Origin of the sequence: Staphylococcus arlettae (genome assembly GCF_025560845.1) — a bacterium.
Lineage (GTDB): Bacteria > Bacillota > Bacilli > Staphylococcales > Staphylococcaceae > Staphylococcus > Staphylococcus arlettae.
In genome coordinates this window covers 288,358-346,028 of sequence record NZ_CP094803.1, presented here as the reverse complement: position 1 = coordinate 346,028, position 57,671 = coordinate 288,358, and the positions used below count along the sequence as shown (strand labels likewise).

Annotated in this window: 47 protein-coding genes and 1 pseudogene (2 of these 48 only partly in view); 13 read left to right on the top strand and 35 right to left on the bottom strand. The window is 35.0% G+C overall.

Going from position 1 to position 57,671, the window contains the following annotated elements; all coding sequences use genetic code 11:
- A protein-coding gene (betB, locus tag MUA37_RS01530; protein WP_204176968.1) for a betaine-aldehyde dehydrogenase crosses the window boundary here: on the bottom strand, positions 1-784 show its 5' portion. The gene continues 707 nt to the left of window position 1, outside the view; the window shows 784 of its 1,491 coding nt (coding positions 1-784); the start codon lies at positions 782-784; its stop codon lies beyond the left edge, outside the window.
- Positions 785-989: 205 nt separating this feature from the next.
- Here betB and cudC point away from each other — a divergent pair, with 205 nt between their 5' ends.
- Positions 990-1,547, top strand: a complete 558-nt coding sequence (gene cudC, locus MUA37_RS01525) for a choline uptake/conversion transcriptional regulator CudC (RefSeq protein WP_002508881.1) — start codon at positions 990-992, stop codon at positions 1,545-1,547.
- Positions 1,548-1,675: 128 nt separating this feature from the next.
- Here cudC and MUA37_RS01520 read toward each other — a convergent pair whose 3' ends face one another.
- Together MUA37_RS01520 and MUA37_RS01515 are read right to left on the bottom strand one after the other, a co-directional pair.
- Positions 1,676-3,028, bottom strand: coding sequence for an IS1182 family transposase (locus MUA37_RS01520; RefSeq protein ID WP_021459431.1), 1,353 nt, complete (start codon positions 3,026-3,028; stop codon positions 1,676-1,678).
- Between the two features lie 433 nt (positions 3,029-3,461).
- On the bottom strand, positions 3,462-5,066 hold the full coding sequence (locus tag MUA37_RS01515; protein WP_142020087.1) for a BCCT family transporter: 1,605 nt from the start codon (positions 5,064-5,066) through the stop codon (positions 3,462-3,464).
- 636 nt (positions 5,067-5,702) lie between these two features.
- Between MUA37_RS01515 and MUA37_RS01510 the strand changes: the two genes are divergently transcribed.
- Entirely contained in the window at positions 5,703-6,164 is a 462-nt protein-coding gene (locus MUA37_RS01510) for a DUF805 domain-containing protein (protein ID WP_002509875.1), read from the top strand.
- Between the two features lie 115 nt (positions 6,165-6,279).
- Here the strand turns inward: MUA37_RS01510 and MUA37_RS01505 are convergent, their stop codons facing one another.
- Positions 6,280-7,263 (bottom strand): Gfo/Idh/MocA family protein, encoded by a 984-nt coding sequence (locus MUA37_RS01505; protein ID WP_262624765.1) that lies wholly within the window; start codon positions 7,261-7,263, stop codon positions 6,280-6,282.
- Positions 7,264-7,473: 210 nt separating this feature from the next.
- Here MUA37_RS01505 and MUA37_RS01500 point away from each other — a divergent pair, with 210 nt between their 5' ends.
- Positions 7,474-8,199 carry a class I SAM-dependent methyltransferase gene (locus tag MUA37_RS01500; protein ID WP_002509873.1) on the top strand — a complete coding sequence of 242 codons (726 nt, stop codon included), beginning with the start codon at positions 7,474-7,476 and terminating at the stop codon, positions 8,197-8,199.
- 152 nt (positions 8,200-8,351) lie between these two features.
- Entirely contained in the window at positions 8,352-9,245 is an 894-nt protein-coding gene (locus MUA37_RS01495; protein WP_262615480.1) for a fructose bisphosphate aldolase, read from the top strand.
- An 882-nt stretch (positions 9,246-10,127) separates the two neighbouring features.
- On the opposite strand, the gene MUA37_RS01490 is transcribed toward MUA37_RS01495, so the two are convergent.
- The 7 genes from MUA37_RS01490 to ppdK all read right to left on the bottom strand — a co-directional run bounded on the left by MUA37_RS01490 (position 10,128) and on the right by ppdK (position 21,225).
- Positions 10,128-11,507 carry an APC family permease gene (locus tag MUA37_RS01490; protein ID WP_262624764.1) on the bottom strand — a complete coding sequence of 460 codons (1,380 nt, stop codon included), beginning with the start codon at positions 11,505-11,507 and terminating at the stop codon, positions 10,128-10,130.
- A 91-nt stretch (positions 11,508-11,598) separates the two neighbouring features.
- Positions 11,599-12,978, bottom strand: coding sequence for an NAD-dependent succinate-semialdehyde dehydrogenase (locus MUA37_RS01485; protein ID WP_316965028.1), 1,380 nt, complete (start codon positions 12,976-12,978; stop codon positions 11,599-11,601).
- A gap of 93 nt (positions 12,979-13,071) precedes the next feature.
- Entirely contained in the window at positions 13,072-14,385 is a 1,314-nt protein-coding gene (gene gabT, locus MUA37_RS01480) for a 4-aminobutyrate--2-oxoglutarate transaminase (protein ID WP_262624763.1), read from the bottom strand.
- A 203-nt stretch (positions 14,386-14,588) separates the two neighbouring features.
- Positions 14,589-15,974, bottom strand: a complete 1,386-nt coding sequence (gabR, locus tag MUA37_RS01475; protein ID WP_193325482.1) for a MocR-like transcriptional regulator GabR — start codon at positions 15,972-15,974, stop codon at positions 14,589-14,591.
- 192 nt (positions 15,975-16,166) lie between these two features.
- The gene (gene cls, locus MUA37_RS01470; RefSeq protein ID WP_142019306.1) at positions 16,167-17,654 is read right to left on the bottom strand and encodes a cardiolipin synthase; all 1,488 of its coding nucleotides are present in this window, start codon (positions 17,652-17,654) and stop codon (positions 16,167-16,169) included.
- Between the two features lie 126 nt (positions 17,655-17,780).
- A complete protein-coding gene (locus tag MUA37_RS01465; protein WP_142019305.1) occupies positions 17,781-18,599 on the bottom strand; it encodes a pyruvate, water dikinase regulatory protein in 819 nt (272 codons plus the stop codon).
- On the bottom strand, positions 18,589-21,225 hold the full coding sequence (ppdK, locus tag MUA37_RS01460; protein ID WP_142019304.1) for a pyruvate, phosphate dikinase: 2,637 nt from the start codon (positions 21,223-21,225) through the stop codon (positions 18,589-18,591). Before ppdK ends, MUA37_RS01465 begins: the two co-directional genes overlap by 11 nt.
- Before the next feature lie 515 nt (positions 21,226-21,740).
- Between ppdK and MUA37_RS01455 the strand changes: the two genes are divergently transcribed.
- On the top strand, positions 21,741-23,093 hold the full coding sequence (locus MUA37_RS01455; protein ID WP_021459431.1) for an IS1182 family transposase: 1,353 nt from the start codon (positions 21,741-21,743) through the stop codon (positions 23,091-23,093).
- A gap of 102 nt (positions 23,094-23,195) precedes the next feature.
- On the opposite strand, the gene MUA37_RS01450 is transcribed toward MUA37_RS01455, so the two are convergent.
- From MUA37_RS01450 to coaA, 6 genes are all read right to left on the bottom strand, one after another.
- Positions 23,196-24,599 carry a sugar porter family MFS transporter gene (locus MUA37_RS01450; RefSeq protein WP_262624762.1) on the bottom strand — a complete coding sequence of 468 codons (1,404 nt, stop codon included), beginning with the start codon at positions 24,597-24,599 and terminating at the stop codon, positions 23,196-23,198.
- A gap of 51 nt (positions 24,600-24,650) precedes the next feature.
- On the bottom strand, positions 24,651-26,072 hold the full coding sequence (araA, locus tag MUA37_RS01445) for an L-arabinose isomerase (RefSeq protein ID WP_262624761.1): 1,422 nt from the start codon (positions 26,070-26,072) through the stop codon (positions 24,651-24,653).
- Between the two features lie 12 nt (positions 26,073-26,084).
- Positions 26,085-26,780 carry an L-ribulose-5-phosphate 4-epimerase gene (locus MUA37_RS01440; RefSeq protein ID WP_193325486.1) on the bottom strand — a complete coding sequence of 232 codons (696 nt, stop codon included), beginning with the start codon at positions 26,778-26,780 and terminating at the stop codon, positions 26,085-26,087.
- Positions 26,758-28,380, bottom strand: coding sequence for a xylulokinase (locus MUA37_RS01435; protein ID WP_193325487.1), 1,623 nt, complete (start codon positions 28,378-28,380; stop codon positions 26,758-26,760). Before MUA37_RS01435 ends, MUA37_RS01440 begins: the two co-directional genes overlap by 23 nt.
- 138 nt (positions 28,381-28,518) lie before the next feature.
- Entirely contained in the window at positions 28,519-29,601 is a 1,083-nt protein-coding gene (locus tag MUA37_RS01430) for a GntR family transcriptional regulator (protein ID WP_002509028.1), read from the bottom strand.
- A gap of 268 nt (positions 29,602-29,869) precedes the next feature.
- The gene (coaA, locus tag MUA37_RS01425; RefSeq protein ID WP_002509029.1) at positions 29,870-30,769 is read right to left on the bottom strand and encodes a type I pantothenate kinase; all 900 of its coding nucleotides are present in this window, start codon (positions 30,767-30,769) and stop codon (positions 29,870-29,872) included.
- Positions 30,770-31,182: 413 nt separating this feature from the next.
- On the opposite strand from coaA, the gene larA reads away from it, so the two are divergent.
- The 5 genes from larA to MUA37_RS01400 all read left to right on the top strand — a co-directional run bounded on the left by larA (position 31,183) and on the right by MUA37_RS01400 (position 36,699).
- Positions 31,183-32,445 (top strand): nickel-dependent lactate racemase, encoded by a 1,263-nt coding sequence (gene larA, locus MUA37_RS01420; RefSeq protein ID WP_107373747.1) that lies wholly within the window; start codon positions 31,183-31,185, stop codon positions 32,443-32,445.
- A gap of 16 nt (positions 32,446-32,461) precedes the next feature.
- Positions 32,462-33,283 carry an ATP-dependent sacrificial sulfur transferase LarE gene (gene larE / locus MUA37_RS01415; RefSeq protein WP_002509031.1) on the top strand — a complete coding sequence of 274 codons (822 nt, stop codon included), beginning with the start codon at positions 32,462-32,464 and terminating at the stop codon, positions 33,281-33,283.
- A 23-nt stretch (positions 33,284-33,306) separates the two neighbouring features.
- Positions 33,307-34,065, top strand: a complete 759-nt coding sequence (gene larB / locus MUA37_RS01410; RefSeq protein WP_142019298.1) for a nickel pincer cofactor biosynthesis protein LarB — start codon at positions 33,307-33,309, stop codon at positions 34,063-34,065.
- Positions 34,066-34,080: 15 nt separating this feature from the next.
- Positions 34,081-35,259, top strand: a complete 1,179-nt coding sequence (gene larC / locus MUA37_RS01405) for a nickel pincer cofactor biosynthesis protein LarC (RefSeq protein WP_142019297.1) — start codon at positions 34,081-34,083, stop codon at positions 35,257-35,259.
- Positions 35,260-35,505: 246 nt separating this feature from the next.
- The gene (locus MUA37_RS01400) at positions 35,506-36,699 is read left to right on the top strand and encodes a M20 metallopeptidase family protein (RefSeq protein WP_031266783.1); all 1,194 of its coding nucleotides are present in this window, start codon (positions 35,506-35,508) and stop codon (positions 36,697-36,699) included.
- Positions 36,700-36,904: 205 nt separating this feature from the next.
- Here the strand turns inward: MUA37_RS01400 and MUA37_RS01395 are convergent, their stop codons facing one another.
- The 6 genes from MUA37_RS01395 to MUA37_RS01370 form a co-directional block, all read right to left on the bottom strand.
- Positions 36,905-37,753, bottom strand: coding sequence for a YitT family protein (locus tag MUA37_RS01395; RefSeq protein ID WP_225975826.1), 849 nt, complete (start codon positions 37,751-37,753; stop codon positions 36,905-36,907).
- Between the two features lie 171 nt (positions 37,754-37,924).
- Complete coding sequence (locus tag MUA37_RS01390; RefSeq protein ID WP_142020085.1) at positions 37,925-38,545, bottom strand: nitroreductase family protein; 621 nt, start codon at positions 38,543-38,545, stop codon at positions 37,925-37,927.
- A 169-nt stretch (positions 38,546-38,714) separates the two neighbouring features.
- Positions 38,715-39,500 carry a sulfite exporter TauE/SafE family protein gene (locus tag MUA37_RS01385; protein WP_002509036.1) on the bottom strand — a complete coding sequence of 262 codons (786 nt, stop codon included), beginning with the start codon at positions 39,498-39,500 and terminating at the stop codon, positions 38,715-38,717.
- Between the two features lie 32 nt (positions 39,501-39,532).
- The gene (locus MUA37_RS01380) at positions 39,533-40,444 is read right to left on the bottom strand and encodes an LCP family protein (protein WP_262624759.1); all 912 of its coding nucleotides are present in this window, start codon (positions 40,442-40,444) and stop codon (positions 39,533-39,535) included.
- Positions 40,422-40,931 (bottom strand): phosphatase PAP2 family protein, encoded by a 510-nt coding sequence (locus MUA37_RS01375; protein ID WP_142019294.1) that lies wholly within the window; start codon positions 40,929-40,931, stop codon positions 40,422-40,424. Before MUA37_RS01375 ends, MUA37_RS01380 begins: the two co-directional genes overlap by 23 nt.
- A gap of 82 nt (positions 40,932-41,013) precedes the next feature.
- A complete protein-coding gene (locus MUA37_RS01370) occupies positions 41,014-42,189 on the bottom strand; it encodes an FtsW/RodA/SpoVE family cell cycle protein (RefSeq protein ID WP_002509039.1) in 1,176 nt (391 codons plus the stop codon).
- Between the two features lie 344 nt (positions 42,190-42,533).
- Between MUA37_RS01370 and MUA37_RS01365 the strand changes: the two genes are divergently transcribed.
- Together MUA37_RS01365 and mmuM are read left to right on the top strand one after the other, a co-directional pair.
- Entirely contained in the window at positions 42,534-43,880 is a 1,347-nt protein-coding gene (locus MUA37_RS01365) for an amino acid permease (RefSeq protein WP_021459270.1), read from the top strand.
- The gene (gene mmuM / locus MUA37_RS01360) at positions 43,877-44,782 is read left to right on the top strand and encodes a homocysteine S-methyltransferase (RefSeq protein ID WP_021459269.1); all 906 of its coding nucleotides are present in this window, start codon (positions 43,877-43,879) and stop codon (positions 44,780-44,782) included. The genes MUA37_RS01365 and mmuM overlap by 4 nt, the downstream gene beginning before the upstream one ends.
- A gap of 55 nt (positions 44,783-44,837) precedes the next feature.
- Here mmuM and rbsK read toward each other — a convergent pair whose 3' ends face one another.
- The 4 genes from rbsK to rbsR all read right to left on the bottom strand — a co-directional run bounded on the left by rbsK (position 44,838) and on the right by rbsR (position 48,479).
- Positions 44,838-45,752, bottom strand: coding sequence for a ribokinase (gene rbsK / locus MUA37_RS01355; RefSeq protein WP_262624758.1), 915 nt, complete (start codon positions 45,750-45,752; stop codon positions 44,838-44,840).
- A gap of 36 nt (positions 45,753-45,788) precedes the next feature.
- Entirely contained in the window at positions 45,789-46,193 is a 405-nt protein-coding gene (rbsD, locus tag MUA37_RS01350) for a D-ribose pyranase (protein ID WP_021459267.1), read from the bottom strand.
- A gap of 23 nt (positions 46,194-46,216) precedes the next feature.
- Positions 46,217-47,098 carry a ribose/proton symporter RbsU gene (gene rbsU, locus MUA37_RS01345; RefSeq protein WP_142019293.1) on the bottom strand — a complete coding sequence of 294 codons (882 nt, stop codon included), beginning with the start codon at positions 47,096-47,098 and terminating at the stop codon, positions 46,217-46,219.
- A gap of 370 nt (positions 47,099-47,468) precedes the next feature.
- Positions 47,469-48,479: a ribose utilization transcriptional repressor RbsR gene (gene rbsR, locus MUA37_RS01340; RefSeq protein WP_002509047.1), complete on the bottom strand. Its 1,011-nt coding sequence runs from the start codon at positions 48,477-48,479 to the stop codon at positions 47,469-47,471.
- 88 nt (positions 48,480-48,567) lie between these two features.
- On the opposite strand from rbsR, the gene MUA37_RS01335 reads away from it, so the two are divergent.
- Complete coding sequence (locus MUA37_RS01335; RefSeq protein WP_002509048.1) at positions 48,568-48,750, top strand: hypothetical protein; 183 nt, start codon at positions 48,568-48,570, stop codon at positions 48,748-48,750.
- 125 nt (positions 48,751-48,875) lie between these two features.
- On the opposite strand, the gene MUA37_RS01330 is transcribed toward MUA37_RS01335, so the two are convergent.
- From MUA37_RS01330 to MUA37_RS01295, 8 genes and pseudogenes are all read right to left on the bottom strand, one after another.
- A complete protein-coding gene (locus MUA37_RS01330) occupies positions 48,876-50,699 on the bottom strand; it encodes an assimilatory sulfite reductase (NADPH) flavoprotein subunit (RefSeq protein WP_142019292.1) in 1,824 nt (607 codons plus the stop codon).
- Positions 50,700-51,180: 481 nt separating this feature from the next.
- Positions 51,181-51,780, bottom strand: a complete 600-nt coding sequence (gene cysC / locus MUA37_RS01325; RefSeq protein ID WP_002509050.1) for an adenylyl-sulfate kinase — start codon at positions 51,778-51,780, stop codon at positions 51,181-51,183.
- 15 nt (positions 51,781-51,795) lie between these two features.
- Positions 51,796-52,980 (bottom strand): sulfate adenylyltransferase, encoded by a 1,185-nt coding sequence (sat, locus tag MUA37_RS01320; RefSeq protein WP_002509051.1) that lies wholly within the window; start codon positions 52,978-52,980, stop codon positions 51,796-51,798.
- Positions 52,981-53,011: 31 nt separating this feature from the next.
- Positions 53,012-53,905: a sulfite exporter TauE/SafE family protein gene (locus MUA37_RS01315; RefSeq protein WP_112368971.1), complete on the bottom strand. Its 894-nt coding sequence runs from the start codon at positions 53,903-53,905 to the stop codon at positions 53,012-53,014.
- A 21-nt stretch (positions 53,906-53,926) separates the two neighbouring features.
- Positions 53,927-54,538: an NAD(P)-binding protein gene (locus tag MUA37_RS01310; RefSeq protein WP_142019290.1), complete on the bottom strand. Its 612-nt coding sequence runs from the start codon at positions 54,536-54,538 to the stop codon at positions 53,927-53,929.
- Between the two features lie 15 nt (positions 54,539-54,553).
- On the bottom strand, positions 54,554-55,288 hold the full coding sequence (locus tag MUA37_RS01305) for a sirohydrochlorin chelatase (protein ID WP_262624757.1): 735 nt from the start codon (positions 55,286-55,288) through the stop codon (positions 54,554-54,556).
- 19 nt (positions 55,289-55,307) lie between these two features.
- Positions 55,308-56,081, bottom strand: a complete 774-nt coding sequence (cobA, locus tag MUA37_RS01300; RefSeq protein ID WP_002509055.1) for a uroporphyrinogen-III C-methyltransferase — start codon at positions 56,079-56,081, stop codon at positions 55,308-55,310.
- A 100-nt stretch (positions 56,082-56,181) separates the two neighbouring features.
- A pseudogene (locus MUA37_RS01295) lies at positions 56,182-57,671 on the bottom strand (assimilatory sulfite reductase (NADPH) flavoprotein subunit); its annotated part runs 196 nt beyond the window's last position; the annotation flags it as partial.

Sequence of the window (57,671 nt, the reverse complement as noted above, 5' to 3'; positions counted from 1 at the left end):
TAGGGTTTTTACCACCTAATTCTAGGGCGATATTTGTCACATGGTCCGCTGCTTGCTTCATAATGTGTTTACCAGTTTGAATTCCACCTGTGAAAGAAACTAAGTCTACTTCTGGATGAGAAGATAACGGTTCTCCTACTTCAGATCCTTTACCTAAGACTAAGTTGATAACCCCTTTAGGGAAACCTATTTCTTCCATTAATTCGAATACTCGAATCGTTGTTAAAGGCGTAATTTCACTTGGCTTCATAACTAAGGAACAACCAGCTACTAATGCTGGTGCAATTTTCCATGAAGCTTGTAATAAAGGATAATTCCATGGTGTAATTTGTGTCACCACTCCTACAGGCTCTTTTACAACTTTACTTGTTGAGTTTGGAATTGGTGAATCGATTAATTCACCTCCGTCTTTATCGCCTAAACCTGCAAAATACATAAAGACATTATGGATATCGTCCATATCAGCATATGATTCTTCCAAAGTCTTACCAGTATCTAATGTTTCTAGTCTTGCTAATTCTTCTTTATTCGCTTTGATTGCATCTGCAATTGCTCTTACTTTCTGTGCTCTGACTTCACTTGTTTCTTGAGTCCATTCACCTAATTCAACCGATTCTCTCGCTGCCAAAATTGCGCGTTCAGCATCTTCGGCTGTGCCTTCTGCAACTTCTATAATTGTTTCTTGATTATATGGATTGATAATTTTACGTGTTTCATTATTTGCACTATCTACCCACTCACCATCAATATATTGACGACGAGATAAATTGTTTACAAGTTCCATCAAAATACCTCCGTTAACTTTGTTAAATTTTTATTTAACGAATTTTACAAACTTATGTTAGCATAGTAATTGAAAGTGTGTCAAACGCATTTAATTATTAAAATCGACGCTATACATCAAAATATCATGTAGTATTATGGTAATATTGGTATCAACGCGTCTTATTTTATTAATAATATTATGAATGGATTTGGAGGTGCACCTTATGGTGAATAAAGAACAACCTGAAGTGTTAGTAGACCAAGCTAAAGATATTGTTATCAATGCAATCGGTGCAACTATGGACTTGTATGGTATTAATCGGAGCGTCGGAAATTTGTATGGCACGATGTTATTTGAAGAAAGCATGACTTTAGACGAAATGCGTCAACAACTTCAAATGAGTAAACCTAGTATGAGTGCCGGTGTCAAACGTTTACAAGAATACGATATCGTGAAACAAAAATTTACGCGTGGTAGTAGAAAGCAACACTTTATTGCAGAAAAAAACTTTTTCAATTTCTTCAGTAACTTCTTCCCTCATAAATGGAATCGAGAGATTGAAATTAATAGAGACGGTGTTTATGAGGCGGTTGAACTTTTAGATAAGCTCATCAATGATGAACAGGTTGACGCTGATACTAAAACAGAAGCTGAAACAATTAAACAGCAACTTATCGACACGTTACCTTACTATGAATGGCTGGCAAATTTAAGTGACGCTATTGAATCAGGTGAAATTTTTGAATATTTCCCAATTCCAGAACAAAAAGAAATTAAATAACGTAGACAAGAGACTAGGACAATATTGATTGTCCTAGTCTCAGAACGTGGACAAACCCTTCGCAAGTTAATGCGAAGGGTTTATTTATTTTCTTTTTTTATAGTTTTTTTCAAAATTGCAGTGGTCTTTCAGACCATTACTGGGCCTTTTATTAGCCACATTGCGATTTTTTTAAGATTCATGGCAGCACAAATTAGCGTGGTATCCATGGAAACTTTGTCATGTCCTCTATATCTCGTCCATCTCATACCATGCTGTTCTTTTGCATCGCCAAATTTTCTCTCTATTGTTTGACTTCGCATTTTATATTGTTTTTTAATTGTATCCACAAACCTTAAATCTTCAACTATATCTAAATCATCTTGCCAAACATGTCTTCTAATTTGTTTTATGGCATCTTTACTTTCAGTACATTTATTTAGTAGTGGACAGTCTCGACATATTGAAGCATCTGATACATATAATCTGTGTCCTGTTGGCATTGTTCTTTTATATAGTAAAGTTTCATCATTAGGACAAATATAAGTATCATAATGTTCATCGTAGATGAAATCTTTTGTTCTGAAAAAACCAGGTTTTCCTTTAGGTCTCGTATATGGCATTGCTGGTACAATTGCTTTTTCAAGCAAAAAGTGTGCATTAAAAGGTGTTTTATAACCTGAATCAATTGCTAATGTGATAGGCAACATCTGCTTGGTTTCCAATCTTTCAATCATTGGTTTGAGTTGTGTACTGTCGTGAATATTACCAGGTGTCACGTGCTTATCAATAATATAACCATTTTTATCTACACATGCGTGTAAACTATAAGCAAATTGCTTTTCTCGTTCACCTTTAACGTAGTACCCAGCTTCTGGATCAGTCGTACTTACTTTTTTGGTTTTATATTCCTCCTTGCTTTTATTTTTTATTGGCTTTTTTCCTTGTGCTCGCCTTTGTTCATTTATTTCATTATCCAATTCTTCTTGGAAGTGAAGTGTATCTTTTTTTACAATTTTTTTGATGTATTTATTCTTATTTGCATTTGCTTTAATATGTGTAGAATCAATGAATAAAGATGAGTGATCTATTAAGTTATTTTTGATAGCTATTTCTAGTATTTTCTCAAATATTTGTTCAAATAAATCTGTATCATGAAAACGACGTGTATAGTTCTTACTAAAAGTTCCGTAATGAGGTACTTTATCTAAAAAGCTATATCCTAAATACCAACGGTAAGCTACATTTGTTTCTATTTCTTTAATTGTTTGTCTCATTGATTTAATGCCAAACAACCTTTGTATGAGTAATATTTTTACTAAAATAACAGGATCTATAGATGGTCTACCATTATCAAGGCAATATTTGTCTTCGACAAGTTCATACACAAAATTTAAATCTAATATCGCATCGACTTTACGTAATAAATGATTATTAGGGACTAATTCAGAGATAGAAATCATTTCATATTGATCTCTTTTATCAATTGATTTATTCAACATAATAAACACCACCACTGTTTAATTTACATATATTATAATGTTTTTGTGTAATATTGGCAGTAATTTATGCCGACTCCTGCGGGAATATCACTAGCCGAAGACTACAGGCTAAGGCAGTGCCCGCGGAAAGCGTGCATAAAAAAACTGCCAACAAAGTCGGAGACTTTGTCGACAGTCTGAGACTAGGACAATATTGATTGTCCTAGTCTTTTGTTATATTGGCAGTAGCTGACTGCATTGCAAATGCGCTTCAAACCAAGCTTTTTTCAATACTAGTCATCATTGCCGGGGGCCGACTTCTGTGGGAACAGCACACGCCGAAGACTACAGGCTGAGGCAGTGACCGCAGAAAGTGCACAAAAAAACTGCCGACAAGGTCAGTGACATTGTCGACAGCTTAGCGCTATAACTAATACTTTTGCGCTTCTGTTATTTATAAGTTATCATCTTGCTTTTTCTCACCAATTTGCGTAATGCGCAATGAACGACGTTCTATCTCTTTATATTTATCAGCACGACGTTGTAATTTCAATCGATCTTTATTTAACGTTTGAATAAACGAGTACATCATCATCACAAATATGACTAGCAGTGGCACACTGGAAACTACGGTGGCCGTTTTAAGTACGGTCATCGCTTCCTCACCACCTACTAACATTAATGAAAATGGTAGTAAACATAATGCAAAAGCCCAAAATAGACGATTGGCTTTGATTGGCTCTCCAATAACCATATTTTGTGATGCAGCAGCTAAGATATATGCTCCTGAATCAAATGTCGTTGCTAAGAATAAAATAGCTGAGATACAGAATAATACAATGACAACCTTACCTAACGGCAAATGATCTAAAATTGAAATTATGGTTGCTTCTGGTCCCATCGAATTGATATGACTTACAACATCAAAAGTACCTGAAACTTGTAAATATACTGCATAGTTTCCAAAGATACCAAAGAACAACATACAACCGAATGTGCCATATATTATCGTTCCTAAAACAACTTCTTTCAGTGTACGGCCACGTGAGATACGAGCAATAAATAAGCCGATAAATGGCGCATAAACGAACCACCAACCCCAATAGAATACTGTCCATGACTCAGGGAATTTCGTATCTTTATTACCAGGTATACTCGCTTCTGGTTCTAACCAAGTCGCCATTTGGAAAAAGTTTTTAAACATATTACCGGCACTTGTCACTGTATTTTCTAAAATATACAATGTTGGCCCGACAATGAGTACAAATGCTAGTAAAACAAATGCTAATATCACATTGGCATCGCTGAGAACTTTAATACCTTTTTTCAAACCCGAGTATGAACTATAAGCAAAAATAGCAGTAACACCTAATAAAACTATACTTTTGGTAATCATACTATTACCGTCAACGCCAAAAAGATTTTCCAAACCGGCTGAAACCATTGGCACACCTAATGCTAATGACGTCGCCGTTCCACCAACTAAACCAAGTATAAATAATACGTCAATAATTTTAGCAATAAATCCATTCGTGTGACCTTTTAAAATTGGTCTCATCGTTTGACTAATTTTATAAACTGGCTTGTTTTTCACAAAAATCAAATAACCAATAGCTAATGCTGGCAATACAAATGATGCCCATGCAATTGGTCCCCAATGGAACATGCCATACATTGTGGCATATTCTAAAGCTTCCGCTGACTTACCTTTTGCCCCATGCGGTGGAACTTGGAAATAATAAACCCATTCTATTAATCCCCAATATAAAATATCAGAAGCGATTCCAGCACAAAACAACATTGCTGCCCAACTAAATGTATTAAACTCAGGTCGGTCATTCGCACGACCCAAAGTGACATTTCCATACTTACCAAATGCAATGTACAGTACAAAAATTAATACTGCCAAACCGATAACTATGTATGCGACACCTAAATTGGTAGTCACTATATCATTTAATTGAGTAATAAAAACTTCGCTTGCTTTTGGAAAAACCATCATAGGAATAACACAAATTAATAAAATAGCAAAAGCACCTATGAAGGTTGTCCAATCCATAACCTTACTTCTACGTTCTTTTTCTTTATCCAAAAATGGGTCCCCCAATCAAATTGATTTTCATATTCCAAACATTTCATTACGCTAGCGCGAAAACAAATGCATAAGATTTAATTCACAAACATGAGGTTAACTAAAAATATATAATAATGCAAATTGCATACAGTTTTCAGAATCTTTCACGATGAATAAATATATATATTACATATTTTTCTTTCTCATAAAAATCGCCACAATCATAGTGTTAAATTTGAATTTAACGAAATGAACAAATCTTACGATAGTGTAATTGTGAATTTTTATTCGTTTTTATAGTATAAATATCCATTTTAAAAAATTAAAATACACGCTATTTTTTGCATGCACTGCATAAACTCAATTTGACATATCAACCTCATTTTCTAGCTGATTTTATTTCTTCTGCAAAATATCATATGTCCTTATTTATCACTGTATTTTATTATTTTTGAAAAGTAAATATTGCGTATTTTGCTTGGTAACATTATTTATTACTCGTAAAAATTGCTAAATTCAATAATTTTTATTTCAATAAGTGAATAGTTATTGTCAAGGGCACACGTTTTAAGTAGTATTGATATTATAAAAATTGTTTTATCTATGAAACGAGGGAATGTTATGTGGACTTATTATGCTGAATATTGGCGCAATGCTTTAAACTTTAAGGGGCGTTCTAGACGTAAAGCACTGTGGTATCCAATATTATTAAATCATGTTATTTTTACAGCTGTGATTAATATTTTTTGTGCTACTGTTTTAAGCTTTTCTGAACAAAGTATTTCAATAGTAAACACACTACTCGCTTTAATCTTTTTTGTTCCAGATTATGCTGTGTCAACACGTAGGTTACATGATTCTGGAAGAACAATGTTATTACCAACATTGTTTGGTATTACATTACTGTATACGCAGTTACTGAGCTATATTGCACCAACAGGGACGTTTGCAATCATCATCACTTTCCCTATTAGTATTTTCTCCTTAGTCGTATCCATTTTGATATTGATTTTTTCTTTACTACCGGGAGATAAGCAGGTAAATGATTACGGTTCAAACCCACGCGTAAATCATATTTTTTAAGTATTTTTAAACTCTAACTTTATTATGTCACATTGTTGACCATTCAGTTTATGATTACCGACAATACAAAAAAGCTGGAACAAGGCCTATGTTCCAGCTTTTTTGTACTAATATACTATTGTTGGTCAGACGCAAAAGCAATACCAGCAGTCTGTCTCGCTTGCTCAAATGTTCTCATCACTGCTAGTGAATGTGTTAACAAGTCATAGCACTGTTTATAATCGCCTTGATCATAAATCTCTTTAAAATTTACAGTCTCATAATATAGCAAATTGTCTGTGAGTTGATTATTTAACTCATACTGACCATCTTTAAGATGCAATGTCACTTTATCAAAAGCGTTTGCACCATTCTCTATATGCATAAATCCTTCTTCACCTTGAATCTGTATGAAATCTATACCATTCGTATCTTTAGAACCAACACACGTGGCAAGAAAATCATCATATTGCAGGGTTAATATACCAGAAGTATCAATACCATTGGCATGTTTATTTGCCATATATTGCACGTCTCGAGGTTCTCCGAAGAGGCTGAGCACAAAGTGTAAGTTATAAATATTAATATCCGCTAGCGCCCCTCCAGAAAATTTAGGATTAAAAACATTCGGTGACTCTCCACGTAACAAGGCATCATATCTACTTGAATATTTTCCGTAATTACATTGAATCATTTTAATATGTCCTAATTTATGTAACTGCGCTTTTGCTAGTTGATAGTTGGGTAAATGTATCGTCGTTATGGCTTCAAACAGCATTAGTTTTTGGTCACGTGCTAATTGGATAAGTGCTTCTGCTTCTTTTACTGTTGATGTTAATGGTTTTTCACAAATAACATGTTTACCATGTTTGAGTGCTTCACTTGCATACTTATAATGCAAACTATTAGGTGAAGCAATATATATTACATCTATAGTATTATCATTAAAAAAAGCATCTATATTTGTATCTATCGTATCAATACCGTAAGTGTCCGCTAACACCTTAGCATTATCGTAATTACGTGTGTACATAGCAACGCAACTAACGTCTTCAATTTCACCAATCGCTGACAAAAAGCGATCGACTATAAAACCAGTACCAATTGTCCCTATTTTCATGACAGCATCTCCTACCCTTGTTTTATTTTATCGTTACAGTAATACAATTTGTAACGCGCTTACTTTCTATAGTTCATGATTCATTACTAAAATGCAACTAAATATGCTTATGCATGTTACCAATTAACATTGGAACACTTCAATTTGTTATAATAGAATCGTCTTTTACACATTACATAGCTTAAAATTTTATATTAATGAGGTTGTTATATGACACAAACGAACAAAACACAAATTATTGATTATTGGAATAAACGTGCCACCACTTTTAGTGAAGATAAACAAGCTGAATTGGAAAGTGACCATGCAACATCATGGTTAACTGAAATTTCACGTTATATTACGATTCGTCCAAATATGCGTATTTTAGATATTGGTACAGGCGCTGGCTTTTTAGCTATTTTATGCGCACAACAAGGTGCAACTGTTAACGGTATTGACTTATCTCCTGAGATGGTTCACTCTGCGCAACAGAACGCAGCTCGTTTTCAACAAACTATAGATTTTCAAATTATGGATGCAGAATCTTTAAACTTTGATAATCAAACATTTGATGTAGTCATTGCACGCAATGTGACGTGGTTACTACCACATCCAAAAGCAGCATATCAAGAATGGCTGCGTGTCTTAAAACAGGATGGTATTTTAATCAATATCGATGCTAATTATGGCCAAGATAGCTTCACATCTTATCAAGATTTCACGAATGACCATGCCCATGCAAAACTCGGAGATGATATGTTAACAGAAAGTGAGACCATCAAACAAAATTTAACAATTAATAAACAACCTAGACCTACTTATGACTTTCAATTATTACTTGAGTTAGGTTACGAAGACATTACTGCAGATACTTCCGTACATGGACGTGTTTATCAGCATCAAGATGCCTTTTACAATCCAGCACCTGTCTTTATGCTAAGCGTGCGCAAATAAATAGCGAAACTATGCTTGCCGAACACTACATCGTAAATAACTATAATTTTTTTTAAACGTGGGCTTTCTTTTACAACTGTATAGTATAACAATTGCGTTATTCGAATTTTTTTATCATACTAGAAGTGAATAAAATATAAGGAGTGAAAGTAATGAATAAAGAACAACTCGAAAAAATCAAAACTGGAAAAGGTTTTATTGCGGCGTTAGACCAAAGTGGCGGTAGTACACCAAAAGCACTTAAAGACTATGGCGTAACTGAAGATCAATACAATAGTGAAGATGAAATGTTCAATTTAGTTCATGATATGCGTACGCGCATTGTAGCTTCACCTGCATTTACTTCAGACAAAATTGTCGGAGCAATTTTATTCGAACAAACAATGGATCGTACCGTTGATGGCAAATATACAGGTAATTACCTAGCTGATAAAGGCATTGTACCATTCTTAAAAGTCGATAAAGGGTTAGACGAACAAAAAGATGGTGTTCAATTAATGAAACCAATGCCAGAACTAGATAGCTTATTAAGTCGCGCAAACGAACGCAACATTTTTGGAACTAAGATGCGTTCTAACATTCTCGAATTAAATAAAGACGGCATTGATTTAGTCGTTAAACAACAATTTGACGTCGCTAAACAAATTATCGCTGCTGGTTTAGTACCAATTATCGAACCAGAAGTAAACATAAACGCAGAAAATAAAGCTGATATCGAAGCATATTTAGCTGACTCTATTTTAACTGAATTAAACAAGTTAAATGATGACCAGTTAGTCATGCTGAAATTAACGATTCCTACTAATCCAAATCAATATCAAACATTAATTAATCATCAAAATGTAGTACGTGTCGTTGCATTATCTGGTGGTTATAGTAGAGATGAAGCTAACGATTTACTTAAAGCCAATGACGGATTAATTGCCAGCTTCTCACGTGCTTTAATTAGTGACTTAAATGTAAATCAAAGTGACGAAGAATTCGACCGTATTTTAGGCGAAACGATTGAATCGATTTACGATGCTTCAGTAAATAAAAACGCCTAAGCGAACTTAATATTTCCTAGGTAATATTCACCGAGCCATTTCTATACAGACTAAAAAAAGAGGATGGGACATCATTATTGCGTCCCATCCTCTTTTTATATTGTCAGTATCTAAAATGTGCTATATCTCAAACTTCACCTATAGTATTTGGCTGGGCTGTATGGCTGTGCCCACGGAAAGCGTGCGCAAAAACTGCCCACAAAGTCGAATACTTTATCGACAATCTATGGAAAAGTCGCATAAATAATGTCTCTGCCTCTTGTAAATCACATACAAAACTTAAGTGATATTCCTTGTGGATTTTTAATATCATAATTAGCAGGGGTTTGCGCCGACTCCTGTGGACATAGCACTCGCCGAAGACTACAGGCTGAGGCTGTGCCCACGGAAAGCGTGCACAAAAAACTGCCAACAAAGCCAGAAATTTGCTCTGTACCCTTTTGTTTTATTGACGGTAAACAGACTTTAAATATTAGTTCTCCTAAAGACTTTTCTATAGTATTGGCAGTGCTTTGGGCCGACTCCTGCGGGAAGAGCACTCGCCAAAGACTACAGGCTGAGGCAGTGCCCGCGGAAAGCGTGCACAAAAAAACTGCCAACAAAGCCAGAAATTTGACCTGTACCCTTTTGTTTTATTGACGGTAAACAGACTTTAAATATTAGTTCTCCTAAAGACTTTTCTATAGTATTGGCAGTGCTTTGGGCCGACTCCTGCGGGAAGAGCACTCGCCGAAGACTACAGGCTAAGGCAGTGCCCGCGGAAAGCGTGCACAAAAAAACTGCCAACAAAGCCAGTAACTTTGTTGACAGTACGAGACTAACCTTGAAAAAGGATTAGTCTTTTTTATTAGCGAGTTTCACTTTAACTCGTATGTTGATATATTAATTTGTTTTTTCAGCTTGATAAGTAATAACTGAATTTTTTCTTTTCTGCGTGAAATATAACACCGCAGCAATGACATACCACGCTAACACAATCAACCATTCTGATGGCCATGATAACGAGGATGGCATACCTGGCATATATATTAAGATAAAACCAATACTTAATACAATCGCAGTCACACCTATCGCTATACCATTTTTAATACGATACGGTCTTACTAAATCTGGTTGAGACTTTCTTAGTTTCACAAAAGAAATTGCTACAAGTAAGTAACCTAACACGACCCCAATTCCACCAGCATTGACGATCCATTGTAATGCTGGACGACCTAATAAGGGAGCTACAAATGCTAAGACACCTAGAAATAGGATGCCGTGCGTAGGTGTTTTATATTTAGGGTGAATATAAGCAAACCACTCAGAAATCATACCATTTTTAGCCATAGCATATAAAATACGGCTACCACCAATAATAAATGCGTTCCAACTCGTGATGATACCAGCAACACCACCTATTACAAGTAACACACCAAATCCACCGCTGCCAAATAGATTTACTATTGCATCAGCAGTAGCTAAACTACTCGTTGCCAATTCTTTCGGTGTTAAGCCTGTGGCTACACCGAAGACGATGAGCAAATAAAAAATAACTGAAGCAATGATTGAAACTACTAAAATGCTTCCTATCTTTTTGGCTGGTGCTTTTACTTCTTCAGCAATTTGCGGAATAACATCAAAACCTACGAATAAAAATGGAATCATCATTAATACTGACAACGTACCACCAGCACCATTTTCAAATGGTTTTAATTGACTAAAATCGCCATTAAAGCCTGCACCACCTACTAATAACAAGCCTACCGCTACAATAAATATAGTAAAAACAGTCTGCAATACCGCTGCAGGTTTCACTCCAAAATAATTAAGTGAAGTTAAAATAATACTACCGAGCGAACCGATGAGTACCCATGTTAAGTACACATCCCAGCCTGCAACATTCCACAGTAATCCTTGATGTTGAAATGGAATAACATAGTCTATAACTGTAGGTAAAGCGACTGCTTCAAACGTAATAACTGATACATAGCCAAATAGCACAGACCACCCTGAAATAAAAGCAATACCAGGAGCAAAAGCCTTTTTAACAAAGACAAATCCTCCACCTGTTTCAGGTATCGCTGAGGCTAATTCAGCATATGTCAAACCTATTACAATAACCAGAATGCCACCGATGACAAATGCTATAATACTACCGACAAAACCAGCCGTAGAAACCCATTCGCCTGACAGTACAACCCATCCCCAACCAAGCATTGCACCTATAGCTAGAAACAGTACATCTACGACATTCATTGTTTTATTAAACTGAGATTTCATATATCGTACCCCTTATTTTAAATTCTGTATCATCATATATTACAATAAGCGTGTCGACGTGATAGTTTGACACGCTTGTTAATGTGCAAAATTATTGTTTGATAGATAAATATTTAGTTTCTAAATATGGTTCTATACCTTCAGATGCGCCTTCTCGACCATAACCACTTTCTTTGACACCACCAAATGGTGCATGGGCTGCAGATGGCGCGCCGTCATTCCAACCAATAACGCCATATTCTAATTCATTATAGAATTTTAATCCTGTGCGATAATCATTCGTAAAGAAGTATGCAGCTAAGCCAAATGGTGTATCATTTGCGATGCGAATGACTTCATCAATATCATCGTAAGCCATAACTGGTGCTAATGGGCCAAATGTTTCCTCGTTCATTACTTTCATTTCTTGAGTCGCATGAGCTATCACAACTGGTCGTAAGAAATTACCACCTAAAGCTGTCATGTCATCAAGAGAACGTGAAATCGATGCACCTTTTGTTGAGGCGTCTGTCACTTGATCTAAAACTTTAGCAACTGCATCGTTATTAATTAACGGTCCAACTTGCACACCTTCATCCATGCCATTACCTACTTTAAGTTCATGCACTTTAGCAGTTAATTTTTCAGTAAATTCATCTACAATTGATTGATGAACGTAAATACGGTTAGCACAAATACAAGTTTGGCCTGCATTTCTAAATTTAGAAGCAATCGTACCTTCTACTGCTGCATCTACATCGGCATCACTATGAATAATAAATGGTGCCAAACCACCTAATTCCATAGTTGCATTTTTCACCGATTCTGACGCTTGTTGAATTAATTTTTTGCCGACTGGTGTAGAGCCGGTAAATGTTATTTTACGAATGGCTTCATGACTCGTGAATAACTCACCTGCATCTCTACCTGATGCAATGACATAAGAAATAACATCTTCTGGAAAACCTGCGTCATGTGCTAATTCAATTAACTTAATTGTCGTTAGTGGCGTTTGAACAGCTGGCTTACATATAATTGTACAACCAGCCGCTACTGCAGGCGCAATTTTACGTGTAATCATAGCAGCAGGGAAATTCCATGGTGTAATAGCTCCTACTACACCAATAGGAAATTTATCTACGAGAATCTTTTTATCTGGCGTATTGGCAGGTATTGTGCGGCCATATACACGCTTTGCTTCTTCGGCATACCATTTCACATACGAATTGGCGTAAGTTACTTCACCTTTAGCTTCTGCATACGGCTTGCCACCTTCTAATGTGATAAGCTCTGCTAATTCATCAATGTTATTATCAATGAGTTCCGCCCATTTATATAATGTTGCCGCACGTTCATGTGCATCTACGGCTTTCCACGATTGAAATGCCTCTTGAGCACGATCTATTTGAGCATTGATTTCAACTTCAGGCGTATAATCTAAAGTAGATATTACTTCTTCTGTTGCTGGATTAATTACTTCTAATTTTGTCATCACAATGACCCCCTTTATTATTTCAACAGTAAAGCTCGATATTGAAACAGATAATTGTCAATACGTTTAAGCCACAATACTGTCTTACTTATATTATACCTGTTGTGTTGAAGTTACTTCGTTTAATGCTGCCGTTAAAATATCAAAGCCTCGTGTAAGTTCTTCATCTGTAATCACTAACGGCGTTAGGAAGCGTATGACGTTACCTTTAATTCCAGCAGACAACAATAACAAGCCTTGTTCATTGGCAACCTTCACAATGTTAGCTGTTAATGCTTTATCAGGTTTACCAGTTTGAGGATCGATAACTTCGAAAGCAACCATTGCACCTAATCTACGTGTATGTTGTATAAAATGATGAGTTGTACTTAAAGCACTCAATTTATCTTCGATAGCTTGTCCTATTTGTTCTGCTTTTTCGTTTAACTGTTCTTGTTCAATGATTTCAATAACTTTTAACGCCGCTTCACATGCCAATGGATTCCCTGCATAGGTACCACCAATTTCTCCAGGGTTTGCACTATCGACAATTTCAGCCTTACCAACGACACCGCTTAAAGGAAAACCTGCTGCTAAAGATTTAGATACAGTCATTAAGTCTGGCTCAACATCAAAATGTTCAATGGCAAATAATTTACCCGTACGTGCAAAACCAGTTTGGATTTCATCAGCTACAAAAACAATACCATGCGCTTCACAAATTTTTTTCACTGCTTGTACAAATGATTTTGGCGGAATAATAAAACCACCTTCACCTTGTACTGGTTCCATAACGACGCAAGCTACTTCTTCAGGATCTACAGTTTCAATAAAGAAGTCTTCTAATCGTGCAATCGCTTGTGCTTCAAAATCTTCTTGCGATACATTATCAGCTTTTTCTGCTACGTTAGGATAAGGTGCTTGGTAAACTTCAGGTGCAAAAGGTCCGAAGCCAAGTTTATATGGACGTACCTTACTAGTCATTGACATTGTTAAGTTTGTACGACCGTGAAATCCTCTTACAAATGAAACCACTGCTTGTCTATCTGTATATTTTCTAGCAATTTTCACAGCATTTTCTACCGCTTCCGCACCAGAGTTCAATAGTACTGATTTTTTAGCAAAATTACCCGGTGTAATGCGTGCCAGTTTTTCCGCCAATTTTAAATAACTTTCATACATAATGACATTAAAACCTGGATGAATAAATTTATCTAATTGATTTTTTAAATGTGCTGTAATTTCTGGATGTGAATGTCCTACATTTAATGTACCGATAGCACCCGCAAAATCAATAAACTCATTACCTTCAATATCAGTAATAGTTGCACCTTTAGCATAATCTGCTACGTGTAAGTTACCATTGCCTACTCCTCTTGCCACATATGTTTCTCTTAGCGCTTGATAATCTGTTAAATTTTTAGTCATACATAGACCCCCGTTTTCAGTTTGTAATATGAACCATAAAAAAGCGGTTACATTTTTGCTGAAGTATCTTTTCGATACTTATCGTTAAAGCTATACTGCTCAAACAGATGGATATCCCCTTTGGAAATTTATCTATTTTCTAAAAATTTAAAATATTCTTGGTATGATGTAAAGGACCAGATAACTAAATTGAATGGTACCAGTTAAGCAATAAGAATGTCTTTTAATGTTGATACCGCCTTACTCAATGTAGCTAATTCTATATTGGCAAAACCGATAATCAGCGTTTTGCTTGCTGTTGTTTCTGTCACAGGTTCCACCGCAAACCTATTAATTGTATATAATTCAACTTGATATGCTCGTGCACGGCTTTCTATTTCCGTGTAACTATAATTCGTCTTCACTTCAACAATGAAATGTAAGCCTGCTTTCGTATCCTTAATAGTAATTTTATCTTTAAATTCTTTTTTTAATGCCTTAATTAACTTTATTCTTTTTTCTTCATAAATATGGTGCATTTTTTTAATATAGCGTTCATAATGTCCATCTTTAATCAACATGTATAATGTTAATGCGTTCAGCATTGAAAAATCTGGAATTACATTATGATTCGTAGTTTCAAAGCGTTTGACTAACGATGTTGGTAAAATCATATAACTTAAGCGTAAGCCGGGCATCAACGTTTTTGAAAATGTTCCTAAATAGATAACCCGTCCACTTTTATCAAAACTATACAAAGAAGGGATATTGTCAGTATTATACTTAAATTCACTATCATAATCATCTTCTACTATATAACCATTCGTTTGTGTCATCCAGTTCAATAAATCGATACGTCTTGAAATCGGCATAATTGTCCCCATGGGAAATTGGTGTGACGGCGTGACAATTACTAAATTGGGATTTAATGCTTTTAAAGCTTTTATTGAGATACCTTTATTATCTAACGATACAGGAATGGTTACTTTTTGTGATCGATTGAGTAAATCTCTAAATCTGGAATAACCAGGATTTTCTACAGCAATTTTACTATCTTCTTCCATTACATCTAACAACTGTTTGAGTAGTACATTCGTCCCAGACCCAATAATAATTTGTTCTGGATGACAATGAATGCCACGTTTATAAGATACCAATTTAGCAATAGTTTGTCTTAGTTCCATAGGCCCTTTAAACTCAGGTATCGAAGACAGTCGTGACGTAAATTGTCTAAACACTTGTTTTTGTAACTTTAACCATGTCTCCATCGGAAAGTTTTCGATATTAGTACTCATATGTGAAAAAGAATATTGATATTGTGGTGCTGCTTCTCTATAGTAATCTTCCAATTGAATTTGAGTTTGTGGTTTCACAATTAATTGTTCTAAAGGTTCGATGTAATAACCTTTGCGCTCTTGGGTATAAATATAGCCTTCTTCCAATAATTGCTCATATGCTGCCTTCACACTATTTACACTAATATTAGCGTGTTGTGCCATTGCTCTTTTAGATGGTAATTTTTCATGGCTTTCATATTTATATGCCAAAATATCATCCTTCAAGTCATTATACAGTTGGCGATAAATGTAATTCACTGAACTTTCTTGCATATGTATCCTCCTTATCCGACTTACTTATCATTGTAGCGATTTTTACGCTTACGACAATTGTTATCGTACAATAAAAAGACCCACGAGACAGTAACCAATTGACTAAACGTTGATTCTATCATCTGGATCTCTTCTGTACTGTTAACTTTAACTATTATTAATTGCAGCTTTCAGGTTTAATACTTAGCATTTTTATAATATTGGCGAAGCTAATTTAGCAATTGATTGCTTGAATTTAACCCAACCTGAACGTTGTTCATAGCGTTCTTGCGTTAATTTTTGTGATACTTTTAAATCTTCGTTAAAAGCAGCTTTTAATTGCTGAGTAATGGTTTCATCATATATAAATGCATTTACTTCGAAATTTAATTCAAAACTACGTACATCCATATTCGCAGATCCTACACTAGCTACCTCATCATCAATCAAGAGCATTTTTGAGTGAATAAAACCATTCTCATACGTATACACATTGACACCGTCTTCAATTAATAAAGCAACACTTGCTAAAGTTGCCCAATGAACTAATGGTTGATCCGGTTTATTCGGTATAATCATATGGACTTCTACACCTGATTTAGCAGCTATCCGTAAAGCGTTAATGTAACCTCGATCTGGAACAAAATACGGGGTATGGATATAAATCGATTTTTTCGCACTCATAATCATTCTTAAATAGCCAAACTCTATTTGATGCCAATTATCATTAGGTCCACTTAGCGCGAGCTGCATCATCACATTACCTTCAGATTGAGCATTATTCGGAAAGTACTTATCACTATAATCCAATTGTTCTCGACGTGATTGTGAATTCCAATCCTCTATAAAACTAAGTTGTAATGCATCAACACCATCACCTTGAATTCTTAAATGCGTATCTCTCCAATAACCAATTTGTTTATCTTTTCCTAAATACTCATCGCCGATATTAAAACCACCAACATAACCTTTGTGACCATCTATGACTAATATTTTCCGGTGATTTCGATTATTTATTCTAAAGTTCACAGGTATAATTACCGCTTTAAAGAAAGCCTCTACTTGTCCACCGTTTTGCTGAAATTGCTTAAATCGCGATTTATGTAATGACTTTGAACCAACTGCATCGTACAATAATTTAACTTCTAATCCTTCACTCGCTTTTTGTTCCAATATTTCAAGGATTTCATTACCAATACCATCTAACTTTAAAATATAATATTCCATATGAATGTATGTTTGTGCATTTCTTAAATCTTCTTTCATTTGTTCAAATAACTTACGTCCATCAGTAAATATATCAACTTTATTATTATTACTAAGAAATGATTGTTCTCGTGTTAATAAAGTATGCACAACATTAGAATGTTTTTGGGTAATTTTATGCTCCGTATCTACGACATAATCTGTTGCTTCTTCAAGTTGTTTCTTGACACGTTGCTGATCATCTTCAATTAATTTACCTTTACTATTTCTTAGCGCTCGTTTTTGCTTCACCATTCTGCCTAAGAATATATACATTATAAAACCAAAAATTGGCATTACAAATAATAATAACAGCCATGCCCACGTAGCAGTAGCGTCACGCCGGTCACGATCTAAAAATATAATAATAAAAGCTAATCCTAAATTAATCACAAAGAAAAATAGTAATATTCCTTTATAAATAGGACTAATACCTGGATCTAATATGATTTGCATTGCTAACACCTCGCCATCTCTAAGCTATATCATTGTTATTACCCTTTATTATCTAAACACAACATTATAGATCACGCAAAAAAAACAGTTGTAGCAATTTTTGTGACTACAACTGTTTTTCGCCTTTTATGTTAAATATTGCTCAATATGAAATGCTGATTCTTCAATTGAACGATATTCTGTATTAATAACTTCAGCGTTCAATTTATGAAATATTTCTTCAGCATATGCCAATTCTTCTTTAATGCGTTCAACGCTATTATAATTCGTAGGACCACTCAAACCAAGCACTCTTACTCGTTCATTACGAATATTCATAATATAATTGGGACTAGCAGTTAAGCCAAATACTTTTAATTTTTTATTTTTAAATACTTCATCTGGAATAGCGACCTCTGGCACTAGCGGAATGTTAGCTATTTTATATCCTTTATTCGCTAAATACATACTAAGTGGTGTTTTAGACGTCCGTGACACACCTAAAATCAATGCATCCGCTTCACCTATGTCTGTAAAGTGTTTTCCATCATCATATTTCACTGAATATTCAATAGCTTCAATTCGTTTAAAATATTGTTCATCCAGTTTGCGAAGTGCGCCACTTTTCAAAATCGGTTGACTCTCAGTCCGTTGTTGAATCATATCAATTAAGTCTGTCATGTAATCAATATATTGTAATTGATGTGCTTGTGTATATTGTTTACCGAGTGCATTAAATTCAGGATTGACCAGCGTCGTAATGACGATTGCATGTTCTGCAACTGCCAACTCTAAAATATTCATAAGCTCTTCTTTACTTTGAATAAATGGAAACTTTTTAATCGCGACTTGGTTCAATTCAGGAAATTGTGATAATGTAGCATGAACCATACGTTGCGCTGTCTCACCAATAGAATCAGAAATGACAAAAATACTTAGTTGTGCTGTTTGAACATTATTTGACACTCAATCGCCCGCTTTCTACTTCGCTTTGTGCTGTTGCTAAAATAGCTCCCGGTACTCTATATGGTGAACAAGAAACATAATCAATTTCTAAATCATTGAAATAGTGAATAGATTTCTCATCTCCCCCAAGTTCTCCGCACACACCAATTTTTATATTAGGATTCGCTTGTTTTGCTTGCACTGAAGCCAATTTAATTAATTCTCCTACACCAGATTTATCTATAGTTTGGAAAGGATCTTGTTCTAATATACCTTGATTGCTATAAGCATTTATAAACTTACCTGAATCGTCACGTGAAAAACCAAAAGTCAATTGTGTTAAATCATTCGTCCCAAAACTAAAGAAGTCAGATACTGTTGCCAACTCAGCTGCAATTAGACATGCTCTTGGTGTTTCTATCATTGTGCCAATCAAGTAATGTAAATCCTGTCCTGTTTCTTGTGCTAATGCTTCAATACGTTCTGTAATCAATGTTTTCAATGTAGTAAATTCTTCAACAGTTGACACTAACGGAATCATAATTTCTGGATTTGTATCGATACCTTCCTCTTTTAGGCGTATTACACTTTTCATTATTGCCTCAGCTTGCATCACATATAATTCTGGGTAAGTGATAGCTAAACGACACCCTCTATGTCCTAACATCGGGTTTACTTCATTTAAGCTTTCAATATGTTTATCAAGTGTTGTCACAGTGACACCAAGCTGTTCAGCCACTTGCACTTTTTCCGACTCAGAACGTGGTAAAAATTCATGTAATGGTGGGTCTAGTAGTCGAATAATCGTAGGTTTTTCACCAGATTGTCTTAATATTTGTTCAAAATCTTCCGTTTGATAACCACCAATTGTATTTAAAGCTGTAATACGTTGTTCTTGTGTATGCGCTAAAATAAAACGACGCATTTCAATTAATCGTTCTGGTGCAAAGAACATATGCTCCGTCCGCACTAAACCAATACCTGTAGCGCCAAATTGATAGCCCGCAATAATATCAGGTACCGTTTCCGCATTCATACGTACTGATAAACGTGCAATATCTTGTGCCCAAGTCATGTATTGTTCAAATGCTTCACTGTGTTCAGCAGTAATCGTTGCTATTTTTCCTACATAAATATCACCTTTGGCACCATCAACTGAAATAATATCCCCTTCAGCTAGTGTACCACCAGGGTATGTAACAACTTTTTCCGTTGTATTAATTTCTAAATCTGCACAGCCTGTAACACAACATTTGCCCATACCTCTAGCAACTACTGCTGCGTGTGAAGTCATACCGCCATGCGTTGTCACAATTGCTTCACTGGCAACCATACCTTCAATATCTTCTGGTGATGTTTCTGGTCGCATTAAAATAACCTTTTCACCTTGTTCATGTTGTTCTTTTGCTTCTTCAGCCGAGAAGACAACCTTTCCACTCGCAGCCCCAGGACTGGCTGGCAATCCTACTGTTGAAATAACAGTTGCCTTTGTTAAAGCTTCATCATCAAAATTTGGATGAAGTAGTTGCTCAATTGATTTCACTTCAACTTTAGTCAGCGCTTCTTGTTTTGTTATCACTTGTTCATTGACCAAGTCGACGGCAATATTTACCGCAGCATTTGCCGTTCGTTTACCATTGCGTGTTTGTAAAATATAAAGTTGCTCATTTTCGATTGTAAATTCTATATCTTGCATATCTCGATAATGTTGTTCTAACTGTTGTGACACGCTGACAAATTGTTGGTGTACATGTGGCATTTGTTCTTCTAATGAAGCAATATCTTTAGGAGTACGTATGCCTGCCACCACATCTTCGCCTTGTGCATTTAATAAATACTCTCCAAACAATTTCGCTTCACCCGTTACTGGATTACGTGTGAATGCCACCCCAGTACCACTACGTTCCCCACTATTACCAAAGACCATTTCTTGAATATTGACTGCTGTCCCTATTTCGTACGGTATGTCATTTAACTGTCTGTAAACACGTGCACGATCATTGTCCCACGATTTAAAAACAGCTTCGATAGCCTCTGTTAATTGCACTGTTGGTTCTTGAGGAAATGGTTTATAAACTTTTTCAACATATAATGATTTGTAGTGTTCGCAAATTTCTTTCAAACCTTCAGCTGGTATATCTGCATCATTGTCATAGCCATGGTCCGTTTTATATTTATCAAAGTATGCATCAAATGCTGTCATTGGCACATTATAGACCACTTCACCGAACATTTGTAACAGTCGACGGTAACAATCATAAGCAAAACGTTCATCATTGGTTTTGCGCGCTAATTTTTTTACATTGTCATCATTTAATCCTAAGTTCAAAATAGTATCCATCATACCAGGCATTGATATTTTGGCGCCACTTCTCACAGATACAAGTAACAATTGTTCATCTGATGAAAATGATTTACTCGTACGTTGTGAAAATAAGTCAAGTTGTGTTTGTAGTTGTGCTACCACTTCCTCAGATAACTTACTTCCGTGCTCAAGATATTCAATGCAAGCTTGAGTCGTAATCGTAAATCCATCAGGTACAGGTAAACCTATGCGTTTCATCTCTGCTAAATTGGCCCCTTTACCACCCAACAAATCTTTCATTGATTTTTGTCCTTCATCAAAAGCATATACTAATTTTGTCATACTATATCACCTCTAATTGTTTAATATGTCATACTAATGAATAAGAGTATGTCATATTAATGGTAAAAAGACAACTAAAATGTATAATATTTACAGAAAATTCTATTTTTTGATAATAGATTTAACCAGTAATAAGTTATAACAAAGCGCTCGAGTTATTAATATATCTTATTTATCACTTAGTAAAATTATTAACCTTACTGCACAAAAATATTACTTTCTGTAATGCTACAAAATTTTATAAATACACAAAAAACGTCAATTTCTATATCATCTCAATAGAAATTGACGCTACTTCTTTAGTTAAATTATTCCAATATAATGTTAATTATATTTCAGACTGTCGACAAAGTCTCCGACTTTGTTGGCAGTTTTTTTATGCACGCTTTCCGCGGGCACTGCCTTAGCCTGTAGTCTTCGGCTAGTGATATTCCCGCAGGAGTCGGCATAAATTACTGCCAATATTACACAAAAACATTATAATATATGTAAATTAAACAGTGGTGGTGTTTATTATGTTGAATAAATCAATTGATAAAAGAGATCAATATGAAATGATTTCTATCTCTGAATTAGTCCCTAATAATCATTTATTACGTAAAGTCGATGCGATATTAGATTTAAATTTTGTGTATGAACTTGTCGAAGACAAATATTGCCTTGATAATGGTAGACCATCTATAGATCCTGTTATTTTAGTAAAAATATTACTCATACAAAGGTTGTTTGGCATTAAATCAATGAGACAAACAATTAAAGAAATAGAAACAAATGTAGCTTACCGTTGGTATTTAGGATATAGCTTTTTAGATAAAGTACCTCATTACGGAACTTTTAGTAAGAACTATACACGTCGTTTTCATGATACAGATTTATTTGAACAAATATTTGAGAAAATACTAGAAATAGCTATCAAAAATAACTTAATAGATCACTCATCTTTATTCATTGATTCTACACATATTAAAGCAAATGCAAATAAGAATAAATACATCAAAAAAATTGTAAAAAAAGATACACTTCACTTCCAAGAAGAATTGGATAATGAAATAAATGAACAAAGGCGAGCACAAGGAAAAAAGCCAATAAAAAATAAAAGCAAGGAGGAATATAAAACCAAAAAAGTAAGTACGACTGATCCAGAAGCTGGGTACTACGTTAAAGGTGAACGAGAAAAGCAATTTGCTTATAGTTTACACGCATGTGTAGATAAAAATGGTTATATTATTGATAAGCACGTGACACCTGGTAATATTCACGACAGTACACAACTCAAACCAATGATTGAAAGATTGGAAACCAAGCAGATGTTGCCTATCACATTAGCAATTGATTCAGGTTATAAAACACCTTTTAATGCACACTTTTTGCTTGAAAAAGCAATTGTACCAGCAATGCCATATACGAGACCTAAAGGAAAACCTGGTTTTTTCAGAACAAAAGATTTCATCTACGATGAACATTATGATACTTATATTTGTCCTAATGATGAAACTTTACTATATAAAAGAACAATGCCAACAGGACACAGATTATATGTATCAGATGCTTCAATATGTCGAGACTGTCCACTACTAAATAAATGTACTGAAAGTAAAGATGCCATAAAACAAATTAGAAGACATGTTTGGCAAGATGATTTAGATATAGTTGAAGATTTAAGGTTTGTGGATACAATTAAAAAACAATATAAAATGCGAAGTCAAACAATAGAGAGAAAATTTGGCGATGCAAAAGAACAGCATGGTATGAGATGGACGAGATATAGAGGACATGACAAAGTTTCCATGGATACCACGCTAATTTGTGCTGCCATGAATCTTAAAAAAATCGCAATGTGGCTAATAAAAGGCCCAGTAATGGTCTGAAAGACCACTGCAATTTTGAAAAAAACTATAAAAAAAGAAAATAAATAAACCCTTCGCATTAACTTGCGAAGGGTTTGTCCACGTTCTGCAATATAATGTTAATTATATTTTTTCTACATGTGCAGTTGTTTGTTTTACACTTTGTTGTTCTCCAATTGCTTCAATTTCTTCTAAAGTACGACCACGTGACTCAGGCACACATTTTTTCACGAATAGTACACCTAAGATACAAATTACTCCGAAAATAGCAAAGACAATTTGTTGTGAGAAATAAGCTGTCATTATTGGGAATAACAAACCTACTAAGAATGAACCGATCCAGTTTAATGATGAAGCTGCACCAGATGCAAATCCTCTAATAGTTAGTGGGAAAATTTCACCGACAATAACCCAAGTTAATGGAGCCCATGTAAATGAATAAAATGCTACATAAATACTTAAAAAGACCACAATTAAAATTGGATTAGTATTAGGTGCAATCATATGAATCACAGCTGGTAAAATGAATGATAACCCCATAACTGTACCGCCCAACATAAGTAAAGTACGACGGTTAAATTTATCTGCAATTGCGATAAATAATAATGAGCCTAATACTAAAATGACACCTTGAATGATTGGCCACATTAAAGCATTACTCGCTGAATTACCAGTTGCCTGTTCCACAATCAACGGAATGTAATAAAATATAGCATTGGCACCTTGGAATTGTTGGAAGGCAGCGACACCTAACCCTGCTACTACTAAATATTTATATTTCCCAGTAAATAAAGTTGCTAATGTATTATTAACTTGTGTTTTTTGCTCTTTAGCAATTGTATCTTGAATTTCTCGTAGTTCTACATCGATATTTTGATTATGACGTAAATTACTCAATACAGTTTTAGCTTCTTCAAATTTATTATTTTTAATTAAAAAGCGTGGAGATTCTGGTAATCGTAACACACCTATAAATAATATAACAGCTGGTAATGCCGCAATACCTAACATTAGTCTCCATCCTAATTCAATTGGTAATCCACGTAAAAAATAATCAACAATATAAGATAATAACATACCTGAAACGATCATCGTTTGGTTCATACCGGACAAGCGACCACGATATTTGGCAGGTGTCATTTCAGACATATAAGCTGGCACCAATGCAGATGCTGCCCCTACAGCTAAACCTAATATGACACGTGAAATCGTCAAGAAATAGTTGCCATTATGAGGTGCAATACCTGATAAAATTGACCCTATAATAAACACGATTGCTGACAGTAAAATCATTTTCCGTCTGCCTAATTTATCTGATAAACGTCCTGCTAAAATACCACCAAATATTGCTCCTAACATGACTGAAGATGTTATAAGGCCAATAATAAACCCACTATTAATGCCCCAATCTTCACGTAAAAATGGCAATGCTCCGGTCATAACACCAATATCATAACCAAACAGAATACCCCCAAATGCACCGAAAAAATAAATAAATTGATTTGATACTTTACTTTGTACTTTCATCCCATTCACCTTCTTTTTTAATAAGCCAAGTGCTATGCGTAATAAGTGAAATTAATCTATTATCGTATATTCAGCATTAAACATTTTTAATAGCATTAAAATTTGTGTTTTAGTTAACGCTAAAGATAAAACCGTATGATGCCCGCCACCTTCTTCAAGCCATCTTTTCACACCAGTTGTTAACGACGGTCTCACTTCCCACAACACTCGTGCAACTGGTAAATGTGGGGCAGGTTCATCTAACTGTTTGGCGGTAATATCATTCACAATAAACTTATAATGTGTTCCTAAATCAACCATCGTGACTACTACACCATCACCTGCTTTACCATCAAAAACTAATCGCGCTGGATCGTTTTTGTCACCAATTCCTAAAGGGTTAACTACAATTTTAGGTTTAGTAGCTGCCAGTGTAGGATCTACTTCTAACATATGTGACCCTAAAATATGTGCTTGATCTTTTCTTAAATCATATGTGTAGTCTTCCATAAACCCTGTCGCTTCATTTTGTGCAGCGATTTTCAATAATCTATCTAGTGCAGCCGTTTTCCAATCACCTTCACCTGCAAATCCATAACCTTGTTCGTTCAAACGCTGTACTGCTAATCCAGGCAACTGTTTCAGACCATGTAAATCTTCAAAATTTGACGTAAAGGCACTATAACCGCCATCATCTAAAAATCGTTTTATCGCAATCTCATATTTGATTTGCTCTATCACAGAAGCATTAAAATCGTCTTCACTATAATTACGATAGTCAAAATCATATTGTTGTTGATATACTTCAAATAATTGAGTTATTTCTTCTTCTTTAACTTCGTTAACATAGCTAACTAAATCACCAATTCCATAATAATCTACAGTCCAGCCATATTGAATTTGTGCTTCTATCTTATCGCCTTCTGTAACAGCAACATTACGCATATTATCACCAAATCGTGCTACTTTCAGACCAAAGCTTTCATTATAAGCATATGCCACATGCATCCATGCCTTTAATTGGCTTTGAATTTCGGTGTTCTGCCAATCACCAAAAATAATTTCATTTTGCTTATTTAAACGACGATTGATAAAGCCATATTCTCTATCGCCATGTGCTGATTGATGTAAATTCATATAATCCATATCGATATGTTGCCAATCTATATCATTACGATATTGCGTCGCTAAATGCAGTAAAGGTTTTTGTAATAATTGTGTACCTCTAATCCACATTTTTGCTGGTGAAAATGTGTGCATCCATGTAATAACACCTAAAATATCATCTCGGTAATTAGCTTCTTTCATAATTTGAGTAATTACATCTGCAGAAGTTGCTAACTGTGGTTGTAATTCAATTTCAAACGGCAAGTCTGCTTTATTATTCAATTCATTTGCTATATCTTGTGCGTTGCTCTTAACTTGGTCTAATGCCTCTTCACCATATAAAGCTTGTGAACCTACAACAAACCAAAATTTTTTATTCTCTGCCATTATTATTCCTCCTTAATTTTGCCCATAATAAGCATTCGCCCCATGTTTGCGCTCAAAATGTTTGTCTAATATTTCTTGAGGAAGCGCTTCCGCAAATGGGTTTAATTGTCTTGTAAAAATATTCATTTTGCATACTTCCTCTAGAACTACGGCATTCATTACTGCATGCTCACAATCTTTTCCCCAGACAAATGGTGCATGTCCATGTAGTAATACAGCTGGTACATCATGTGGATTAATACCTTGATTCTTAAACGTTTCAACGATGACATTTCCAGTTTCCAATTCATAATCATTGTTGATTTCATCGGAGTTTAAAAATCGTGCACATGGGATGGAACCATAAAATGTATCAGCGTGCGTCGTTCCCATAGCAGGTACATCTAAGCCAGATTGTGACCATGTAGTAGCCCACGGTGAATGTGTGTGTACCACACTGCCGATATCTCCAAATTGTTGATATAACACTGCATGTGTAGGCATATCTGATGAAGGTCTCAAACTGCCTTCTACAACTTCACCCTGTAAATTACAAACCACCATATCAGCTGGTTGCATCGTTGCGTAATCTACACCGCTTGGTTTAATAACAAATAGTTGTGTTTCTGAATCAAACGCACTGACATTACCCCATGTATATTTAATTAATCCACGTTTGGGCAATTCTAAATTTGCTTGATATACTTCAGCTTTTAATTGTTCTAACATCGGCTTCCCCTCCTAAATATTTATCTATTGCTTGTTCAATCGGCAATGCCTGTTTTACTTTTGCTACATAGTTATTAAAATTAACAACCTCTTGTGATGAAGGTGTGACAGTCACTTCAGTTGCACCTTCAAATACATAGTCGTTTAAAAACGTCTCCAAAGAGATCTGTTCTTGGAGTGCACTATAATAAGCTAAAATACTAATGCCCCATGCGCCGCCTTCACTTGCAGTATCCATCACCGTAATATCTTTGTTTACAGCCGATGCTAATACTTGTTGAGCTATCTTTTTCGTTTTAAAAATACCACCATGTGCAATTAACTTATTTACAGTGACTGATTCTTGCGTTTGCAACAAATCCATTCCTATTTTCAATGTGCTAAAAGCACTATATAAATGCATTTTCATAAAATTAGCTAAATTAAAATTATTTGTTGGTTCCCGTAAGAATAAAGGATATCCAGTTGCAACATCGGTAATATTCTCACCAGAAATATAGTTGTAAGATAATAGACCACCAACATCATCATCACTAGCTAATGATGCTTCAAAAAGTTGTCCGTACAACTGTTCAGATGAAATATCGATACCTAATGTCTGTAAGACTTCGTTAAACAGTAGCATCCAATCATTGATATCTGATGTGCAATTATTTGTATGAATCATAGCAACTTCATCACCTGCTGGCGTCGTTACAATATCAATTTCTGGATACATTGCTTGCAAACTTTGTTCTAACACTATCATCGCAAAAGAACTTGTACCTGCTGAGATGTTGCCAGTATTAACTGTTACTGCATTTGTAGCAACCATACCTGTGCCAGCATCTCCTTCAGGTGGACATAAGGTACAACCACCTTCAAGTTCACCTGTTGGATCTAGTAATTTGGCACCTATGTCAGTTAATGTTCCACCTTGTTCGCCGGCTAATCGTATTTCTGGCAACAGTTGTTCTAATTGTTGTGTGTAGCCATGACTTGCAAATAGCTTATTCGCAATTTCTAATAAATCTTGTCTATAAGCTTTTTCTTGTGGATCTACTGGAAACATTCCTGATGCATCACCAATACCTATGACCTTTTCTCCTGTTAAATACCAATGAACATATCCTGCTAAAGTTGTCACATAATCTAGTTGATGTGTATGTGGTTCTGCTGACAACATCGCTTGATAAATATGAGCAATACTCCAACGTTCAGGAATATTAAAGTTAAATGCATTACTTAATTCCTTTGCTGCTGCAGTAGTATTACCATTACGCCAAGTTCTAAATGGTACAAGGATATCTTCTTGTTCGTTAAAAGCTAAATAACCATGCATCATTGCACTGATGCCTATAGATTTAACTCGCTTCAACGTAATATCATATGTGCTTTTTAACTCTTTTGCCATCATTTGATAGCTTTGTTGTAACCCAACCCATACATCGTTAAGCGAATAAGTCCAGTAACCATCTTTCAATTGATTTTCCCAATCAAAATTACCTGATGCTACTACTTGCAAGTGACTATCTATTGCTACAGTTTTAATTCTAGTCGATCCTAATTCAATACCAATCGATATATCTTCTTGCTTTAATTCTTGCGTACTTACTCTCATTTCAACACCCCATTACTGTAACCGTTTTCAAGATAAATATAAAATATTTGTCCGTACATGTCAATATAATTATATTTTTGTCCGTACAAATATCAGCTAATTAAAACCCCAAACCAACGCGGCTGTTGATTTGGGGGCTTAATTTATTTTTTTAACTGAATTACGTTCTATAATATATGTGTCGATACGTTCTTCTGGCTGTATTTTATCTGTGTCAATAGTCTCTATCATCCAGTTAGCTGCCTTTTCTCCTAACAACTCTTGCGGATGTGATGTGGTTGTTAAATTCATATCGCTTAATCTACTCAATACAGAATTGTCTTCCCCAACAACCGAAATATCATTCGGTATACTAAATCCAAGTTGTCTTAAACGTTGAATGATTTGATACGCGATTTCATCGTTATAACAGACAACTGCAGAAACTGATATTTTTTGTTGTTGAATGTGTTGGACTATCTGTTCTACTACTTGGCGTTTATTTTCAGTATCATAAGTGTAAATATGCTCACCCTTGAAAATAATATTATTATGTTCGAAGGCATTAAAATAACCTTTCATTCGTAATTTTCCTTGATTATCATCAATCTTAGTAATTAATGCGATATCTTCATGACCATGATCAATTAAATATTGTGTTGCTAAATAGCCTGACTTAATATCATCAATTGCAATATACGGTAAGTTTAGCTCATCATACGTAGCATTAATCATAAGTATTGGTATATCCCGTTGTTTGAACATAGAATAATAAGATAGATTAGGGTTATAAACATTACTTTTCGTCGGTTCGATAATTAATCCTGTCACGCCTTGATTTAACATCATTTCTAAGCATTTGCGCTCTTCATCATGGTTATTATTTGTACTCGCTAATATTAAAGAATAACCATTATCACGTAATACGTGTTCAATACCTCTTATAATACTGGGAAAAATATAGTCGGATAAGTACGTCACAATAACACCAATTTTTTTAGTTCCTGTTGTTTGCTGCGCATTTAAAAAACTATAGCTCACATATGAGCCAGCACCTTTTCTTTTTTTTATATAGCCTTCTGCCACAAGGATATCCATTGCTTGTCGAATTGTATAACGGCTAACTTGATAATTATCTTGAAATTGTTTTTCCGTCGGTAACAACATACCCACGTGATAACTCTTATCGAGAATTTTGCCTTTAATTTCATCGGCTATTACTTGATATTTGGGCTTATTCATATCTGACGATCTCCTAGTATTACCTAATTTTCTCATACACATTTAGTATAGCATAACTATTTAACGCACTTTTATATTTATCTAGCACGTTATATAAAATATGACAGATAGTTAATATTGTGTCATAAATGCACGAAAAGAAAAAGTAAGCAGAATTGACTACCTTTTTAAAAAGGCGTTCAAGTCTGCTTACTTGTATGAACCAATAGCAATTTAAATTTAATATGTTCACGTAATGCGTGCACTTTGCTATAAGTCAAAATAGTAACTAAAATTTATTGTAAGTTAAGCGCGTAATCGTATGATTTTCAGCTTTGTGTAACACTAAATCAGCTCTATTTTTAGTAGGATAGATATTATGCAAAATATTAGGTTCATTTACATTTGTCCACAATTGTTTAGCAATTGCTATTGCTTCTGTTTCCGTTAAATCTTTATATTGATAAAAATGTGATTCTGGTTTTTGGAAAGCACTTTGCTGTAGTTTTAAGAACCGTTCGATATACCACTTTTTCATTACTTCTAAAGCGACATCAAGATAAATTTTATAATCTATATAATCAGTTACAAGCTCTGATGCTTGGCTATGAACTTGAAATATATTCACTCCTTCAATAATTAAAATATCCGGTTGATGAATATAATGAAATTGCTCGACTAACCGATCATACGTTAAATGGGAATACGTATAAGTTGCAACTTTTTCCCCAGCTTTAATAGCTTTTAAGTGTTGGATGAGTGTTTTAGTTTCATAGCTTTCTGGAAAACCTTTTTTTGACATTATATTTTGCTCTAACAGTTGTTGCTTAGGTAAAATATAACCATCTGTCGTAATCAGATCTACCTTCCACGTTGGATTTTCTTTTTTTAATAATTCCAATAATAATCGCGCTATCGTACTCTTCCCAGCAGCCACCCCACCAGAAACCCCAATAATAAATGGTGTTTTGTGGTGTTTATTAAGTAATTTATTATGTACATAACTAATATAATCCATATGGCGCTGTGCTTTTTCTGACAATAAATCTATTAGAGGAAAATACAAGGATTTAATTTCCTGTTTTGTTGCATAATCGTTGAAACTAAGTATTTCTTCTAAGTTAATATCATCTAACTCTATATTTGTTGAACTTTGCACTTTTTGCCATTCTTCTTTAGAAAATTCCACAAGCCTAGCTCCCTTTATACAAACTGTTATACCAATTCATTCACTTTGACATAACTCACTTCAATATAATCAATCTCAACAAGTATAATGTAACATTCTCATGGTTTCAATGATAATTTCGAAATTTAATGTATCCGCTTTAATCTAGTATAGAGAGAACAGAAACTCATATTTTCACTAATGGTTAATACTATTTTGAACGTGCATGCTTGCCTAGGGCATAGTTTGAGGCTGTAGTTTCTCACTCATACTACTTCCCCGGGCGTCAGCACGTTTCAAAATCGCTGCTATTTATATTTTGTTTTTCTTGCAATATCAAATTATGAGAAATACTAAAGTTTTAAAATTAGTGCAATTAGTACTATAATGTAAACACTTACATTTTTAACAACTACATGACTGGAGTGATGAATGTGAAGACAAAAGTTCTATATGGTAAATCTGACGTAGAGATCGATGTACCAGATCACAGTACTCTTATTGAACCTAGCACTATACCACCACTAGATAATGATGTTGAGTCAATTATGGACGCTTTAACGCAACCCATTGCCTCACCACCACTACATACTATGGTTAAAGCAACAGATACAGTAGCTATTGTGATTAGTGACATTACACGACCTACGCCTAATCACATTTTAGTACCATGTTTGTTGCGCGCATTAAGTCATGTTCCTAAAGAAAATTTCGTCATTATTAATGGAACAGGTACACATAGAGACCAAACAAGAGAAGAGCTGGTCCAAATGTTAGGTGAAGATATTGTAGCAAACATACGTATAGTACATAACCATTGCCATGACTATGACAGTCTGACCAAAGTTGGTCATAGTAAATACGGCTGTGATGTTTATTTAAACAAAGATTATGTAGCAGCTGATTTTAAAATTGTCACTGGTTTTATCGAACCGCATTTTTTCGCCGGATTTTCAGGTGGTCCAAAAGGTATGATGCCTGGCATTGCTGGCATCGAAACGATAATGACCTTTCACAATGCTCAAATGATAGGTGATATTCGTTCTACGTGGGGCAATATGGATGACAACCCTGTTCAAGATATGACACGTGAAATCAATGCAATGTGTAAGCCAGACTTTATGCTGAATGTAGCGCTCAACAAAGATAAAGCTATTACTAAAGTCTTTGCAGGTGAATTATATGAAGCACATGATCGTGGCTGTGACTACGTCAAAAAGCACGCCATGTTTAAATGTGATGAACGTTTTGATGTTGTCATAGCTTCTAACTCAGGTTATCCACTTGACCAAAACTTGTATCAAACCGTAAAAGGTATGAGTGCTGCTCATAAAGTAGTTAAAGAAGGCGGCAGCATTATTATGGTATCCGAATGTGCTGATGGCTTTCCAGATCATGGTAAATTTGCTGAAATTTTCAAATTAGCTGAAACACCTCAAGGTATTTTAGATTTAATACATGATCCTCAATTTCAAGAAATGGATCAATGGCAAGTCCAAAAACAAGCTAGCATTCAAACATTCGCTAACGTTTATGTTTATTCAAAATTGACAGACCAACAGTTACTAGATTCCATGTTGAAACCTACTGATAATATTGAGAAAACCTTGGAGTCATTAGCAAGAGAAAAAGGCAAACCTTTAACTATCGGTGTCATGCCACAAGGTCCACTTACGATACCTTACGTTGAATCATAAAAGAGGAGGATTAAAAATGCTAACATTAGAAGAAAAAAACAAACAACTAACAACAGTCTTACAATCAATGAAACGTGTTATAGTCGCTTTTTCAGGTGGGGTCGATAGCACATTAGTATTGCATAAAGCGATTGAAGTTTTAGGATCAGATAATGTTATTGGTGTAATCGTGAAGTCAGAACTTTTCCGCCATGAAGAATTCACACAAGCTACAGAGCTAGCACAACAATTAGGTGCGCACGTAATTGAAACAGAAATTGAAGAATTACAAGACGCAAATATTGTCAACAATACTCCACAAAGTTGGTATTACAGCAAACGTTTATTGTATGCACAATTAGACGACCTTAAACATAAATATCATTGTGCTTATGTGTTAGACGGTATGATTATGGATGACCTAGATGATTATCGTCCTGGACTACAAGCACGTGATGATTTCTCCGTTCGCAGTGTCTTACAAGAAGTTGAACTCTACAAGTATGAAGTCAGAACATTAAGCAAACAAGCTGACCTCCCAGTGTGGAATAAACCAGCATTATGTAGTTTAGCATCACGCATACCTTATGGAGAAACTTTAACTATGGACAAAATAACTAAAGTGAATGAAGCAGAAAAAATCATTTTAAATTTAAATATCAATCATGTACGTGTACGTTACCATAACAATATCGCACGTATTGAAGTTGCTGACGCAGATATTGCGACTTTAGTACAACACCGTCAAGCTATTAGTTTACAGTTAAAAGAATTAGGTTTTGACTATGTAACAATCGACATGGACGGTTATCGTGTAGGTAGTATGAATGAAGTTTTAAATTCCTCTGCATCACATTAAGTTATGAAAGGCTGCGTTAGAACATGACCGATACGACAAACGATCTAGATGCAATTTTACAACAAGTACAATCGAAGCAATTATCGATTAACGATGCTAAAAGTCAGCTTAAACAATTTGATGATTTGGGCTTCGCTAAAATAGACCTACATCGTTCACAACGTCAAGGTTTTCCCGAAGTTATTTACGGCGATGGAAAAAGTGCTGAACAAATTGATGATATTATACACAGTTTAAAGTCCAACGACCAAACGATATTAGCTACACGTGTATCTGAAAGCAAAGCACAGTATGTATTAGCACGTCATCCAGAATTATCATATCACGCACAGGCTAATATTATATGTACACCCATTGAAACTATCACTCCTTCTACGCATTATGCTGCTATTATCTGTGCTGGCACTTCTGACTTGCCAGTCGCAGAAGAAGCTGCACTCACTGCAGAAGTCATGGGCATTGCAGTTAAGCGTTTTTATGATGTTGGTGTTTCAGGTATACATCGTCTATTTGAAAGTATCGAAGACATTCGTAATAGTTCAGTATCCGTTGTCGTAGCGGGTATGGAAGGCGCCTTAAGTAGCGTCGTATCAGGTTTAGTAGACCATCCAGTCTATGCAATCCCGACCAGTGTTGGTTACGGTGCAAACCTATCAGGGGTAACTACACTTTTAGCTATGCTCAATGGCTGTGCACCAGGCACAAGTGTTTTAAATATCGATAATGGTTTTGGTGGTGGCTATAATGCTGCCCAACTTATAAAGATGCTCGAAAAAGATTAAAAGAGGAGTTTTAGTATGACACAAGCAATTTATATTGATTGCCATGCTGGTATTGCCGGTGATATGTTTTTAGCTGCTTTAGTAGATTTAGGTGCAGATCCTGAATATATTACTGCTGAATTGCAGAAGTTACCTATTGATACATTTGATTTAAGCTTTACCAAACAAGTCAAACAAGGTATCAATGCCCAAACTTTAACTATCGACTTTACCGAAGCACACCACCATCGTAAAGCTGCTGATATTTATAAACTTATAACAGAAAGTACATTACCTGAACGTGTCAAAACACGTAGTACACAAATCTTTACTGAAATTGCACAAGCAGAAGCTAAAATCCATGGCATGTCAGTTGAAGAAGTACATTTTCATGAAGTCGGTGCAATGGATTCTATCATCGATATTATTGGTTGTTGCTTGGCATTAGAAAACTTAAATATAGACTCTATTTATTGCTCAGCCATTCCAACAGGTCATGGTAGAATACACATTGCTCATGGTATCTATCCTGTCCCAGCACCAGCGACACTCGAAATTTTAACAGGTATACCACTGGCAAATTTTGACGTTGAAAGTGAATTAACTACACCTACTGGAGCAGCTATAGTTAAAAGTTTAGCTAGTCATTTCGGTCCTATGCCAGCTATCACACCAACAAATATAGCCTATGGCACAGGTACAAAAGATTTTGACTTTCCAAATGTGTTAAGGCTTGTTCAATTCACAGCATTAGCTGCACAACAAGATACAGTGCAAGTGTTAGAATGCCAAATTGATGATATGACAGGCGAAACATTAGGAGATTTTTTAGATAGTGTATTAGCAAAAGGTGCATTAGACGTATATTACACGCCAATTTCTATGAAGAAAAATCGCCCTGCTATCGCCTTAACCGTAATATGCGAACTAGCAAACAAGCCTTTTTTCGAAGACTACCTTTTGCTACATACTACAACACTGGGCGTACGAAGCAGTACTGTCCAAAGACGTGTACTCGAACGTGATTTCGACACGCTGTCAACACAATACGGGGATATAACTATTAAAATTGCTAAGCTTGGGTCCAAAACAATAAAAATAAAGCCTGAATTTAGTGACATGCGCCGTATTGCGCATGAAACTGGACAGCCGTTACACCAATTATATTCAGAAATTAGTGCTGAAATTCATCAACACTATGGTCACCTTAACTAAATATCTTCATATCAATAATATATTAGAACACAGACGTACCCAATAATTGAATGAGAGGTACGTCTGTTTTTTACATTTAACTGAGATAAATCCCCCATTAAATTCAAACTATTAAAAAATACATTTGTTTTCATAATTGAAATGATAAAAGATTTAATTTAATATTTATATCATGCATAATTAAATAACAAACTATTAAATTATTGATTGTGCAGTTATTCAAAAGTGAAAGAAGCGTGTATGTTTATGAATTTGAAAGACAAGTTATTCCATTTAGTGGAAGATCAAGAACAAGAAATGATTCAGATACGTCGACATTTACATCAACATCCTGAATTATCATTTCAAGAGAGTAATACCGCAGAGTATATCAAAAACTTTTATCACAATAAGGATGTATCACTCACACAGCCTATATCAGATGCACATGCGATTGTGGTTGAAATCAAAGGAGACAAACCTGGTAAAACAATTGCTTTACGTGCAGATTTTGATGCATTACCGATTAGCGAAGAAACAGAAGTGCCTTTTAAATCACAGAATGAAGGCGTAATGCATGCATGTGGTCATGATGCACATACTGCTTATTTATTAGGCGTAGCTAATGCACTCATTGAGGTCAAAGAAGACCTTTCAGGCACTGTAAAAATTATCCATCAACATGCCGAAGAACTACCACCTGGTGGTGCTCAGCAAATTTTGGCTTCTGGCGCTTTAGCTGATGTTGATGAAATATACGGCATTCATATTGTTCCAGCCGTAGAGCCTGATACCATTGCATATAATAAAAACAATGCATTCGCTGGTAGTTCTACATTCACTTTAACAATTAAAGGTTTAGGTGGTCATGCAGCAAGCCCTCATAAAACACATGATGCTTTAATTGCAGGAACACAGTTTGTCAATGCTATTCAAACAATCGTTTCTCGTAGAATAGACCCATTAGAGACTGGTGTAGTAACTATTGGCGCGTTTGACGCACCTGGTACTGCCAATGTTATTCAAGATACAGTGACAATCAAAGGGACAGCCCGTTATTTAAATGACGACTTAGAGCAGTTTATCTATCAAGAAATTGACAAGATCGCTCAAAGTGTTGCACTAGGCTTTGATATTACGTATGACCTTGATTATCAATTTGGTTATCCAGTATTATATAATCATCCAACTCAAACTGACAACGCTGCTAATGTCTTAGCACAAAGCAAAGGCGATTACTTCCAACACCTCATAGAAATACCACAAGTTACAGGTTCAGAAGATTTTGCTTATTATTTACAACAAATACCAGGTACCTTTTATTTCATAGGTAGTAAACCATATAATGTAGACACACCTTATATGAATCACCACCCTAAATTTGAAGTCAATGAAGATTGTTTACTCGTAGCAGCAAAATCACTCATTGATATCACATTAGATCGTTTACAAAACGCATAACAAACGCAGACAAACCTTAGGAGAGAGCCCCTAAGGTTTGTTTTTATATCTATTAGTTAATTTTATTAAATACCAATGGTCTTTTAGGCCAAATATTGACAGGGCTTTATGCCGACTCCTGCGGAAATAGCACAAGCGAAGACTACAGGCTGAGCTGTGCCCGCGGAAAGCGTGCACAAAAACTGCCAACAAAACCAGTTACTTTTTAGTTATTAAATCTTAAGAAGCCATTACCAAATACATCTCGAACATCATGTACAACAACAAAGGCATCTTGATCAATATCATTAATAATTTGTTTTAATGGTGTTAATTGATTTTGAGAAATCACCACATAGATGACCTCCATATCTTTTTGCGAATATTGCCCTTTACCATTTAATAGCGTCGCGCCTCTTCCAGTAGCTTGATAAATACTTTCACTAATCGCTTTATGCTGATGCGAAATGATAGTTACAGCCTTTTGTGGATTGAAACCTTCTAAGACGAAAGACATTGCTTTTTCTACCATGAAAAGCATCACAATTGTAAACAACACATTTTGAAAACTAATTGCTACCAATGCAGACACTACAACAATGATATCTAATATTAATAATCCTTTGGCAGGTTTCACATTAAAATACTTATAAATAATCATTGCGATAACCGATGTACCACCTAATGTACCTCCTGTATTTAAAATCAGACCTGTGCCAATCCCAATAAGTACACCACCAAAAATCACTGCAATAAATGTGGAATCAATACCTAAATTTATCCGTTCAGTCAACGTTAAAAATAAAGAAATAAAAGTAATCGTAAAAATAGTATAAATCGCACTTACTCTACTTAAATATTTCCAACCGATGATAATTAAAAAGATATTAATTATTAGAGTAGATAATGCCGGAGAAATAGACAACGTATATTTCAAAATCAATGAAATACCAATTGAACCACCTTCACCTAAATTTGTTGGAATGACAAATGCATTGATACCTACTGCTGCTAAAAAAGCGCCTAAAGCAATAAAGATAATATTTTTTAAATGCTCATTCATACTATTTTTCAGCCTCCTTTAATTCATTTTTAACACACAGCTTTAAATTATAACTGATTTAGAGATACTGTAAAACCTTATTTTCCCAAGAAAATAAAGTCGCAATATTAAAATAATATTTACATAATAAAAAGCACTCCCCACTATAGTGGAAGTGCTTTTTGTAAGATCAAATTAAGTCCTTTAAACATATTGCATAACTTTGTCTACAGGCATTCTATATGAAGCATGAGCTTCTTTAACACCTTTACCAACGGCAATAATTACAACTGGCACATAGCGAGTTGCATCTAAGCCTAACGCTTCTGCGATTTGATCCGCTTCAAAACCGCCTATTGGGTTTGTATCATAACCATGTGCTTTAGCGACCAACATAAATTGCATCGCAGCAAGACTACTATCAATTTTAACGATGTCATTCATTTGTTGTGTTGAAATGCTATTATAAAACTCAGTTATAGTAGGTAACAATTGGTTTTTAACTTCCAACGGCATATAGTTATTTTCTACGGCTTGACTATAAATAAATTCGCCATTTTCATGACATGCCATATCTCCAAAAATAACTACCATCGCAGAAGATGTATCATTTTGGTTTGTATTAAATTTAATTAAAGGACGTAACTTAGCTTTTCCTTCGTCACTTTCAACAACCATAAAACGCCAAGGTTGCATATTTACTGAAGATGGTGCCAGCGTTGCTTGGCGAATCATATCTTCCATTTCTTCATGGGGAATTTTATATTGTTCATCAAAGAGTTTCACAGATTTACGAGCTGCCAAAATATTTTTAAAATCATTCATTTTTGTCACTATACTTTCCTTCTTTCTAATTATGCGTAGCTCAACTACTTATTTTTCACATAATCAGTATAATAAATATATTTGGTTCAGAAAGCAACTATCAAGATTCATTATACGTTGTCTATACAACACATATAGCAAAGTGTTAATTAACTTAATATTTCAGTTATTATAAAGCATTCACACCTTTAAAAATAAGATAAATACTCATAAGAATTAACACTATTTTTAATAAATTGGATAATTTAGCAGCATCTATACTTTGATTGATTTTAACTCCAATTCGCGTACCTACGAAACTCGCAAGAATTAAAATGATACCATACCCCCACAACACATGCCCTTGGACAATATGACCTACGGAACTAGATAAACTGGAAGTGAATATAATAATCATACTCGTAGCCACAGCAACATGTGGTGTGAAATTAAAGACGATAATCATTAACGGTGTCATTAAAACTCCACCACCTATGCCAAACAAACCAGCTGTTATACCAACAAAGAAAGAAAAACCAATCGCTAATGGTATATGTACATTTTTCTCTTTATCTTCAGTTTTTGCTGCTAAACGATCCTTAATAATTAAAATGATAGAAATAATTAGTAAAAATGCGCCAAATATGATGTTAAAGTAAACATCATTTAAAAAGCGACTTAAATATGCGCCAAATAATGAGCCCGGAATAATGCCAATTGAAAACATTATTCCGTGTTTAAAATCAATTGAGTTTTTACCACTCGCACGATATCTTAAAATGGAAAATAACCCTGTAAATACTAAAGTTAATGAAGATATACCGATTGCGGTTTGTGTTGTAATACCTGATAATATATCAGAATTAGCCCCGATAAATACTAATGTAGGCACAATAATAATGCCACCACCTACACCAATCAGTGATCCAATAATTGAGGATACGACTCCAATTAAAAGCAATATGATAATCGCCATAGTTACACCCTTTCAATATGTATAGCATTAATTTATTTTAAATTATTTTTATAATTATTAATTTTAACACTTTTATCATCTTCATTTGCTTCAAAATACCAAATTCCATCATCTTCAATTAAGTTTTCACCATCTATTGTTGCTTTATGCATATTTTTAAGTGCAGGTTTATAGTTACTATACAATGATTTTAAATCTCCTAAGCTTAAATTTGTTTGTACATTATTTTCTGTCACTTTCAGTATACGGTTCAACGTTATCAAACTGTTGGACTGGTTTAATTTTTTACCTAATGCTTCAATAACTTGTCTCTGTCTTGCAGTACGTCCTTCATCTCCGCCAGCACCTGTTTCCTTACGACTACGTACGTAATCTAATGCTTTATCACCGGATAATGTAACTTTCTTACCTTCCTTAAAATTAGAACCATTGTAATTAAAAGTTGCATTACTAGTAACTGTTACACTATCACAAAGATCAATAAGTTGTTGGAAACCATCCATATCGACTGTCATATATCCATCTATTGGCACATTTAAATTTTGACGCAAACTTTCCATTGCTAATTTAGGCCCACCATATGCATAAGCGTGTGCCATTTTTTCATGACCTTCTATACCTGGTATTTCACTATATGTATCTCTTGGCACGGAGATTAGTTCAGTCTTCTCATTCTGTGGATTTATAGATGCTATTACTATAGTATCTGTACGTTGACCCGTATGTGTTTTTGCGCGAGTAGCATCAGAATCCACACCAAAAATGGCTATTGAAATTGGTTTTTGTGCTTTAATTTTGTGCTGTGTCGCTACAGTTTGTCTACTATGTTGTGAATCTTGAATCGCATTATTAAAATGAATTATTTTATATATTATAAAACTACTTATGACGATTAATAATATCAATAATATCATTATTATTTTACTTCTCTTGGTTATATTCATGACGGTATTCCTCCGTTTCTGTCATAGCTAATGATATTAACATAATAGCTATGACTAACAAGCTTCCTACAGTATCAGTAAGATAATGCGCATTAACATAAACACGTGACAGTATCATTGCACAAACTAACACAATACCAATAACTTCAACCCCTTTATGATGCGTAATTAATATGATTAAACTTACTAAAATACTTACGCTTAATACGTGCATACTCGGAAAGCTATACCCATCAAAAGCAACTGATGGTCGAGGTCGAGCAATAGCATATTTCATAACGGTACCAATAAGAAACACACTAAAACACCAAAAACCATATAACCAAAATGTTTTGCGTCGATAAAAGTACAGACCTGTTAAAATTAATAATACTAAAATCAAACAATGCACTGGCGCTAAGATATCGGACAAAATACTAAGCCCTTGTTTGAAAAATGGATTCGGTAGTAAGTGCAGTGCAAGTTGATGTGCGTAACGATCAATCATGTCACTTACTCCAGTAATAATGCACATCAGTAATAAAATTAGTAATGCACACAACGAAAGCATGGAATAAAAGTTTTTCAATTTAAGCGCCTCCTGCATTTATTTTTCTGGCAACTGCCATTAATGTGCCAATTGCTAAACTGATACTTAACATGGATGAACCACCATAACTTAGCATTGGCAGTGTTACACCAGTTAATGGAATCATCCCTGAGACACCTGCTAAATTGATAAACACTTGAACAAAGATGTAACTCACAATACCTATACAAACTAATTTATAAAAATGATCTGTTGTTTTATTGGCATAAATAAGTCCTTTCACCAAAATAACAGCATAAATAATTAATACACAGACCACTCCTAACAATCCCATTTCCTCGGAAATAACTGTAAAAATAAAATCTGTATGTGGCTCAGGTAAATAACCTAGTTTAGAAATGCCATTACCCAAACCACGTCCCGTCAGCCCTCCATTGGCAATAGAAGTTAAAGCAGTGGTAAGTTGATAACCATCACTATTTTCATATTTGAAGGGATCAATAACGACTTGTAAACGCCTTAAACGGTAAACATTTTTAACATCAAAGATTAATGTGTAAATTATGTATAACAACATAGGAACTAACGTTACGCCCAATATTTGTAGCTTTATTTTATTTTTGATATCAGAATACAACAATATACAAGCAATAATTGCTACGGTTAAAAGCGTTCCACCTAAATCGCCTTGTAATAATACTAAAAATAGTCCAATTCCTAACAGTGCTAATGGAGGAATTAATTGCTTTACGCTATAATCTATTTTTAATGATAAGCGTCGATCAATAATGTAAGAAAGATAAAAAATAGAAGTTAGTTTTAAAAACTCTGAGGATTGTAAACTAAAAAATCCTAAATTAATCCAATTGCGAGAACCATTTATTTCTTTACCAACCAACACTGTAATTAATAATAGTGCTAACGTTGCTAATACGATGAATTGTTGAGTCCCACTCCGTTTGAACGCATTTAAATTTAAAAACAAACTAAAAAATAGCACAATGCCTAAACCTAATACGAAAAAGATTAATTGTCTGGTCATAAAATGATTGGCTTTAATTGGTAATCCATTAGTTAATGTTCCTTTAGATGCTGCAACCATACTCGCACTATAAACCATTACAACACCTACTAAGCCCAATAAGATATAACACAGGATTAAACTAAAATCTAAATACTTCACCTTCTCCCAAATTTTCAAAATGACTTGCTTCATATGCTCACCTCAGTACATTTGCTATACTTTAGTAAAACAAAATGCAAGTTTTAGCACAATCATACTTTAGGACTACCTAACTTTTTTATAAACATAGGCTAAAATTAGTTTTGCACCATATATCTACTCTATTCAATACAACTACTATTTCTACTGTTCGTCTAATCAGTGGCACCCCATACTGCATTATTCAAAAAACTTAATTGTTTTATATACTTAATAAATTTATTTTCTTAAAAAATATTTTCAAAAAGCGATTGACTAAATTTTCAGAAAACAATACAATTGATGATTATATTTAAAATTACGTTTTTTAATTAAGTTACGATGTGAGGAGCACTGTTATGCAACAACACGATAGTTTTAAACGCACCATGAAACAACGACATTTAATGTTACTTAGTTTTGGTGGCGTAATTGGTACAGGATTATTTTTAAGTTCAGGTTATACTTTGCAACAAGCAGGACCATTAGGTACAGTTCTCTCCTATATAATTGGTGCTGTACTCGTATATCTAGTTATGCTGTGCTTGGGACAACTAGCAATTAAACACCCCGTTACCGGAGGTTTTCATGTTTATGCGAGTCGTTATATCCACCCAGCTGTAGGTTACATTGTAGCTTGGTTTTATTGGCTAACTTGGACAGTAGCTTTAGGTTCAGAATTTACTGCTGTCGGTCTATTAATGCAAAAATGGTTACCCGATGTTCCCGTTTATATTTTTTCTACGATTGCCATTATTCTAGTATTAGTGTTTAATATCATTTCTACACGCTTTTATGCCGAAGTGGAATTTTACTTTTCTTTAGTTAAGGTTATAGCTATCATTGCGTTTATTATTTTAGGTATTGCTGTAATTATTGGTTTGATTAACTATGATGGCTACCAAGGTAGTAGCACTATTATAGAACGTTATACACAACCAACTTTCCCTAATGGTTTAGGCGCAGTATTTTTAACTATGTTAGCAGTAAATTATGCTTTTAGTGGAACAGAATTAATAGGTATTGCTGCTGGAGAAACTGAAGCTCCAGCACAAGTTATTCCTAAAGCCATTCGTGCAACACTATGGCGTCTTATTATTTTCTTCATAGGCACAATGGTAGTCATCTCAATTTTGATTCCTAGTTACCAAGGAAAATCATTAGAAAGTCCTTTTGTTGTGATTTTTCAACGTATTGGTATTCCATTTGCTGGTGATATTATGAATATCGTTATTATTACAGCCTTACTGTCTGCTGCTAATTCAGGGTTATATGCAGCTAGTAGAATGATTTGGAGCTTAGCGAATGAGGGCATGTTCCCGCAATGGTTTGGAGTCTTAAACCGAGCTAAATTACCTATTCGCGCTATACTTTTTAGTATGCTCGGTGGCTTACTGTCATTATTATCTAGTGTTTATGTCGCTGATACACTGTATGTCGTTTTAGTCTCAATAGCCGGGTTGGCAGTCGTTATTGTCTGGATGAGTATTTGTATTTCTTACTTTAATGCTAAACGCCTTGAACCTTCACTTAAAATACATCAAAGTGTCCCTATCATTGCCTTTATTCTTTGTTTCATTTCATGTATTGGAATGATTTTTGATAGTAATCAAGCGCCAGCATTGTATTTCGGTATACCATTTGCTGTACTAGCACTACTTTACTATTACTTTAAATACAACCGTAAGGAGTCGACAAATCTATGAGACTAAAAGATAAATTATTACTAAAACGCCCGTTAATCTTAGATGGTGGTCTAGCAACTACGTTAGAATCATATGGTTGTAACTTAAACACCTCACTGTGGTCGAGTGAAATATTAAAAAATGATCCAGCAAAAATCCAACAAGCCCATGCTGATTTTACACAAGCAGGTGCGGATATATTGCTGACAAGTACTTATCAAGCTAGTTATGCTACATTTTCAGCTATAGGTTTGAGTGATGCCGCTATCGATGCATTAATCGCTGATGCTGTTTATCAAGTTAAACAAGCAACTACAGAACAACAAGTTATTGTAGGTAGCTTAGGTCCTTATGGTGCTTATTTGAGCGATGGCTCTGAGTACACTGGCACTTATAATATCTCTAGGTCAGATTATGTCGACTTTCATCGTCAGCGCATCGACAGCCTAATTGCACAAGGCGTGCATGATTTTGTTTTCGAAACTATACCAAGCTTTGCAGAAATCCAAGCCATTGTGACAGCAATCATCCCTCTTTATAATCAAAAACAGACATTTTGGTTATCTGTAACAGTGGATGATGCCGGTAATTTATCAGACGGAACAGCTTTCGAAACGTTGCGAGATTACTTACAAGATTACGACCCTATATTACCTATATTTGGCATTAATTGTTCTACTGTTACTGGAATTAATAACACTATAGCTAGAGGATTATTGTCATTACCGCAAACTATCGCCTTATATCCTAATGGTGGCGCACATTATGATGCTGAGTCGAAAACTTGGTCTTCTGACAGTAATGAACAAGCAATTTTGGATTGTGTTACGAGCTGGGCACAACAAAATGTAGCTATTATTGGAGGGTGTTGTCAGACAACACCTCAAACCATCGAACGTATTGTTGCAAAATTAAATCGTTAAATTTCATAATAAAAAAGTCCGAGGCATATTACCTCGGACTTTATTTATTTAATTATTATTGCTCTAACACAGTAACTTCCTCAGGAATAGATTTTTGAGCTCCTTCTGTCTGTACTGCAATAGAGGCCGCTTTATTAGCATAAGTAATAGCTTCTTCAATATTAAAGTTTTCCATATTCAATCGGCTTGCAAATGCACCAATAAAAGTATCCCCTGCTGCAGTAGTATCTACAGCATGTACTTTAACTGCTGGAATTAAATTAGCATCCTCTTTTGTAGCATAATAAGTACCTTGCTCACCTAATGTAATTAATACTACTTGCATACCTAATGATAAGAAATAATCAGCATTTTTATGCATTGAATCACGATCAGTCACTGGAATACCACTTAATAATTCTGCTTCTGATTCATTAGGAATAATAATATCTGTTAATTGCAAGAGTGCTTTAGATAATTCACTTGCAGGCGCTGGATTTAAGATTGTTGTTACGTCATGTTGACGTGCAATCGTAAATGCTTTAATAATAGCTGGCACCGGTACTTCTAATTGCGCAATAATATAGTCAGCGTTAGCAATAGCCGCTTCAGCTTGCTCTACATCTTGTTCATTCAAAGTCATGTTAGCTCCACCATAAACAAGAATTGTATTTTGACCAGCTTCATCTATAGTAATAAATGCTTGTCCTGTTTCTACTTCATCCGTTGTAATAATATAATCTGTATTCATTTGTGCAGCTTGGAAATCTTCTAACATGAAATTAGCATCTCCATCACTGCCAATTTTTGAGATGAATGTCGTTTGTGCATTAGAACGTGCTGTTGCTAATGCTTGGTTCGCACCTTTGCCCCCACCATATATTTTTTGCGCATTATCTACATGTAATGTTTCACCAGGTTTAGCAAATCGTGCTACATTGATAATTTTATCTACATTTGTAGAACCGATAATTACTACTTTATTCGTCATAGTGTTTTCTCCTTTACTGTTCAAACTTAATCCCTATTAAAATGTTACATTACATTCCAAAGCAATATTAGAAAATGGTGTTATTTCTCCTGTACGAATATTGGCTTTTGTTAAAGTATGTGTTAAATTTTGTTTCATTTCATCATGTGGAATAAATTCAATTGTTACATCTTCGTCTAACAACTCTTTTATTGCTACTAATTGATCTGGATTCGCTGTTTTAATTTCTTCGGCCAAATAAACCTTTTGTACTTTAACTTCACTTAACACATTACTCAACATAGCAATAAATGTCGGTAATTCTTTTTCTATCGCTAAATCGATACGACGATCATCATTCGGAATCGGCATGCCCGCATCATTTATTGTAATTAAATCAAAATGACCTAATGTTGCTATTGCATGTGACACATGACTATTTAATACTCGATTTTTTTTCATTACACTCTCTCCCTTAGATTATACTATTTTATAAATACCGTAACAGTTGCTGCAGCTAAAATTAATACTAAACCTATAATAGTAATTACTAGCTCTTTTGGCGTTTTCTTCTGTTTTAAGAAATAAATACCTGTTAATGTAGCTAATACGACAGAAGTTTGTGACAAGACAAATCCTGTAGCTAAGCCATTCATATCTGGTTGAGCAGAAATTAAATATGTTAATGCAGCAAATGCGAAGAAGAAACCAGAAATAATTTGCTTCCAACTGACACTTTCTGTAAATGCATTTTGGTGTTTTAAATTCATCAATGCATAAATTACTGCAACAACGACCATTCCCATAGCTTGTGGCAAGAAGGCTTGCATGCCTCCAATATCTGTTGCTTGTGGCGCAGCAGAATATGCCCAATATCCAACTTCACCAATTAACAGTAAAATCACTGCGCGTTTTAAATTCTTACTATATTGTGATTCTTGTTGTTCTTTCCATACTGTCATTCGCGCACCTATCAAAATAACAATTAATGCACCAAAACCAATAATTTTATTCGTTACACCAGGCCAGTCACCTAATGCAAACACGCCCCATAATGATGCTCCCAATAATTGGAAAGCTGTAGTAATTGGCATTGCTTTTGATGATCCTATTAACGCAAAGGCTTTAAAAGTAATAATTTGTCCGAAAGCCCAACCAGCACCTGAAATTAAAGAAAATAATAAATCCATTCCTGTCGGCAGCGACATTCCTTGAATTAATGCAAAAACTGCTGCAAAAATTAATGTACCAACAGTTGCCCCAAAAATTTGATTTACCGGTTTACCTCCATATAATGATGCAATGGTTGGAAACAATCCCCAACCTAGTAACGGACCTAACCCGACTAATAACGCTACAATATCCATATAACACCTCTATATTTTAATTATGTGTATTTATTAGTAGGTAAAACGATTTAGTAAAACGTTTTACTAGATTTATAATAGCACTATTTTTATTTTTTGTATACGCTTTCATTAATATTTTTCAATTTTACCATGTTGACTTTACGTTACATCGTGCTTATTTTTGTTGTCACACAGGGTCTTAAACTAAATGTTTGCACACTGTTTTTTGCTCACAAAAACATTTAATTTGTAGTAATAAAAATAACCTAGTCGTTATAGACGACTAGGTTATTGCACAATTACATTATTCAATTTACGACCACATTTTATGTAAATTCCTTTAACCTCATTTGTAATAGCGTTAATTATGTATAAATACGTGTTTATCTTAACTGTTATCCAAGTTGGCACGTGCCGTAGTCGCTCTTACTATAAGTTCACTCGGCAAGACTATAGATTGTTGGTCACGGTGAGTTAATGTGCTGTCTAACTTGTCCATAATTAATTGCAAAGCCACTTCTCCGATTGTTTCTATCGGTTGTGCAACCGTAGTCAGTGCAGGTGTCATGTATTGAGCAATATCGATATCATCAAAGCCTACAATCGATACATCTTGAGGCACTTGCCATCCTTTATCAGCCAAGCCTCTAATAATACCAATAGCCATTTCATCATTCGTTGCAAACACTGCCGTAGAATGTGATGCAATAATATCGTCGACGGCTGCATATCCTCCTGCTTTCGATAAAGTGCTTTCAATCACTTTAGGTGTTGCCACATTATGTGATTGGCAATAGTGTTTAAAGCCTTCCATACGCAAGTTCATATTACTCGTTAGATGAGCAGGTTGGACGATTGTAAGCTGCTTATGACCTAACTCAATCAAATGACGTGCTGCTAACTCTCCACCACCTGTTTCATGCGTACGTACAATGTCTGTAAAGCCATGGTCATCACTTTGGTCTAATACTACATATGGTATTCTATGCGTAGTTAAATAATTATTTAAACGTTCAGGGTTTTTAATCATTTGCGCAATAATCAAACCATCCATCCCACGTTCTACTAAATGCATGATACCTGCTTCAATATCTTCTTCAGGCGCTGTCAAAAAGAACAAATCTACATCAGCTTCTTTGTTTGCATCCATCGATTGCATCATCGTAGAGAAAAATGGGTTAGCCAAATTCGGTAATAACACACCTATTAATTTAGTTTTACTGCCTCTTAATTGTTGCGCATTTTTATTTGGCAAGTAACCTAGCTTTTGTTTAGCAGCAAGTACTTTTTCGATAGTATCAGTAGTAAAGCGATCACGCTTGTCATTTAATACTTGCGATACTGTTGTTAAAGATACACCTGCTTCTTTAGCTACATCTTTGATAGAGACCTTTTTCATGTAGTAACACCCTCCTTATCTTCCAATTGTCCATTTAATGATAACTTTAAAACTTATACACTTGCAACAGAGACTCCAGATTTATCTAATGGTATCTTTTTTATCTTCTGTTAATTTAGGTACTACTGTTGGCACTTTTATTGCTGGTTTATTCATAGCTACATTAGGTTCTAACTATGTCATATTGATTGGCATACTTGCCTGTTTTATTAATGTCGCTATGATCGTCGTTAGAAATAACATGATGAAATATAATGAACAATGCAGTTAACGCTCAAATTTCTGTATAAAATACACTTGTAAATAATTATATAGTTTACTAACTATATGACTACTATTTATTTAAAAAACTTATACAATAAGCCTCGAAATCGACTATTTCGAGGCTTAAGTACTTTAGTACACATCACGTTGATATCGTCTGTCTACTTTTAATTGTGTTAAATACGCTTCTGCTTCTTCTTCATTGCACTTACTTTCAGTTGCTATCACTTCTCTTATTGCTTCATGAACTGCTTTGGCCATATACGTTTCATCACCACAAATATAAATAGCTGCACCTGATTCTAACCATTGATAAAATAATTCACTATTTTCTTTAATTTTATCTTGCACATATAATTTTGAAGCAGTGTCTCTAGAAAAAGCTAAATCTAATTTCGCTAACGTACCATTTGCTAACCATGCTTGCCAATCAGCTTCATATAAAAAGTCTGTAGCACGTTTTTGATCTCCAAAGAATAACCATGTATTTCCTTTTAAATTCAAATCTTCTCGTTCTTCTAAGAAACTGCGGAATGGGGCTACTCCAGTACCAGGACCAATCATAATAACTTTTGTATCTTCATCAAATGGGAATTTAAAACTTGGATTTTTCTTCAAGCACATTCTCACGCTTTCACCGGGTTTCACACGATCTGCTAATTGCGTAGAACATACACCATTTCGTGCACGACCATAAGATTCATATCTTACAGCTTTTACGGTAATATGCACTTCATTAGGATTTGCTTTATAACTGCTTGCTATAGAATAAGTACGTGGTGGCAATTTCCGTAAATTTTCTATTACAATATCAGGGCTAACAGCTGGTGGATAATATTCACTAAATAAGTCGATAAGATCTCTACCATCAATATAATCTTTAACCCATGTATCATTTAAAACTAAGTTATTCAACTCATCATCATTTATTAAAACTGCCATGTTTTTCAGTAATGTTGGCGTTAATTTAGTGATTTCAAAATGGTGTGTCAACGCATCTACTACAGATACTGCATCCCCATTATCTAAAATGATATCTTCATATGGATCCCAACCCAACATAGCAATGAGTTGCATGACAAGTTGGTCATCATTTGCTGGAAAGATATCTAAACTATCGCCAGGTTCAAATCCTTCTCCATAATTATCTAACAATAATTCGATGTGTCTAACTTCTTTATTCGAACCTTCACCATTTAAGTTGATGTTCTCTAACACTTCTGCATAGTATGGATTGGATTTTGAATATTTACGCTCTTTCATAGACAGTACAGATTCTGTACTGTCTGTAGCAGCAACGCGATTGTCGTCTTGGTCACCTACTGCAGACAATACTTGTTGCATCCATGATTCGGCAGATTCTTCATAGTCAAAGTCGCAATCCACACGTTCAACAAGGCGAGTCGCACCTAATTCAGCAACACGCTCATCGAAATCTTTACCTGCTTGGCAAAAGAATTCAAATGACTCATCGCCAAGTGCTAAAACTGAATAACGTACGTCTGCCAAATTTGGAGCTTGTTCACTATATAAAAATTCATAAAATGAAATCGCACTTATGGGTGGTTCCCCTTCACCATGAGTTGACGAAATCAAGAACAAGTCTTCGGATTGTGCTAACGTATCAAACTTGTAATCGTCCATTTCTGATATAGTCACTGTAAAACCATTTTCCACTAATCTTTCATTTAATGTCTCGGCCACAGTTTGTGCATTACCCGTTTCAGTACCATATAATATAGTAATACTACGCGGTTTATCTGCTTCATCTGGACTATTCGTTATATGTGAAGATTCTGTAGCTTCGTTACTACTTGGAATCGTTGTATTATTACTATTTTCTACTAAATATTGTCCAACCCATGCGCGCTGTTCAGGAGTTAATTTTGCTATTATTTCAGTAAGTTGTTGCGCTTCGGTTTCTGTTAATGGACTGTTTTGATCATTGATATGCAAAGGAACATCACCTCTCGTATGATTAATCTATCTGTTACAATTTAACTACTATTAGTCCCTTGAATATCGCCCGCTTATTATATTGTTACTATTACCATACTTTTTATTAGCATATGTGTTATTTTCACTCTACACATATGTTTTTCATCTATCCCACTTATATAATTTTATTATTTAACTCATTATTAAGCAAACATTCAAAATAACCACCATATAAATTTACTATAAAATAAATTTTACAAGTATCTATACTTCATGGTGCGAACATCAATGCCCTATAGCTACCAAAATACATAAAAATAGGAGTGGGGCAGAAATCTAATTTTATTACAAAGATTTCGTCGACCACTCCGACAAAGATGACTAAAATTGAAAAAGCTTAATTTGCAGCGCATTTTCAGTTCAGTCATCTACTGAGAATATGAAAAGAGACTAGGATGAATCAACGCTGTCCCAGTCTCCTATTTGTCTTGCTACTATTTTAAATGTATTGATGTTTTGTTAAATAAGCTACTATTTTAGCAACCGCTTCATCTACAGATAAGGCTTCTGTATCAATTTCAATTTCTGGATTTGTTGGTGCTTCATATGGTGCATTGATACCAGTAAAGCCTTGGATTTCTCCTGCACGTGCTTTTTTATATAAACCTTTAGGGTCTCGAGATTCACAACCTTCTAAACTACATTTTGTATAGACTTCTATGAACTCACCTTGCGCTAAAGTGTCACGTACTACATTACGATCCGCTGCATAAGGAGAAATAAATGCTGTTGTCGTTAATACGCCAGCGTCGACCATAAGTTTACCTACTTCACCGATACGACGAATATTTTCAGTACGATCCTCTGGACTGAACCCTAAGTTGTTATTTAAACCATGTCGAATATTGTCACCATCAAGTCGATAAGTTTGTACTTGTTGTTCGAAAAGTGCTTTTTCTAATGCTACTGATACTGTAGACTTACCAGAACCTGATAATCCAGTAAACCAAATCACTGCACTTTTATGGCGATTGCGTTGCTGGCGCTGTGCTTTAGTAACTTCTGAATCGTGCCATGTAATATTTGTTGATGTCGTCATGTTCCTGTCTCCTTTTTAAGCTTCTGTAACTTGTAAACCTTTGATTAATACCTCTGCTACTTCTGGACGTGAGAATTCTTTTGGTAACTGTTCGCCATTACGTAATTTTTCACGTACTTTCGTACCACTTAAATGTACATGTGCTGTCTTGTCATGTGGGCAAGTTTTTGCTGTCGCCATGTTGTCACACTTTGTGCAATAAAAAGCATGTTCAAATTTGAATATTTGAATACCTAGCTCAGTTTCGTATTCACTAATTAATTCTTGCGCTTCATACGTACCATAATAATCACCGACACCTGCATGGTCACGTCCGACAATAAAGTGTGTACATCCATAGTTTTTACGCACTGTTGCATGCAGTATTGCTTCTCTTGGTCCTGCATATCTCATAGCAGCCGGATAAATAACTAATCTGTTGCGTTCTTCAGGGTAATAATGTTTCAAAATTACTTGGTAACTTTCCATGCGAACGTCTGCTGGAATATCATCAGATTTAGTTTCACCAACTAATGGATTAAGTAACAACCCATCTACAGATTCTAATGCAATTTTTTGAATATATTCATGTGCGCGATGCACAGGGTTACGAGTTTGGAAACCTACTACAGTCTTCCAACCTAAATCATAAAATAATTGACGTGTTTCGCTTGGGTCTAGATGGAATTCATCAAATTCATCATGTTTCGGTCGGTTTACTAACTCTATCGGGCCAGCTAAGTATACGTTCCCTTTTTCATAAACTTTTTGGACACCTGGATGAGCTGTTTCTGTTGTGCCATAAACTTTTTGTGCTTCATTTTCTTTGTCATAGGTGAATTTTTCTTCTAATGTGAGCACACCATACAATTGCTTATCTTCTCCGTATAATGCTACTTTATCTCCGATAGATAGCTCATCTGCTTGTGCTTCAGTAACAGGTAAAGTAATAGGGATACTCCATACTAAACCATTACTTAAATGTAAATTTTCTACAACACTATGGTAATCTTTTTCCCCCATAAATCCAGTCAATGGGCTAAAACCACCAATCGCAATTAATTCTAAATCTGATAAACTCCAAGGGTTTAATGTTAATGACGCTAATTGTGGTGCCACTTCAATAAGTTGTTCACGCTGTGCACCTACTGCTTGTCTATTAACCAATTCGCCACCGTGTGGTTTAATAGTATTTTCCAAAAGTTCTGTTGATAAAGTCATACCGTTCAGCTCCTTAATTTAATTCATTATGTTAGTTATTTGTTTGTTTTTTCGTAATGACAAATGGTAATTGTTTATTTTGATACAATGTATAAAGTAATAAAATAAACCACAGGATAGCTACTGCTATTTTGACACTGATAACTACTGTGGCATTATCTACAAATGAACCTAAGAAAGTACTAATATTAGTAAAAATAATAATACCTCCGACACATACTGCTAATATATACACTGGCATTACCTTCACGATCCATGCTGCAAATGGGGCTGCAATGGCACCACCAACTGCTAAGGCAATAACTAAGCCAAGACTGATTTGTTCCCAGCCTAGAAATATAATAAAACCCAGCGAAGCGGATAAGGTGATAAAAAATTCGCTCGCAGATACTGTACCAATAACATATCGAGGCTCGACCTTATTTCGTGACAATAATAAAGGCGTATTAACTGGTCCCCAACCGCCACCACCAATTGTGTCTAAAAATCCTGCCACTATACCTTGAGGTATGATTTGCCATTTAGAAAACTTTCCTTCTTTGAGTTGTTGTTTATGTTGCTTTTTAAAGACAAACTGATAAATAATAAATAACCCCATCGTCAATAAAAAAAGTGAAATAAAGGGTTTGATTAATTCACTGTGGATATTACTTAACACTGCTGAGCCAATAAATGCCGCAATGGCACCTGGTATTGCTAATTTAATAGCCATGCGTTTATCAACATTTTTAAATTTATAATGTGATACACCTGAAGCTGCCGTAGTTGCAATTTCAGAAAAGTGAATTGTTGCTGAAACAATTGCTGGTGCAGCACCTGCTGCTAGTAAAATGGAGGAAGATGTTGCCCCAAACCCCATACCTAATGACCCATCAATCATTTGTGCAAAGAACCCTGCAAGTGCAAATATTAATAGTTTTTTCAATAGCAATACCTTCCTTTCGTGTTATATGTTTTGTGCTAGCCAGGACAGCATTTGTTGTTGTAATTTTTGGTCTTGATACTTGTCATCTAGTACTGCGGCTAATAATTTTTGCTGTTCTGCATGTGACATATTGGATTGTTTTATTTGTTGCCGACAGTGATATAAAAAGTCTACATATTGTTCATAATCTGGCGGGAATTGTTGTTGTAATTCTGCTAAAATAGCAGCAGTTAATTTAGGACTCGCGCCTAAAGTCGAGACACTAATCGACAATTTTCCTCGTTTTAATATCCCAGGAAATACTACATCACCTTGTTCACCATCACTAGCCATGTTTAATAACGTTTGTGGCGGGAGTTCTTGTTTAACCAATTGATTTACTTTTTTATTATTCGTTGCTACGACAACTAATGCAGCAGGTGGTAAGTGATGTATACTATAGTCTTGTGCTAGCCATTGAATTTGCTGTTGTTCATACAACTTTTGTAGTTTCGCAGTTAGTGTTGGACTCATTACCGTGATATATGCATCAAACTGCATCAACTTGTTAACTCTGCGTTCGGCAATAGCACCTCCACCAATTATGACTATTGATTTATTTGTTAAATCTAATAATATCGGCATATGTGCCATAGCCTCACTCCTAACTTACACTTGCGTTACTGCTTCTAGTACTCTATCTTTCAATGCTTCTTTAATTGCTGGATGATGCCCTAAGTGATCACATAATACGATGTCACTCGAGCTCTTTGTAGTTTCAACCGTTTGCGCTATGTGACGTTCTAAAATACCAGTAAACCAAATATACGGCACGATAAAAATTTGCGAATATTCTGACACTAATGCCTCTGTTAATGCATCTTCAAACGAAGGCTGACAAGCTGCTAAGTAGCATACTTCAATATTGTTAACGGGCAACAGTGTTTGTAATTCTTGTGCAATGGCAGTAATATCAACTTGCGCTTGAGGATTGTTACTTCCCCTACCCACTACTAGAATTTGCGCATCTTCGTTGATAGGTATTGCTGTTTCATTAATACGCGTCTGTAATATTTGTGTTAATCTACTTTGAACACCTAAAGGTTGACCGTATGTAAATGAAACATGCGGATATTGTTGTTGTATTGTAGTTATTGCTTGAGGTATATCTTTAAAATAATGCCCTGCACTTAGTAACAATACTGGTATTACTGCAATTGTTGTGGCACCTTGTTTGACAAGTGTTTCCACGCCTTCCGCAATCGTAGGTTCTGCTAACTCTAAAAAGCATATTGTCTGTAGTGATATATCAACTTGTTGTTGAACATCTGTAATAAATTCTATGGCTTCTTGAGTAGCTTCAGGCACTCTACTACCATGGCTTACATATAACACACCTTGCATGGGTCTCTACCTCCAATGCTTATTGGTTTGTTGCAGCTAATAATTGTGCAGGTGTTTGCTCTTGCTCAAACCAACTAATTTTGTCTCGTAAGTTAACAACTTCACCTACAATAATCATCGCCGGATTTTTAATTGCTTTCGCACGTTCCACGATATCGTCTAGTGTTCCAGTCACAGTTTGTTGTTGTTCTGTCGTACCATAATGTACTAACGCAACTGGTGTTTCTTTCGATCTACCGTGATTAATTAAACGCTGACTAATTTCTGGTAATTTTTTCACTCCCATATAAATGCACAACGTTTCTGGTCCACGTGCTAAACTATGCCAATATTCATCATTGTCTACATCATCTTTTGTAACTGCAGTGACAAAAGCCACAGAAGAACTATAATCACGATGTGTTACAGGAATACCAGCATAAGCAGGTGCAGCCACACCTGAAGTAATACCTGGTACTACTTCAAATGCTAATCCTTCTGCTGCAAGTGCTTCTGCTTCTTCACCACCTCGACCAAAGATGAAAGGATCTCCACCTTTTAATCTAGTGACTGTATTACCTTTTTGCGCTAAAGCAACAAGTAAGGCATTAATATCTTCTTGAGGCATCGAATGATGATTAGGATGCTTTCCACAATATACAAACCTCGCACCATCAGCTGCATAATCTAGTAACGCCTTATTGACGAGTCGATCATATAAAATCACATCTGCTTGTTCTATTGCTTTTGCCCCTTTGACCGTTATTAAATCTGGGTCTCCAGGTCCTGCTCCAACTAAATATACCTTGCCCATTCTGCCACCTCATTTTTGATATATATTAACTATGGAATTTTTGTCCATCTGTTACAGCTTCTACATAACCTGCACGGATAACAAAATCTCCAAAACGTTCGCCTTCTTCCAACCATTGATAAAATGTTGCACTATTTTCCTCGATACGATGTTGCACATATACTTTTTCATCAGTATCTCTTGAAAATGCGAGGTCAATTTTGCTTAAATAACCTTCATCTAACCAACCTTGCCAATCTGTTTGATATAAGAAATCTGTAGTAAAGTGCTGTTCACCAAAGAACAACCAAGTATTACCTTTTAGATCTAATTCTTCACGTTCTTCTAAGTAGCTTCTAAATGGTGCAACACCTGTACCAGGTCCAATCATGATGACTTTTTTATCTTCATCAAACGGGAATTTAAAGTTTGGATTTTTTTTCAAATACATTTTCACTGTATCGCCAGGTTGTACACGTTCAGCAAATTGGATGGAACATACACCTTTGCGTTCTCTGTTATGTGCTTCATATCTCACCGCACAGACTGTTAAATGTACTTCATCAGGATTTGCTTTATAACTACTAGCAATAGAATATTCACGTGCTGGTAATTTTCGAAGCACATCTACTAATGTTTGCGGTTGTAATTGTGTGACTGCAAAGTCCGTAAAGAAATCGACTAAATCGCGTCCTTCAATATAGTTTTGGACCCACCCATCTTCAGCTAATTTCGTTGATAACGTACTATCATCTACTAATTCGGCTAATTTTTGAATTAAGGGTTTAGTTAATTTTGTTATTTCAACATGTGATGTCAAAGCGTCTTCTAAGGTTACTTCTGTACCGTTAGTATCAACAGTTACTACTGCTTGAGCGTCAAAATTCAATACTTCTATTAATTGCGTCACGATTTCTGGATCATTTTCCGGTAAGATTGCTAGACAATCTCCTGGTTCGAAACCTTCACCGTAATTATCTAATAACAACTCCACGTGTCTAACTTCTTTATTAGAACCTCGTCCATTTAAATTAATATTTTCTAAGACTTCTGCTTCATAAGGATTAGACTTAGAATATTTTTTCTCTTTCGTTGACTGTACTGATGTATGACTTTCTGAAACAACGTCACGGTTATCTTGAGGGCCACTCAATGCATGTAAAATATCATTCATCCATTTATCTGCAGGTTCATCATAATCTAAATCACAATCTACACGCTCCACAAGGCTTTCTCCGCCTAGTTCTTTGAGTCTGGCATCAAAATCTTTTCCTGTTTGACAGAAAAATTCATATGATTCATCACCTAAAGATAGTACTGAATAGCGTACGCCTGACAGTTTTGGTGCTTTTCTACTATGTATAAATTCATGGAAAGTAATAGCATTGTCTGGTGGATCACCTTCACCATGTGTTGCAGATACAATAAATAAATCCTCTACCTTTTTCAGATCTTTTGTTTTAAAAGCATCCATCGACGACAACGTTACGGTATAACCATTTTCAGTTAAACGAGCATCTAAAACTTCTGCTAAGCTTTGTGCATTACCAGTTTCCGAGCCATACAAAACAGTGATTGCTCGTGGTTTTGTTATTTCGTGAGTATCATTTG

Coding starts and splice junctions, on each gene's coding strand:
- MUA37_RS01455 (WP_021459431.1), top strand. CDS start 21,741: ATGTTGAATAAATCAATTGATAAAAGAGATCAATATGAAATGATTTCT.
- MUA37_RS01435 (WP_193325487.1), bottom strand. CDS start 28,380: ATGAGAGTAAGTACGCAAGAATTAAAGCAAGAAGATATATCGATTGGT.
- MUA37_RS01370 (WP_002509039.1), bottom strand. CDS start 42,189: ATGAAGCAAGTCATTTTGAAAATTTGGGAGAAGGTGAAGTATTTAGAT.
- MUA37_RS01400 (WP_031266783.1), top strand. CDS start 35,506: ATGAATTTGAAAGACAAGTTATTCCATTTAGTGGAAGATCAAGAACAA.
- ppdK (WP_142019304.1), bottom strand. CDS start 21,225: ATGACAAAATTAGTATATGCTTTTGATGAAGGACAAAAATCAATGAAA.
- MUA37_RS01310 (WP_142019290.1), bottom strand. CDS start 54,538: ATGGCACATATGCCGATATTATTAGATTTAACAAATAAATCAATAGTC.
- MUA37_RS01450 (WP_262624762.1), bottom strand. CDS start 24,599: ATGAAAGTACAAAGTAAAGTATCAAATCAATTTATTTATTTTTTCGGT.
- MUA37_RS01335 (WP_002509048.1), top strand. CDS start 48,568: ATGGTATCTTTTTTATCTTCTGTTAATTTAGGTACTACTGTTGGCACT.
- MUA37_RS01510 (WP_002509875.1), top strand. CDS start 5,703: ATGTGGACTTATTATGCTGAATATTGGCGCAATGCTTTAAACTTTAAG.
- MUA37_RS01440 (WP_193325486.1), bottom strand. CDS start 26,780: ATGTTAGAACAATTAAAAGCTGAAGTATATCAAGCAAATTTAGAATTG.
- MUA37_RS01430 (WP_002509028.1), bottom strand. CDS start 29,601: ATGAATAAGCCCAAATATCAAGTAATAGCCGATGAAATTAAAGGCAAA.
- MUA37_RS01380 (WP_262624759.1), bottom strand. CDS start 40,444: ATGAATATAACCAAGAGAAGTAAAATAATAATGATATTATTGATATTA.
- cysC (WP_002509050.1), bottom strand. CDS start 51,780: ATGACGACATCAACAAATATTACATGGCACGATTCAGAAGTTACTAAA.
- larB (WP_142019298.1), top strand. CDS start 33,307: ATGACCGATACGACAAACGATCTAGATGCAATTTTACAACAAGTACAA.
- MUA37_RS01305 (WP_262624757.1), bottom strand. CDS start 55,288: ATGCAAGGTGTGTTATATGTAAGCCATGGTAGTAGAGTGCCTGAAGCT.
- rbsD (WP_021459267.1), bottom strand. CDS start 46,193: ATGAAAAAAAATCGAGTATTAAATAGTCATGTGTCACATGCAATAGCA.
- sat (WP_002509051.1), bottom strand. CDS start 52,980: ATGACTTTATCAACAGAACTTTTGGAAAATACTATTAAACCACACGGT.
- MUA37_RS01490 (WP_262624764.1), bottom strand. CDS start 11,507: ATGAAATCTCAGTTTAATAAAACAATGAATGTCGTAGATGTACTGTTT.
- MUA37_RS01390 (WP_142020085.1), bottom strand. CDS start 38,545: ATGAATGATTTTAAAAATATTTTGGCAGCTCGTAAATCTGTGAAACTC.
- MUA37_RS01505 (WP_262624765.1), bottom strand. CDS start 7,263: ATGAAAATAGGGACAATTGGTACTGGTTTTATAGTCGATCGCTTTTTG.
- araA (WP_262624761.1), bottom strand. CDS start 26,072: ATGGCAGAGAATAAAAAATTTTGGTTTGTTGTAGGTTCACAAGCTTTA.
- mmuM (WP_021459269.1), top strand. CDS start 43,877: ATGAGACTAAAAGATAAATTATTACTAAAACGCCCGTTAATCTTAGAT.
- rbsU (WP_142019293.1), bottom strand. CDS start 47,098: ATGGATATTGTAGCGTTATTAGTCGGGTTAGGTCCGTTACTAGGTTGG.
- MUA37_RS01365 (WP_021459270.1), top strand. CDS start 42,534: ATGCAACAACACGATAGTTTTAAACGCACCATGAAACAACGACATTTA.
- gabT (WP_262624763.1), bottom strand. CDS start 14,385: ATGACTAAAAATTTAACAGATTATCAAGCGCTAAGAGAAACATATGTG.
- rbsR (WP_002509047.1), bottom strand. CDS start 48,479: ATGAAAAAGGTCTCTATCAAAGATGTAGCTAAAGAAGCAGGTGTATCT.
- MUA37_RS01520 (WP_021459431.1), bottom strand. CDS start 3,028: ATGTTGAATAAATCAATTGATAAAAGAGATCAATATGAAATGATTTCT.
- rbsK (WP_262624758.1), bottom strand. CDS start 45,752: ATGACGAATAAAGTAGTAATTATCGGTTCTACAAATGTAGATAAAATT.
- larE (WP_002509031.1), top strand. CDS start 32,462: ATGCTAACATTAGAAGAAAAAAACAAACAACTAACAACAGTCTTACAA.
- cudC (WP_002508881.1), top strand. CDS start 990: ATGGTGAATAAAGAACAACCTGAAGTGTTAGTAGACCAAGCTAAAGAT.
- MUA37_RS01495 (WP_262615480.1), top strand. CDS start 8,352: ATGAATAAAGAACAACTCGAAAAAATCAAAACTGGAAAAGGTTTTATT.
- cls (WP_142019306.1), bottom strand. CDS start 17,654: ATGCAAATCATATTAGATCCAGGTATTAGTCCTATTTATAAAGGAATA.
- MUA37_RS01385 (WP_002509036.1), bottom strand. CDS start 39,500: ATGGCGATTATCATATTGCTTTTAATTGGAGTCGTATCCTCAATTATT.
- MUA37_RS01500 (WP_002509873.1), top strand. CDS start 7,474: ATGACACAAACGAACAAAACACAAATTATTGATTATTGGAATAAACGT.
- MUA37_RS01375 (WP_142019294.1), bottom strand. CDS start 40,931: ATGATTGATCGTTACGCACATCAACTTGCACTGCACTTACTACCGAAT.
- larC (WP_142019297.1), top strand. CDS start 34,081: ATGACACAAGCAATTTATATTGATTGCCATGCTGGTATTGCCGGTGAT.
- MUA37_RS01515 (WP_142020087.1), bottom strand. CDS start 5,066: ATGGATTGGACAACCTTCATAGGTGCTTTTGCTATTTTATTAATTTGT.
- cobA (WP_002509055.1), bottom strand. CDS start 56,081: ATGGGCAAGGTATATTTAGTTGGAGCAGGACCTGGAGACCCAGATTTA.
- MUA37_RS01485 (WP_316965028.1), bottom strand. CDS start 12,978: ATGACAAAATTAGAAGTAATTAATCCAGCAACAGAAGAAGTAATATCT.
- gabR (WP_193325482.1), bottom strand. CDS start 15,974: ATGCAAGAAAGTTCAGTGAATTACATTTATCGCCAACTGTATAATGAC.